This is a genomic window from Streptomyces sp. NPDC039480, from assembly GCF_055597165.1.
In genome coordinates this window covers 541,077-597,052 of record NZ_JBVITX010000002.1, presented here as the reverse complement: position 1 = coordinate 597,052, position 55,976 = coordinate 541,077, and the positions used below count along the sequence as shown (strand labels likewise).

At 70.4% G+C, this 55,976-nt stretch carries 54 protein-coding genes (2 of these 54 cut by a window edge); 22 read left to right on the top strand and 32 right to left on the bottom strand.

Going from position 1 to position 55,976, the window contains the following annotated elements; all coding sequences use genetic code 11:
• The 3 genes from ACZ56E_RS08785 to ACZ56E_RS08775 all read left to right on the top strand — a co-directional run.
• Positions 1 to 997, top strand: the 3' portion of a protein-coding gene (locus ACZ56E_RS08785; protein ID WP_471212486.1) for a threonine synthase. Its footprint begins 239 nt before the window's first position; only the last 997 of its 1,236 coding nucleotides appear in the window; its start codon lies beyond the left edge, outside the window; the stop codon is at positions 995 to 997.
• Positions 998 to 1,087: 90 nt separating this feature from the next.
• Complete coding sequence (locus ACZ56E_RS08780) at positions 1,088 to 2,143, top strand: hypothetical protein (RefSeq protein ID WP_471212484.1); 1,056 nt, start codon at positions 1,088 to 1,090, stop codon at positions 2,141 to 2,143.
• A 2-nt stretch (positions 2,144 to 2,145) separates the two neighbouring features.
• Complete coding sequence (locus ACZ56E_RS08775; RefSeq protein ID WP_471212482.1) at positions 2,146 to 3,255, top strand: beta propeller repeat protein; 1,110 nt, start codon at positions 2,146 to 2,148, stop codon at positions 3,253 to 3,255.
• 130 nt (positions 3,256 to 3,385) lie between these two features.
• On the opposite strand, the gene ychF is transcribed toward ACZ56E_RS08775, so the two are convergent.
• A complete protein-coding gene (gene ychF / locus ACZ56E_RS08770; RefSeq protein ID WP_468609267.1) occupies positions 3,386 to 4,474 on the bottom strand; it encodes a redox-regulated ATPase YchF in 1,089 nt (362 codons plus the stop codon).
• Positions 4,475 to 4,899: 425 nt separating this feature from the next.
• Here ychF and ACZ56E_RS08765 point away from each other — a divergent pair, with 425 nt between their 5' ends.
• A complete protein-coding gene (locus ACZ56E_RS08765) occupies positions 4,900 to 5,379 on the top strand; it encodes a DUF6542 domain-containing protein (RefSeq protein ID WP_471213120.1) in 480 nt (159 codons plus the stop codon).
• Positions 5,380 to 5,407: 28 nt separating this feature from the next.
• Here the strand turns inward: ACZ56E_RS08765 and ppgK are convergent, their stop codons facing one another.
• Together ppgK and ACZ56E_RS08755 are read right to left on the bottom strand one after the other, a co-directional pair.
• Positions 5,408 to 6,148 (bottom strand): polyphosphate--glucose phosphotransferase, encoded by a 741-nt coding sequence (ppgK, locus tag ACZ56E_RS08760; RefSeq protein WP_468609271.1) that lies wholly within the window; start codon positions 6,146 to 6,148, stop codon positions 5,408 to 5,410.
• A gap of 41 nt (positions 6,149 to 6,189) precedes the next feature.
• On the bottom strand, positions 6,190 to 7,182 hold the full coding sequence (locus ACZ56E_RS08755; protein ID WP_471212476.1) for a 4-hydroxy-3-methylbut-2-enyl diphosphate reductase: 993 nt from the start codon (positions 7,180 to 7,182) through the stop codon (positions 6,190 to 6,192).
• Between the two features lie 97 nt (positions 7,183 to 7,279).
• Between ACZ56E_RS08755 and ACZ56E_RS08750 the strand changes: the two genes are divergently transcribed.
• The 4 genes from ACZ56E_RS08750 to ACZ56E_RS08735 all read left to right on the top strand — a co-directional run bounded on the left by ACZ56E_RS08750 (position 7,280) and on the right by ACZ56E_RS08735 (position 11,303).
• Positions 7,280 to 8,683, top strand: coding sequence for an APC family permease (locus tag ACZ56E_RS08750; protein WP_471212474.1), 1,404 nt, complete (start codon positions 7,280 to 7,282; stop codon positions 8,681 to 8,683).
• A gap of 350 nt (positions 8,684 to 9,033) precedes the next feature.
• Positions 9,034 to 10,242, top strand: a complete 1,209-nt coding sequence (gene xseA / locus ACZ56E_RS08745; protein ID WP_471212472.1) for an exodeoxyribonuclease VII large subunit — start codon at positions 9,034 to 9,036, stop codon at positions 10,240 to 10,242.
• 9 nt (positions 10,243 to 10,251) lie between these two features.
• The gene (locus ACZ56E_RS08740; RefSeq protein ID WP_471212469.1) at positions 10,252 to 10,524 is read left to right on the top strand and encodes an exodeoxyribonuclease VII small subunit; all 273 of its coding nucleotides are present in this window, start codon (positions 10,252 to 10,254) and stop codon (positions 10,522 to 10,524) included.
• Positions 10,525 to 10,712: 188 nt separating this feature from the next.
• On the top strand, positions 10,713 to 11,303 hold the full coding sequence (locus tag ACZ56E_RS08735) for a malonic semialdehyde reductase (protein WP_468609281.1): 591 nt from the start codon (positions 10,713 to 10,715) through the stop codon (positions 11,301 to 11,303).
• A gap of 82 nt (positions 11,304 to 11,385) precedes the next feature.
• Here the strand turns inward: ACZ56E_RS08735 and ACZ56E_RS08730 are convergent, their stop codons facing one another.
• Complete coding sequence (locus ACZ56E_RS08730) at positions 11,386 to 11,913, bottom strand: DUF4245 domain-containing protein (protein WP_471212466.1); 528 nt, start codon at positions 11,911 to 11,913, stop codon at positions 11,386 to 11,388.
• A gap of 166 nt (positions 11,914 to 12,079) precedes the next feature.
• Between ACZ56E_RS08730 and glpX the strand changes: the two genes are divergently transcribed.
• Positions 12,080 to 13,111: a class II fructose-bisphosphatase gene (gene glpX / locus ACZ56E_RS08725; RefSeq protein ID WP_127909988.1), complete on the top strand. Its 1,032-nt coding sequence runs from the start codon at positions 12,080 to 12,082 to the stop codon at positions 13,109 to 13,111.
• 82 nt (positions 13,112 to 13,193) lie between these two features.
• Here glpX and ACZ56E_RS08720 read toward each other — a convergent pair whose 3' ends face one another.
• Entirely contained in the window at positions 13,194 to 13,607 is a 414-nt protein-coding gene (locus ACZ56E_RS08720) for a WhiB family transcriptional regulator (RefSeq protein ID WP_471212464.1), read from the bottom strand.
• A 151-nt stretch (positions 13,608 to 13,758) separates the two neighbouring features.
• Positions 13,759 to 14,415: a DUF1707 SHOCT-like domain-containing protein gene (locus ACZ56E_RS08715; protein WP_471212462.1), complete on the bottom strand. Its 657-nt coding sequence runs from the start codon at positions 14,413 to 14,415 to the stop codon at positions 13,759 to 13,761.
• 192 nt (positions 14,416 to 14,607) lie between these two features.
• Between ACZ56E_RS08715 and ACZ56E_RS08710 the strand changes: the two genes are divergently transcribed.
• On the top strand, positions 14,608 to 16,275 hold the full coding sequence (locus tag ACZ56E_RS08710; protein WP_471212459.1) for a fumarate hydratase: 1,668 nt from the start codon (positions 14,608 to 14,610) through the stop codon (positions 16,273 to 16,275).
• A 95-nt stretch (positions 16,276 to 16,370) separates the two neighbouring features.
• Here the strand turns inward: ACZ56E_RS08710 and ACZ56E_RS08705 are convergent, their stop codons facing one another.
• The gene (locus ACZ56E_RS08705; RefSeq protein WP_471212457.1) at positions 16,371 to 17,921 is read right to left on the bottom strand and encodes a ricin-type beta-trefoil lectin domain protein; all 1,551 of its coding nucleotides are present in this window, start codon (positions 17,919 to 17,921) and stop codon (positions 16,371 to 16,373) included.
• Between the two features lie 122 nt (positions 17,922 to 18,043).
• On the opposite strand from ACZ56E_RS08705, the gene ACZ56E_RS08700 reads away from it, so the two are divergent.
• The 4 genes from ACZ56E_RS08700 (at position 18,044) to ACZ56E_RS08685 (ending at position 23,106) form a co-directional block, all read left to right on the top strand.
• A complete protein-coding gene (locus ACZ56E_RS08700) occupies positions 18,044 to 19,489 on the top strand; it encodes a class II fumarate hydratase (protein ID WP_471212455.1) in 1,446 nt (481 codons plus the stop codon).
• A gap of 60 nt (positions 19,490 to 19,549) precedes the next feature.
• Positions 19,550 to 20,236, top strand: coding sequence for a cytidylyl-2-hydroxypropylphosphonate hydrolase (gene fomD, locus ACZ56E_RS08695; RefSeq protein ID WP_471212453.1), 687 nt, complete (start codon positions 19,550 to 19,552; stop codon positions 20,234 to 20,236).
• 116 nt (positions 20,237 to 20,352) lie between these two features.
• Positions 20,353 to 20,994 carry a class I SAM-dependent DNA methyltransferase gene (locus ACZ56E_RS08690; RefSeq protein WP_468605011.1) on the top strand — a complete coding sequence of 214 codons (642 nt, stop codon included), beginning with the start codon at positions 20,353 to 20,355 and terminating at the stop codon, positions 20,992 to 20,994.
• 63 nt (positions 20,995 to 21,057) lie between these two features.
• Positions 21,058 to 23,106 carry an ATP-binding SpoIIE family protein phosphatase gene (locus tag ACZ56E_RS08685; RefSeq protein ID WP_471212449.1) on the top strand — a complete coding sequence of 683 codons (2,049 nt, stop codon included), beginning with the start codon at positions 21,058 to 21,060 and terminating at the stop codon, positions 23,104 to 23,106.
• 66 nt (positions 23,107 to 23,172) lie between these two features.
• Here the strand turns inward: ACZ56E_RS08685 and ACZ56E_RS08680 are convergent, their stop codons facing one another.
• The gene (locus ACZ56E_RS08680; protein ID WP_471212446.1) at positions 23,173 to 25,437 is read right to left on the bottom strand and encodes a transglycosylase domain-containing protein; all 2,265 of its coding nucleotides are present in this window, start codon (positions 25,435 to 25,437) and stop codon (positions 23,173 to 23,175) included.
• Between the two features lie 238 nt (positions 25,438 to 25,675).
• On the opposite strand from ACZ56E_RS08680, the gene ACZ56E_RS08675 reads away from it, so the two are divergent.
• The 3 genes from ACZ56E_RS08675 to ACZ56E_RS08665 are packed head-to-tail and all read left to right on the top strand — an operon-like array spanning position 25,676 to position 29,228.
• Positions 25,676 to 26,203 carry a PadR family transcriptional regulator gene (locus ACZ56E_RS08675; protein WP_268773229.1) on the top strand — a complete coding sequence of 176 codons (528 nt, stop codon included), beginning with the start codon at positions 25,676 to 25,678 and terminating at the stop codon, positions 26,201 to 26,203.
• Complete coding sequence (locus ACZ56E_RS08670; RefSeq protein WP_468605006.1) at positions 26,200 to 26,886, top strand: ABC transporter ATP-binding protein; 687 nt, start codon at positions 26,200 to 26,202, stop codon at positions 26,884 to 26,886. The genes ACZ56E_RS08675 and ACZ56E_RS08670 overlap by 4 nt, the downstream gene beginning before the upstream one ends.
• A complete protein-coding gene (locus ACZ56E_RS08665) occupies positions 26,883 to 29,228 on the top strand; it encodes an FtsX-like permease family protein (RefSeq protein ID WP_471212442.1) in 2,346 nt (781 codons plus the stop codon). The genes ACZ56E_RS08670 and ACZ56E_RS08665 overlap by 4 nt, the downstream gene beginning before the upstream one ends.
• 53 nt (positions 29,229 to 29,281) lie before the next feature.
• Here the strand turns inward: ACZ56E_RS08665 and ACZ56E_RS08660 are convergent, their stop codons facing one another.
• Entirely contained in the window at positions 29,282 to 30,235 is a 954-nt protein-coding gene (locus ACZ56E_RS08660) for a LysR substrate-binding domain-containing protein (RefSeq protein WP_471212439.1), read from the bottom strand.
• 132 nt (positions 30,236 to 30,367) lie between these two features.
• Between ACZ56E_RS08660 and ACZ56E_RS08655 the strand changes: the two genes are divergently transcribed.
• Positions 30,368 to 30,922: a peroxiredoxin gene (locus ACZ56E_RS08655; protein WP_468605000.1), complete on the top strand. Its 555-nt coding sequence runs from the start codon at positions 30,368 to 30,370 to the stop codon at positions 30,920 to 30,922.
• 15 nt (positions 30,923 to 30,937) lie between these two features.
• Positions 30,938 to 31,468, top strand: coding sequence for an alkyl hydroperoxide reductase (locus ACZ56E_RS08650; RefSeq protein ID WP_030562721.1), 531 nt, complete (start codon positions 30,938 to 30,940; stop codon positions 31,466 to 31,468).
• Positions 31,469 to 31,525: 57 nt separating this feature from the next.
• Here ACZ56E_RS08650 and ACZ56E_RS08645 read toward each other — a convergent pair whose 3' ends face one another.
• The 4 genes from ACZ56E_RS08645 to ACZ56E_RS08630 all read right to left on the bottom strand — a co-directional run bounded on the left by ACZ56E_RS08645 (position 31,526) and on the right by ACZ56E_RS08630 (position 36,519).
• Positions 31,526 to 32,872, bottom strand: a complete 1,347-nt coding sequence (locus ACZ56E_RS08645) for an AI-2E family transporter (RefSeq protein ID WP_471212436.1) — start codon at positions 32,870 to 32,872, stop codon at positions 31,526 to 31,528.
• 136 nt (positions 32,873 to 33,008) lie between these two features.
• Complete coding sequence (locus ACZ56E_RS08640; protein WP_468604996.1) at positions 33,009 to 33,737, bottom strand: aggregation-promoting factor C-terminal-like domain-containing protein; 729 nt, start codon at positions 33,735 to 33,737, stop codon at positions 33,009 to 33,011.
• Positions 33,738 to 34,127: 390 nt separating this feature from the next.
• Complete coding sequence (locus tag ACZ56E_RS08635; protein WP_471212433.1) at positions 34,128 to 35,450, bottom strand: PhoH family protein; 1,323 nt, start codon at positions 35,448 to 35,450, stop codon at positions 34,128 to 34,130.
• 307 nt (positions 35,451 to 35,757) lie between these two features.
• A complete protein-coding gene (locus ACZ56E_RS08630) occupies positions 35,758 to 36,519 on the bottom strand; it encodes an isoprenyl transferase (protein ID WP_468604992.1) in 762 nt (253 codons plus the stop codon).
• Between the two features lie 129 nt (positions 36,520 to 36,648).
• Here ACZ56E_RS08630 and mgrA point away from each other — a divergent pair, with 129 nt between their 5' ends.
• Complete coding sequence (gene mgrA / locus ACZ56E_RS08625; RefSeq protein WP_471212431.1) at positions 36,649 to 37,686, top strand: L-glyceraldehyde 3-phosphate reductase; 1,038 nt, start codon at positions 36,649 to 36,651, stop codon at positions 37,684 to 37,686.
• Between the two features lie 128 nt (positions 37,687 to 37,814).
• Here the strand turns inward: mgrA and ACZ56E_RS08620 are convergent, their stop codons facing one another.
• Entirely contained in the window at positions 37,815 to 38,384 is a 570-nt protein-coding gene (locus tag ACZ56E_RS08620) for a hypothetical protein (protein ID WP_471212427.1), read from the bottom strand.
• Positions 38,385 to 38,723: 339 nt separating this feature from the next.
• Here ACZ56E_RS08620 and ACZ56E_RS08615 point away from each other — a divergent pair, with 339 nt between their 5' ends.
• Complete coding sequence (locus ACZ56E_RS08615; protein WP_471213118.1) at positions 38,724 to 39,101, top strand: DUF192 domain-containing protein; 378 nt, start codon at positions 38,724 to 38,726, stop codon at positions 39,099 to 39,101.
• 222 nt (positions 39,102 to 39,323) lie between these two features.
• Here the strand turns inward: ACZ56E_RS08615 and ACZ56E_RS08610 are convergent, their stop codons facing one another.
• The 15 genes from ACZ56E_RS08610 to ACZ56E_RS08540 all read right to left on the bottom strand — a co-directional run bounded on the left by ACZ56E_RS08610 (position 39,324) and on the right by ACZ56E_RS08540 (position 51,580).
• Positions 39,324 to 39,695 (bottom strand): winged helix-turn-helix transcriptional regulator, encoded by a 372-nt coding sequence (locus ACZ56E_RS08610; protein WP_471212425.1) that lies wholly within the window; start codon positions 39,693 to 39,695, stop codon positions 39,324 to 39,326.
• A 48-nt stretch (positions 39,696 to 39,743) separates the two neighbouring features.
• Entirely contained in the window at positions 39,744 to 40,544 is an 801-nt protein-coding gene (locus tag ACZ56E_RS08605; protein ID WP_468604984.1) for a class I SAM-dependent methyltransferase, read from the bottom strand.
• Between the two features lie 27 nt (positions 40,545 to 40,571).
• Positions 40,572 to 41,219 carry an OmpA family protein gene (locus ACZ56E_RS08600; RefSeq protein ID WP_471212423.1) on the bottom strand — a complete coding sequence of 216 codons (648 nt, stop codon included), beginning with the start codon at positions 41,217 to 41,219 and terminating at the stop codon, positions 40,572 to 40,574.
• A 3-nt stretch (positions 41,220 to 41,222) separates the two neighbouring features.
• A complete protein-coding gene (locus tag ACZ56E_RS08595; protein WP_471212420.1) occupies positions 41,223 to 41,831 on the bottom strand; it encodes a hypothetical protein in 609 nt (202 codons plus the stop codon).
• Between the two features lie 32 nt (positions 41,832 to 41,863).
• Positions 41,864 to 42,412 (bottom strand): pilus assembly protein TadG-related protein, encoded by a 549-nt coding sequence (locus tag ACZ56E_RS08590; protein ID WP_471212418.1) that lies wholly within the window; start codon positions 42,410 to 42,412, stop codon positions 41,864 to 41,866.
• 53 nt (positions 42,413 to 42,465) lie between these two features.
• Positions 42,466 to 42,654, bottom strand: coding sequence for a hypothetical protein (locus ACZ56E_RS08585; protein ID WP_468718682.1), 189 nt, complete (start codon positions 42,652 to 42,654; stop codon positions 42,466 to 42,468).
• A gap of 279 nt (positions 42,655 to 42,933) precedes the next feature.
• Positions 42,934 to 43,824: a DUF5936 domain-containing protein gene (locus ACZ56E_RS08580; RefSeq protein WP_468604978.1), complete on the bottom strand. Its 891-nt coding sequence runs from the start codon at positions 43,822 to 43,824 to the stop codon at positions 42,934 to 42,936.
• Positions 43,825 to 43,858: 34 nt separating this feature from the next.
• Entirely contained in the window at positions 43,859 to 44,806 is a 948-nt protein-coding gene (locus tag ACZ56E_RS08575) for a type II secretion system F family protein (RefSeq protein WP_471212413.1), read from the bottom strand.
• A complete protein-coding gene (locus ACZ56E_RS08570) occupies positions 44,803 to 46,140 on the bottom strand; it encodes a CpaF family protein (protein WP_471212410.1) in 1,338 nt (445 codons plus the stop codon). The genes ACZ56E_RS08575 and ACZ56E_RS08570 overlap by 4 nt, the downstream gene beginning before the upstream one ends.
• Before the next feature lie 34 nt (positions 46,141 to 46,174).
• Complete coding sequence (locus ACZ56E_RS08565) at positions 46,175 to 46,537, bottom strand: TadE family protein (RefSeq protein ID WP_471212408.1); 363 nt, start codon at positions 46,535 to 46,537, stop codon at positions 46,175 to 46,177.
• Positions 46,534 to 48,156 carry an AAA family ATPase gene (locus ACZ56E_RS08560; RefSeq protein WP_471212405.1) on the bottom strand — a complete coding sequence of 541 codons (1,623 nt, stop codon included), beginning with the start codon at positions 48,154 to 48,156 and terminating at the stop codon, positions 46,534 to 46,536. The genes ACZ56E_RS08565 and ACZ56E_RS08560 overlap by 4 nt, the downstream gene beginning before the upstream one ends.
• Before the next feature lie 10 nt (positions 48,157 to 48,166).
• Complete coding sequence (locus tag ACZ56E_RS08555) at positions 48,167 to 48,373, bottom strand: hypothetical protein (protein WP_471212403.1); 207 nt, start codon at positions 48,371 to 48,373, stop codon at positions 48,167 to 48,169.
• 10 nt (positions 48,374 to 48,383) lie between these two features.
• Positions 48,384 to 49,094, bottom strand: coding sequence for a Flp pilus assembly protein CpaB (gene cpaB / locus ACZ56E_RS08550; RefSeq protein WP_468604970.1), 711 nt, complete (start codon positions 49,092 to 49,094; stop codon positions 48,384 to 48,386).
• Positions 49,095 to 49,207: 113 nt separating this feature from the next.
• A complete protein-coding gene (locus ACZ56E_RS08545; RefSeq protein ID WP_468604968.1) occupies positions 49,208 to 50,119 on the bottom strand; it encodes a hypothetical protein in 912 nt (303 codons plus the stop codon).
• Between the two features lie 129 nt (positions 50,120 to 50,248).
• Complete coding sequence (locus tag ACZ56E_RS08540; protein WP_471212400.1) at positions 50,249 to 51,580, bottom strand: Nramp family divalent metal transporter; 1,332 nt, start codon at positions 51,578 to 51,580, stop codon at positions 50,249 to 50,251.
• A 301-nt stretch (positions 51,581 to 51,881) separates the two neighbouring features.
• Here ACZ56E_RS08540 and ACZ56E_RS08535 point away from each other — a divergent pair, with 301 nt between their 5' ends.
• Positions 51,882 to 53,225, top strand: coding sequence for a M14 family metallopeptidase (locus ACZ56E_RS08535; protein ID WP_471212396.1), 1,344 nt, complete (start codon positions 51,882 to 51,884; stop codon positions 53,223 to 53,225).
• A 27-nt stretch (positions 53,226 to 53,252) separates the two neighbouring features.
• Here the strand turns inward: ACZ56E_RS08535 and ACZ56E_RS08530 are convergent, their stop codons facing one another.
• The 3 genes from ACZ56E_RS08530 to ACZ56E_RS08520 all read right to left on the bottom strand — a co-directional run.
• Positions 53,253 to 54,743 carry a GntP family permease gene (locus tag ACZ56E_RS08530; protein WP_468604958.1) on the bottom strand — a complete coding sequence of 497 codons (1,491 nt, stop codon included), beginning with the start codon at positions 54,741 to 54,743 and terminating at the stop codon, positions 53,253 to 53,255.
• 115 nt (positions 54,744 to 54,858) lie between these two features.
• Positions 54,859 to 55,269, bottom strand: a complete 411-nt coding sequence (locus ACZ56E_RS08525) for a RidA family protein (protein WP_361055398.1) — start codon at positions 55,267 to 55,269, stop codon at positions 54,859 to 54,861.
• A gap of 7 nt (positions 55,270 to 55,276) precedes the next feature.
• Positions 55,277 to 55,976, bottom strand: the 3' portion of a protein-coding gene (locus tag ACZ56E_RS08520; protein ID WP_471212394.1) for an IclR family transcriptional regulator. Its footprint extends 77 nt past the window's final position; 700 of the gene's 777 nt are visible here — the last part of the coding sequence; its start codon lies off the right edge, out of view; its stop codon occupies positions 55,277 to 55,279.

Here is a 55,976-nt window from a genome sequence, read left to right as displayed (position 1 = left end):
CGAGGGCCGCACGCCCCTCGTGCCGCTCGTGGGGCCGGTTTCGGCCAAGCTGGACTTCCTGATGCCGACGCTCTCCTTCAAGGATCGCGGGGCGGTCCTGCTCGCCGCCCTCGCCCAGCGCCTCGGCCCCGACCGGGTGATCGCCGACAGCAGCGGCAACGCGGGCACGGCCGTCGCCGCGTACTGCGCGCGTGCCGGGCTCGACTGCACCGTGTACGTCCCCGCCGGGACGTCATCGAAGAAGCTGGAGCAGGTCCGCGCGCACGGGGCGCGCCTCGAAGTCGTCGAGGGCGGCCGCGAGTCGACGGCTCTCGCCGCGCGGGCCGCGGCCGACGAGCCGGGCACGTTCTACGCCTCGCACGTCCACAATCCCTACTTCCTCCACGGCACCAAGACCTACGTCCACGAACTCTGGGAGGACCTCGGCGGCCGCCTCCCCGACGCCCTCGTCGTCCCCGTCGGCAACGGCACGCTGCTGCTCGGCGCGGCCCTCGCGGTGCAGGAGCTGTACGTGGCGGGCCTCCTCGCGCGACGCCCCGCGCTGTACGCCGTGCAGTCCGCGGCGGTCGCGCCGCTCGCGGCGGCGTGGGGGGCGGGGGCGGACGACTTGGTCGGTGCGCACGGCCTGGTCGCCGCGGACGGTCCGGTCCGGGAGAACGACCTGGTCGGCGAGGGCGACCAGGTCCGTGAGACCCCGGTGGCGTCGACCCCAGTGGTGTCGACCGCCGTGGCGTCGACCCACGCGGAGGGCATTGCGATCCCCCGCCCGCTCCGCGCCCGCCAGATCCTGCGCGCGGTACGCGAGTCGGGGGGCGCCTTCCTGACGGTGACGGAGGACCGGCTCGTCGCGGCCCAGCGGGACCTGGCCGCGCGGGGCCTCTACGTCGAGTCGACGGGCGTGGCCTGCTGGGCAGCTGTACGGGACGGGGCGCTCGGGGACCGGACGACGGTGGTGCCGCTCTGTGGGGCGGGGGTGAAGTCGGGGATGGCGGGGTGACACTGTTCCGGCCGCGATCGGCCGGATGCCGCCTGTGCACGGGTGTGAGCATGCCAATAGCGTGTGCGGCCTTCGGTCCTGGGGGGTCCCGTGAACGGTCTCCGTGCGATGGTGGTCGGCCTTGTGATCGTGTGCGTCGCGTTCGTGTCGCCGGCCGCGGCGGTGACACCGGGCTGGTCGGCGCTGCCGGTGCCGCCGGTGACGGCCCCGACGGTGACCGTGAAGGATCTCGCCGCTCGCGGTCCTGGCGAGGCCTGGGCGAGCGGATACGAGCACGCCACCGACGGGCTGCGGCCGATGCTGTACCGGTGGAACGGCACGGCGTGGAGCCGGGACACGACCTTCCCCGGCGCCGGGGACCCGGGCTGGCTCGGCGAGGTGCAGTTCGTCGGCGATGAGGTGTGGATCTTCCAGAACAACCGCGAGGGCGCGGGCCAGATCCTGCGCCGCTCGGCGGCCGGCTGGAGCGTGGTCCCGCTGCCGCAGACCATGTGGAACTACCAGGACTTCGCCGCGGTACCGGGCGCCGCGTGGGTGGTCGGCGAGGACGAGACCGGGCTGAAGGTGCTGCACTACGACGGTTCCCGCTGGACCACCCAATCCGTCCCGGACGGCGTGCACTTCGTGGCGGGGATCGCCGCGCGGACCGCCACCGACGCCTGGGCGTGGGCGGACACCAGCACCGGGACGACGATCCTGCGCTGGGACGGCACGGCGTGGCGGGACGCGGAGGTACCGCTCCCGGCCAACAGCAACGTGCACACGATCCTGCCCGAACGGTCGGGCCGCACCACGATCAGCGGCACCCAATACGCCGACGGCGCCCAGAGCACGTACATCCTGACCTGGAACGGCCGCACCTGGCGCACGAGCCACCCGCCGCTGGGCGACACCCACACCGAGGCGCTGGTGCGCGGCCCGGACGGCGCGCTGTGGCTGCCGGTGCGCAGCGACCGCGCGTTCCAGTCGAAGTACGCGCGGCTCGACGGCTCCCGCACCACCTTCTCGTACGGCCCGGAACGCACGAACGCGATCAACGTCAAGCCGACGGCGCTGACGCGGGCCGGCGCCTCGCTGCTGTCCTTCGGAACCGTCGAGATCTACGGCTCGAAACCGAACCTGATGAGCGAGCGGCTGGGAGGCTGACCATGGCACGCAGACTGCTCGTCGCGGCCCTCGCCGTCGCCATGACCCTCGTGACCGTCATGGCCTCGGCCGCGGCGGAACCCGGGTCCTGGCGGCACGTCCCGGTCCCGGCCGAGGTGCGGCCGCAGGCCGGACTGAACGAGGCGGTGGCGTTCGGCCCCGACCGGGCGTGGGCGGTGGGCACCGACGCGGTCGGCCGCGAGGCGCCGGGCTTCCCGCTGCTGCTGCGCTGGGACGGAACGGCGTGGCACCACCAGAAACTGCCGGGCGGCAGCTGGCAAGGAGAACTGCTGTCCGTCTCGTCCGCCTCACCGACCGAGACCTGGGCAGTGGGCCGCGACACGGCGGGCGCCGCGCGCCTGCTCCGCTTCGACGGCAAGACCTGGCGCGAGAGCCGGGCCCCGCGCGACGTCACGCTGACCAAGGTCGTGGCGGGCGGCGGCGAGACCTGGCTGATCGGTTCGCGGCCCGGCGCGCAGGTGCTGCTGCGCAGGGACGGTTCCGGCTGGCAGGAGATGCCGGTGCCGCCGGGATCCGTGTACGGCCTGCACGTCAAGGCGGCGGACGATGTCTGGGCCGCGGGCGACACACACGCGGGCGCGGCCGTCTCGCACTGGGACGGGCAGGCGTGGGAGCAGACGACGGTGTTCGGCTTCCCGCGGTCGGCCGTGAGCAGCGTGTACGCGGTCTCCGACACGGAGGTGTGGGCGGGCGGCACGGCCGGCTTCGTCGGCGGCCCGGTCGGCAAGCCGATCCCCCCGCTGCTGGTCCGCTTCGACGGGCAGACATGGAACCGGGTGACCGTCCCCACCGACTTCGGCTCGGTCACCTCGCTGACGCCGTCCCCGTCCGGCGAACTGGCCTGGGTCTCGGTGGCCCGCTCCCAGAAATACGGCCCACCGGGCAGCTGGCCCCCCTTCGTCTCGGGCCCGGACTTCCTCGCCTGGAACGGCCAGTCCTTCACCGGCCACGAGGAACCACCGGTCCCCGAAGAGGGCGAATCCCAACGCCTACACCTGACCCCGGTACCGGGCACGGGGACGGTGTGGTCGGTCGGCAGGGCCAACGGGCCCGGCGGCACATTCGCACCCCGCATCCTGCGGTTCGACTGACACCCCCTCGACCAAGCCGCCACCGTGGCCGGCATGCAAGACAAGAAGGGTCCGGCCCCGAAGAGCCGGACCCTTTCTGACCCGCGTGTCCGCTGGATCAGCGAAGTGCACGAAGTGGTGATGTCATCCGCTACACATTGAAGCGGAACTCCACCACATCCCCGTCCTGCATCACATACTCCTTGCCCTCCATGCGGGCCTTGCCCTTGGCGCGGGCCTCGGCCACCGAGCCGACCTCTACCAGGTCCTCGAAGGAGATGATCTCCGCCTTGATGAAGCCCTTCTGGAAGTCGGTGTGGATGACACCGGCCGCTTCGGGGGCCGTGGCGCCCTGGGGAATGGTCCAGGCGCGGGATTCCTTGGGGCCTGCCGTGAGGTAGGTCTGGAGGCCGAGGGTGCGGAAGCCGACGTGGGCGAGGGTGGCGAGGCCGGGCTCTTCCTGGCCGACCGACTGGAGGAGTTCGAGGGCCTCCTCGTCGTCGAGCTCGGCGAGGTCCGCCTCCAGCTTGGCGTTGAGGAAGATCGCCTCGGCGGGAGCGACCAGGGCGCGCTGCTCGGCCTTGAAGTCGTCGTCCGTCAGCTCGTCCTCGTCCACGTTGAAGACGTAGAGGAACGGCTTCGTGGTGAGGAGGTGCAGGTCGTGGAGGAGCTCCGTGCGCTCCGAGCCCTGGACGATGCCCTGGGAGAAGAGCGTGTCGCCGCGCTCCAGGATCTCCTTGGCCTCCTCCACCGCCTTCACCTTCGGGGCGATGTCCTTCTTGATCCGCGACTCCTTCTGGAGGCGGGGAAGCACCTTCTCGATCGTCTGGAGGTCGGCGAGGATCAGCTCGGTGTTGATCGTCTCGATGTCGTCCTTGGGCGAGACCTTGCCGTCGACGTGCACGACGTTCTCGTCCTTGAAGGCGCGGATGACCTGGCAGATCGCGTCCGACTCGCGGATGTTCGCGAGGAACTTGTTGCCCAGGCCCTCGCCCTCGCTCGCGCCGCGCACGATGCCCGCGATGTCGACGAAGTCGACCGTCGCGGGGAGCACCTTCTGGGAGCTGAAGATTTCCGCCAGTTTGGTCAGGCGGGGGTCCGGGACGCCTACCACGCCGACGTTCGGCTCGATCGTCGCGAACGGGTAGTTGGCCGCAAGGACGTCGTTCTTGGTCAGGGCGTTGAACAGGGTCGACTTGCCGACATTGGGCAGACCGACGATTCCGATCGTGAGCGACACGTTGCGACTTCCCGTACGTGAGGGATGTGGATGGTGGGCGGCCCGGTGGGCCGGAGCGGCCTGGGGGCGATCCCCCAGTCTACGGCGTGCCGCCGCCGCCCCCGCCTGCCCGTCGCCTCCCCTTCGAACGCATGGCCAAGGTCGGCCCAAAGGCGTGTCCCACGCCGGATTCGGCGCCATACCCCGCCTAGGTTGGTCCAGTGGAGCAACACAGGACGCGTCCCCCTCAGCCCGCACCCAAGACCGCGCGGTCCGCATCAGGGACCGCCTCACCGGCCCGGCCGCCGCGCCGGACCGCACCGCTGCCCCCACAGGGCGGGCCCGTGCCGGGCGCGGTGTACCGGGCCGCGCCCCGCCCGCGCCGCCCCGTCCCGCCGTTCCTGCGCGCCCTGCGCCGGGCACCGCTGTACCGCTCGCTGCGCCGCATGCCGAACCCCCGTCTGACCGGGCTCGGCAGCGGGCTCTTCTGCACGGCGGTGATGTTCCTGCTCGCCTGTCTGCTCCGCCTGGTCGGGGCGGACTCCGTCGTCGCGTACGGCGTGCTGTTCCTGCCCGTGGCCGCGCTGACAGCGCTCTGGGTGCGCCCGGCCGACCTGGTCACCGCCCCGATCGGCGTGCCGATCGCCTTCGCGGCCGGCGTGCTGCCCGTCTCCGGGGGCTCGGGCGGGTTCGGCGGCCAGTTCATGGGGCTCGTGACGACGCTGGCCCTGCACGCCGGCTGGTTGTACGGGGGGACGCTCGTCGCCGGGATCATCGTGACCGTACGGAAGGTCAGGCTGATGACTCAGCGGCGGCAGGAGCGTCTCGCAGGACCGGGCCCGGCCCCGGGTCCAGGCCCGGGTCCGGGGCCGGGTTCAGGTCCCTCAGCGGGGCCGGCCCGCGGGAAGCGCCTGCCGACTACTTAGGAAGGCCACCGGAAGGCCCACCGGGGCGCTACGCCTCGGCCGCCGCCATCGCCGCCCCGACAATGCCCGCGTTGTTCTGCAGCTGCGCCGGGACGATCTCCGCCGAGATGCCCTCGATGAGCGGCAGGAACTTGTGCGCCTTGCGGCTCACCCCGCCGCCGATGATGAACAGCTCCGGGGAGAACAGCATCTCCACGTGCGCGAGGTACTTCTGTACGCGGTGCGCCCAGTGCTCCCAGCTCAGGTCCTCGTCCTCACGGGCCTTGGACGACGCCTTCTTCTCCGCGTCGTGGCCGTGCAGCTCCAGATGGCCGAGTTCCGTGTTCGGGACGAGGCGGCCGCCCGTGAAGAGCGCGCTGCCGATGCCCGTGCCGAGCGTGAGCAGGATGACCGTGCCGGTACGGTCGCGGCCCGCGCCGAAGTGCATCTCGGCGACGCCCGCCGCGTCCGCGTCGTTCAGGACGGTGACGGGGACTCCGCCGAGCCGGTCGGAGACCAGCGTGCGGATGTCCTTGCCGATCCAGCTCTTGTCGACGTTGGCGGCGGTCCGCGCCGTGCCGCCCGTGATCACGCCGGGGAAGGTCGCTCCGACGGCTCCCTTCCAGCCGAAGTGCTCCACGACCTCGCACACACCGTCGACCACCGCCTCCGGAGTCGCCGGATGCGGTGTCAGTACCTTGTGCCGTTCCTGTGTCAGGTCTCCACGATCCAGGTCAACGGGAGCGCCCTTGATCCCGGATCCGCCGATGTCCACACCGAAGATCTGCATGGCTCCCACCGTACGGGTCGCGCGCCCGCGGAGCCTGTCTTTCAGCGCTGGGACAGCTCGGCCGCTTCGGCGCGCAGGTCCCTGCGGAGCTCCTTGGGGAGGGAGAAGGTGATGGACTCCTCGGCGGTCTTCACCGTCTCCACGTCTTCGTAGCCCCGCTCGGCGAGCCACTCGATGACGCCGTCGACGAGGACGTCCGGCACGGAGGCGCCCGAGGTCAGGCCGACCGTGGTGACGCCTTCCAGCCAGGCCTCGTCGATCTCGTCGGCGTTGTCGACGAGGTGGGATGCGGCGGCGCCTGCGTCCAGGGCGACCTCGACCATGCGGATGGAGTTCGAGGAGTTCTTGGAGCCGACGACGATGACCAGTTCCGCGTCCTCGGCGAGCTTCTTCACCGCGGTCTGGCGGTTCTGCGTGGCGTAGCAGATGTCGTCGCTGGGGGGCGAGAGGAGATTCGGGTACTTGCCCTTCAGGGCGTCGACGGTCTCCATGGTCTCGTCCACGGAGAGGGTGGTCTGGGAGAGCCAGACGACCTTGTCCGGGTCGCGGACCTCTACGTTCGCGACGTCCTCGGGGCCGTCGACCAGCGTGATGTGGTCGGGCGCCTCACCCGACGTACCGATGACTTCCTCGTGGCCCTCGTGCCCGATGAGGAGGATGTCGTAGTCCTCCTTGGCGAACCTGACCGCTTCCTTGTGGACCTTCGTGACCAGCGGGCACGTCGCGTCGATGGTCGCCAGCTTGCGCTCGGCGGCCTCCGCGTGGACGGTCGGGGCAACGCCGTGCGCGGAGAACATCACGATGGAGCCCTCGGGGACCTCCGCCGTCTGGTCGACGAAGATGGCGCCCTTCTTCTCCAGGGTCTGCACCACGTACTTGTTGTGGACGATCTCGTGGCGGACGTAGATCGGGGCCCCGTACTGCTCCAGGGCCTTCTCGACGGCGATCACGGCACGGTCCACGCCCGCGCAGTAGCCACGGGGAGCGGCGAGCAGGACACGGCGGGAGCCAGGCGTAGCAGTCATGCCCCCCATCGTAAGGCCGCGTCCAGCGCGTCAAAGATCGCCCGGTTGGGGAGACTGGGGACCTGCGTTGATCCACGCGTTCGATCCACGGAGGCACGGAGGCACGATGTCCGGACAGTCCGCCAGTACGGGAGCCCATGCCGAGCCCGCGGGGGGCGCCGAGCCTCCACAGGGGGACGGGCTGCGGCGCAGTCTCGGCTTCCGGGACCTCGTCGTCTACGGACTGCTCTTCATCGCCCCCATGGCGCCGGTCGGCGTCTTCGGGACTCTCGACGCGAAGTCGCACGGCGCGGTCGCCCTCGTCTATCTGGTCGCCACGGTCGCGATGGCGTTCACCGCGTTCAGCTACGCCCAGATGGTGCGTGTGGTCCCCCAGGCGGGGTCCGTCTTCGCCTACGCGCGCGCGGGGCTCGGAAAAGGGCCCGGGTTCATCGCCGGGTGGATGGCGATGCTGGACTACCTCCTCATCCCGGCGGTCGCGTACCTCTTCTCCGGGATCGCCATGAACTCGCTGGTGCCGTCGGTGTCCCGGTGGGTGTGGACGGCCCTCGCGGTGCTCATCACGACCGCGCTGAACCTGTGGGGCGTGCGGACGGCGGCGCGGGTGGGCTTCGCGGTGCTCGCGATGGAGGTCGTGGTGCTGCTGGTGTTCGTGGTGGCGGCCGTGGTGGTGCTGATCCGGGACGGGGCGCAGCGGGACTGGCTCTCGCCGCTGACGGGAGACGGCTCGCAGGGGGCGTTCGCGCTGTCGGCGGTGGTGGGCGCGGTGTCGATCGCCGTCCTCTCCTATCTGGGCTTCGACGCCATCGCGTCCTTCGCGGAGGAGGTGACGGGCGGTTCGGCGAAGGTCGCTCGGGCGGTGCTGTTCTGTCTGACGCTCGCGGGTGTGCTGTTCGTCGCCCAGACGTATCTGGTGGCGCTCCTGGAGCCGCTGTCGTCGGCCGAGCTCGCGGCGGACCCGGGCAAGCAGGGCACGGCGTTCTACGACTCCGTGGACTCGGCCGCCGGGGCGTGGCTGCACGACCTCGTGGCCGTCAGCAAGGCGATCGGTGCGGCGTTCGCGGCGCTGGCGGGGCAGGCTGCGGCGGGGCGACTGCTCTTCGCGATGGCGCGGGAGCGGCGGCTGCCGAGGGTCCTTTCGAAGACGGACTCCGGTACGCCGCGGGTCGCGCTGCTGTGTGCGGCCGTGGTGACGATGGTGGCCGCGGTGTGGGCCGCCCGCAGGGACGACGGCATGGACCACCTGGTGTCGGTGGTCGACATCGGGGCGCTGACGGCGTTCCTGCTGCTCCACGCGAGCGTGGTGGGCTGGTTCGCGCTGCGCCACCGGGACGCTGCGTTCAGCTGGTGGCGGCATGTGTTGGTTCCCGTGCTCGGGGCGGCGATCGTGGTGGCGGTCATTTGGGAGGCGTCTGCCTCTGCGCAGGTGGTGGGGGCGGTTTGGTTGGTGGTGGGGGTGGTTGTGCTCTTGGTGCAGGGGCGGGGGCGGGAACGGGCGGGGGTCGTCTGAGGTGGCGTGCCGGGTGCGGGGCTGTTGTGGCTGGTCGCGCAGTTCCCCGCGCCCCTGAGGCCGTCTGTCCTGGGGTCGACTGTCGTGTGCGGGTCCGATGTGGTTGTCGCGCAGTTCCCCGCGCCCCTGGGGAGCCTGTCCTGGGGTCGCCTGTTGAGTGCGGGTCCGACGTGGTTGCTCGCGCAGTTCCCCGCGCCCCTGGGGAGCCTCGCCCGTGCGTCCACCTGCGGGTGCGTCGTGGGTGCTCGCGCCGTTCCTCGCGCCCCTTTAGCGGCACCTGGGCTCCGCCCCCGTGAGCGGCGAGGTCTCGTGTACTCAGGGTTGTCGGTGGGGGCCGTTACGCTCGGTGTATGGCTCTCAACACGTCCGCGGACGCGCCGCTCCCCGTGGGGGAGGTGTCCCGGCTCATCGGCGGGTGGATCGACCGGCTCGGCGCCATCTGGGTGGAGGGACAGATCACGCAGCTGTCCCGCAGACCCGGCGCCGGCGTCGTCTTCATGACGCTGCGCGACCCGTCGCACGACATCTCGGTGAGCGTCACCTGTTACCGCCAGGTGTTCGACGCGGTGGCCGACGTCGTCTCCGAGGGCGCCCGCGTCGTCGTCCGCGCCAAGCCGGAGTGGTACGAGCGGCGAGGGCAGCTGTCACTGCGGGCCGCCGAGATAAAGCCCGTCGGCGTCGGCGAGCTGCTCGCGCGGATCGAGCAGCTGAAGAAGAGCCTGGCCAGGGAGGGGCTCTTCGCGCCGGAGCGCAAGAAGACGCTGCCGTTCCTGCCGCAGCTCATCGGTCTGGTCACCGGCCGTGCCTCGGCCGCCGAGCGCGACGTCCTGGAGAATGCCCGGCACCGCTGGCCAGCCGTCCGCTTCGAGGTGCGCAACGTCCCCGTTCAGGGAGTGCACGCCGTCCCGCAGGTCGTGCAGGCCCTGAAGGACCTGGACGCCCACGCCGGGGTCGACGTGATCATCGTGGCGCGCGGCGGCGGCAGCGTGGAGGACCTGCTGCCGTTCTCCGACGAACAGCTGGTGCGCGCGGTGGCCGCGTGCCGCACCCCGGTCGTCTCCGCGATCGGCCACGAGCCGGACAATCCGCTCCTCGACCATGTGGCGGACCTGCGCGCCTCGACACCCACCGACGCCGCCAAGAAGGTCGTGCCGGACGTCGGCGAGGAGTACGAGCGCGTGCAGTGGCTCAGGGACCGCGCCCGGCGCAGCATGGACGCCTTCCTGGACCGGGAGACCCGCGGTCTCGCGCACGCGCTGGGCCGCCCCTCCATGGAGCATCCGCACCGCATGGTGGAGGAGCGCGAGGAGCAGGTCGCGGCGCTCGTCGACCGCAGCCGCCGCACGCTCGGGCACCTCCTCGACCGGGCGGCGTCGGAGCTGACGCACACGCACGCGCGCGTGGTGGGCCTCTCCCCCGCCGCGACCCTCCAGAGGGGATATGCGGTGCTGCAGAAACCGGACGGCGCGGTCGTCCGCGCGCCGGACGAGGTCGGCGCCGACGACGAGCTCAGGGCGCGCGTGGCCGAGGGCGAATTCACCGTACGAGTCGACAATTAGGGTGGGCGCATGACCAGCAAGACGGACCAGGCCACAGACGCCGCCGACGCCACGGACGCGCTCGGCTACGAGCAGGCGCGGGACGAGCTGATCGAGGTCGTACGCCGCCTGGAGACCGGCGGGACGACCCTGGAGGAGTCGCTCGCCCTGTGGGAGCGCGGCGAGGAGCTGGCGAAGATCTGCCGGCGCTGGCTGGACGGCGCCCGCGCCCGGCTCGACGCGGCCCTGGCGGGGCCCGAGACGGACGACGACCCGGACGCGGACCCGGACGCCCAGGCCTGAGGCAGGACGCCAGGCCGGCAGTGGAGACGGCCACCCCCGCACCAAAACCGGCGCCACCTGCTGTTTGTGAACCGGATCACCGAACTCCAGTTTTGATTGAAAGTTGAACAGCATCAGCGTACTGTCGTCGTACGGGCTCGGAAACGTGCCCGGCAGACACACCCCCGTACGTCGAAGAAGGTTGATCCATGTCTCTCGTCCTTGACCCCGCCGCCCAGGACCTGCTCTTCCGCGAGGCCCGCACCGCGAACACCTTCACGGACGAGCCGGTCACCGAGGAGCAGGTCCAGGCGATCTACGACCTGGTCAAGTACGGCCCGACCGCCTTCAACCAGTCGCCGCTGCGCGTCACCCTGGTCCGCTCCCCCGAGGCCCGCGAGCGCCTGGTCCAGCACATGGCGGAGGGCAACCGCCCGAAGACGTCGGCCGCGCCGCTCGTCGCGATCCTCTCCGCGGACAACGAGTTCCACGAGGAGCTCCCCGCGCTGTTCCCGCACTTCCCGCAGGCCAAGGACGCGTTCTTCGCGGAGCGTCCGGTCCGTGAGCAGGCCGCGCTGGTCAACGCCACGCTGCAGGCCGGCTACTTCATCGTCGGCGTGCGCGCCGCCGGTCTGGCCGCGGGCCCGATGACCGGCTTCGACTTCGCCGGCGTCCAGAAGGAGTTCCTGGACGACGACCACACCCCGCTGATGATCGTCAACATCGGCAAGCCGGGCGACGACGCCTGGTTCCCGCGCTCGCCGCGCCTGGCGTACGACGACGTCGTCACCACGGTCTGACGCGACTGACACGTCTGACGCGTCTGACACGACATGCGAAGGGCCCCCGGCAGCGCGCCGGGGGCCCTTCGCATGTCCGCGGTCACTCGGCTCGGGACATCTTCAGCGACTCCGCCATCTTCGTCAGCTGCTTGAAGGACGCCGTGCCCGTGACCACCGTCGTGGCGCCCTTCTCGTCGGTCACCAGGGCGTCGTACTTCGAGCCCTCGTACCGCTGCCAGGTGCGGCCGCCGATCTCGTCGGTGGCGTCGGTCTTCGCGGCGTTCTGCGTGACCCGCTTGATGAACGCGGACGGCTTCTCCGTCGACTGCTCGACCGCCACGTACTCCTCGTCGGGGTCGAGGAAGCCCAGGTGCCACGCGTCGTGGTCCACGCCGTTGAACCGCACGGACGTCGGCTTCCACGCCTTGGCCAGGCCTTCGGGCGCCGCCACCGGGTACTCGGCGGCCCGCCGGGCCGTCAGGAGCTCCACGCGGTAGTCGACCCGCTTCACGGAGCTCTTGGACTCGTTGTGCGGGATGAAGATGTAGATCACGCCCGCGGCGAGCGCGATCACCACCAACGACCACAGCATGTTCTTGACGGTCTGAGTGCCTTGTCTTCCTGCCACGCACCCATGTTCTCAGGCGCCGCCCGCGCCCCCGCCCCCGGTCTCCGCCTTCCCGCCCGGTCCGCTCATGCGTGGGCCCCTCTGCTCATTTTGTCGGCCTACGGATAGAGTCGCCCTCATACCCTCACTTCCGGCCGTCGTCGTATCAGCAGAAAGGTGCGCTCCGATGACCGAGCATCATCTCCCGTCCGAGCTCGAGGTCTCCCCCGAGGCTCCCGACCGCAACCTCGCCCTGGAGCTCGTCCGGGTCACCGAGGCGGCCGCCATGGCCGCGGGCCGCTGGGTCGGCCGCGGCGACAAGAACGGCGCGGACGGCGCCGCGGTCCGCGCCATGCGGACCCTCGTCCACACCGTCTCGATGAACGGCGTCGTCGTCATCGGCGAGGGTGAGAAGGACGAAGCCCCGATGCTCTTCAACGGAGAGCGCATCGGTGATGGCACCGGCGCGGAGGTCGACATCGCCGTCGACCCCATCGACGGCACCACACTGACCGCCAAGGGCATGCCCAACGCGATCGCCGTGCTGGCCGCCGCCGACCGCGGCGCCATGTTCGACCCCTCCGCCGTGTTCTACATGGACAAGCTGGTCACCGGCCCCGAAGCCGCGGACTACGTGGACATCAACGCGCCCGCCTCGGTCAACATCCGCCGCGTCGCCAAGGCCAAGAACTCCTCGCCCGAGGACGTCACGGTCATGATCCTGGACCGCCCCCGCCACGAGGGCATCGTCAAGGAGATCCGCGAGACCGGCGCCCGCATCAAGTTCATCTCCGACGGCGACGTCGCCGGATCGGTCATGGCCGTACGCGAAGGCACCGGCGTCGACCTGCTCATGGGCATCGGCGGCACCCCCGAGGGCATCATCTCGGCCTGCGCCATCAAGTGCCTGGGCGGCGTCATCCAGGGCAAGCTCTGGCCCAAGGACGACGCCGAACGCCAGCGCGCCCTGGACGCCGGACACGACCTGGACCGCACCCTGTCCACCGACGACCTGGTCAAGGGCGACAACGTCTTCTTCGTCGCGACCGGCATCACCGACGGCGAACTGCTCCAGGGCGTCCGCTACCGCGCGGCCACCGCCTCCACGTCCTCACTGGTCATGCGCTCCAAGTCGGGCACCATCCGCAAGATCGACTCCGACCACCGGCTCTCGAAGCTGCGCGCCTACAGCGCCATCGACTTCGACCGGGCGAAGTAGCCCGAGCGGCTGCATCGGGCAGCTGCACCGAAGGGGGCGTCCCGTGCGGGGGACGCCCCCTTCGACGTACATCCAAGGGCCGCTATCCCGCCGCGGCGATGCCCGTCGCGTGTGCCGCCTTCTGGAGCTCCAGGTCGCGCCTGCGCCGGCGGGCCAGGACCACCCGGCGCTCGGCGGCGGTGAGGCCGCCCCACACGCCGTACGGCTCGGGTTGCAGGAGGGCGTGCTCGCGGCACTCGACCATCACGGGACAGCGGGCGCAGACGCGCTTGGCCGCTTCCTCCCGGGAGAGCCGCGCCGCGGTCGGCTCCTTGGACGGGGCGAAGAAGAGTCCCGCCTCGTCGCGACGGCACACGGCTTCGGTGTGCCATGGAGCGTCATCGTCCCGATCTCGCACGGGCACCCTTCCCCGAGCACTCGACTCCGCTCGTGCAGGGGATACCCCATCGCCCGGAACGGCGGCGACCTGCAGAGACTGACGCGACGGTTGCAGCACGGGTCTACTCCTGACGACGGCTTCGCGAGCGAGAGACGATGCAGCAAGCTCTACCCGCTGTGTGCGCGCCTATGCACTGAGTTCCGATGTCCGGAAGGCCGGCCTCCCCGTGCAGGGCCTGTGCGCCGCCCGTGCCGACGCCGGTGCCGGCTCAGTGTCCGAGGTGCTTGCGCATGCGCCGGTGCAGGTCGCGGACGAGCTTGCCGCGCCGGGGCCGTGCCTCGATGCTGCCCAGGACCGCGAAGCCGTCCACATAGACGACGGGGGCGTCCTGGTCCGGGGAGTCGAGCGTGTCCACCTCGAAGCTGCCGAGGACGCCGGTGCCGCTGCCGCGCAGCGACACGTTCTCCGGGACGCGGATCTCGACCGAGCCGAAGAGCGCGACGGCCTTGATGACCACCTGGCGCTGCTCGAATATCGCCTCGCTCAGGTCGATCTCGACGCTGCCGAGGATCGCGTACGCATGGGTGCGGCGGGCCACGCGCCAGCGGCCCCTGCGCACGGAGCCGCTGAGCACCGCGACGAGGTTCTCGTCCGCGACCGGCGGGACGACTCCGGGGGACGGCCTGGCCGGCGCGGGCTCCGGGGCCCGCCCCGGGGTGTGCGTCCCCTCGTGCGCCGCGGGCAGGTCGCTGATCAGCGGCCGCAGCTCGGCCGTGGTCTTGGCACGGTAGACCCCGTCGATCCGCTCGGAATGCTCCTCGGCGGTCAGGCGTCCCTCGGCCAGGGCGTCGCGGAGGATGTCCGCCGTGCGGTCCCGGTCGGCGTCGGATGCGCGGAGCACTGGAGGCTGCTTTTCGAGGTCCACGCGAGCAGCGTACCCAAACGCGATAGATCGCGACTAGCCCTGTATCGCGACTATCGCCGCCCGAGCGCGATGTGCGCTTGAACCGCTACTGAGCCTTACCTCACAGGAACGGTCCGGCACGCGCGTTCTACGCTGGTTGGCGCGTCGCCAATGGAGGCCGCGCCGCTGTCTGCCGAGTGAGGAATGGCCGAAATGCCAGAGTTTCAGTACTCCGATCTGCTTCCCCTGGGAGAGGACACCACCCCGTACCGGCTGGTGACCTCCGAGGGTGTCTCCACCTTCGAGGCCGACGGGCGGACGTTCCTCAAGGTCGCCCCGGAGGCGCTGCGCAAGCTCGCCGCCGAGGCCATCCACGACATCCAGCACTACCTGCGGCCCGCGCACCTGGCCCAGCTGCGGCGCATCGTCGACGACCCCGAGGCGTCGTCCAACGACAAGTTCGTGGCGCTCGACCTGCTGAAGAACGCGAACATCGCGGCCGCCGGCGTGCTCCCCATGTGCCAGGACACCGGCACGGCCATCGTCATGGGCAAGCGCGGCCAGAACGTCCTCACCGAAGGTGAGGACGAGAAGGCGCTCTCCAAGGGCATCTACGACGCGTACACGAAGCTGAACCTGCGCTACTCGCAGATGGCTCCCCTCACCATGTGGGAGGAGAAGAACACCGGCTCCAACCTCCCGGCGCAGATCGAGCTGTACGCGACGGACGGCGGCGCCTACAAGTTCCTCTTCATGGCCAAGGGCGGCGGCTCCGCCAACAAGTCGTTCCTCTACCAGGAGACGAAGGCCGTCCTGAACGAGGCCTCCATGATGAAGTTCCTGGAGGAGAAGATCCGCTCCCTCGGTACGGCGGCGTGCCCGCCCTACCACCTGGCGATCGTCGTCGGCGGCACCAGCGCCGAGTTCGCCCTGAAGACCGCGAAGTACGCCTCCGCGCACTACCTGGACGAGCTGCCCTCCGAGGGCTCCCCGACCGGTCACGGCTTCCGGGACAAGGAGCTCGAGGAGAAGGTCTTCGAGCTGACGCAGAAGATCGGCATCGGCGCGCAGTTCGGCGGCAAGTACTTCTGTCACGACGTGCGCGTGGTGCGCCTGCCGCGCCACGGCGCCTCGCTGCCCGTCGCGATCGCCGTCTCCTGCTCGGCCGACCGCCAGGCCACCGCGAAGATCACCGCCGAGGGCGTCTTCCTTGAGCAGCTGGAGACGGACCCGGCGCGCTTCCTCCCGGAGACCACCGACGAGCACCTCGACGAGGCTGCGGACGTCGTCAAGATCGACCTCAACCAGCCGATGGACGCGATCCTCGCCGAGCTCACCAAGCACCCGGTGAAGACCCGCCTCTCCCTCACCGGCCCGCTCGTCGTGGCCCGCGACATCGCGCACGCCAAGATCAAGGAGCGGCTCGACGCGGGCGAGGAGATGCCGCAGTACCTGAAGGACCACCCGGTGTACTACGCCGGTCCCGCGAAGACCCCCGAGGGTTACGCGTCGGGCTCCTTCGGCCCGACGACGGCAGGCCGGATGGACTCCTACGTAGAGCAGTTCCAGGCGGCGGGCGGCTCCAAGGTGATGCTCGCCAAGGGCAACCGTTCCCAGCAGGTCACCGACGCCTGTGACGCGCACGGCGGCTTCTACCTCGGCTCGATCGGCGGCCCGGCCGCGCGCCTCGCGCAGGACTGCATCAAGAAGGTCGAGGTCGTCGAGTACGAGGAGCTCGGCATGGAGGCGGTCTGGAAGATCGAGGTCGAGGACTTCCCGGCCTTCATCGTCGTCGACGACAAGGGCAACGACTTCTTCCAGAACCCGGCCCCCGAGCCGACGTTCACGCACATCCCGGTGCGGGGCCCGGGTCTGGCGTAGTACGGGGCGCGCCCCGTCACGGGCGCGGGGAACTGCGCGACCAGTCACGACGCGCCCGCAGCGAATGGACGCGCAGTTCCCGCGGAGTCAGGCTCCTAGGCGAACCGCTGGTTCGCCGCCCCCGTGCATTTCTGGAGCCGCACCGGCTCCTTGCCCCCCGCAAGGGTCAGACACAGCTCACTCGCAGCAGCGGGCCGCACCGTCCCGGTCTCCCGGACGAACTTCTGGTTGCCACCCCCGTGGCAGTTCCACAGGACGACGGCGGCGCCTTCCTTGTAGGCGCCGTCGGGCACGTCCAGGCACCGGTCCTGGGTCAGCCCGGTGTGCAGGGACCCGCGCTCCCTGTCGTACCACCACGTCTGGTTGCGATTGCCCGTGCAGTCCCAGCCCTGGACCTTCGTGCCGTTGCGGCTCTTCGAGGCGTCGACGTCGACGCAGGTTCCGGTGGCCTCGTTCTTCAGGGGCTTGAACACGTCGTCCCACGCCAGCTCGTACAGCTTCGGGCTGCCCGTGCTCGCCGGGTCCGCGCAACTGGCCTCACGCGCTCCGGAGTTGTGGATCTGGGTGAGGCAGGACGCGAAGGCGGCGTGGCCGCGGGCGTTGGGGTGGAAGGACTGGCGCACCGAGTTGGAGTCCGGCGGGAACGGGTTGGTCACGTCCACGTAGAGGCCGCGTGCCCAGGTGTCCTCCATGCAGACCTCGTGGCCGTGGAAGAGGCGCGAGTTGTCGAGGTAGGTCGCGCCCGCGTTCCGGGCGGCCCTGCGCATGCCGGTCTCGAAGGCGGGCACCGCGGTGTTGCGGCCCCACTCGGTGTCGGAGTCGTAGCCGAGGCCGCCGCAGGCGAGCTTGCCGGGGAACTTCGGGTTGTCGCGGAAGTCCGGGCCTATCGGGCTCGGGTAGCCCATGGTGACGAGCTTGTAGTCGCCCTCCTGGTAGCCCGCGTCCCTCATGACGGTCTTCAGGTCGCGGATGGACTGCTCGACCTTGGGCACGAGGGCGTCGACGCGCGCCTGCCAGCCGCCCTCGTACTTGCCGGCGCAGGGGCCCTGGCTGAGCAGATAGCGGGTGACGCAGTCCGTCATCACCGGGGCGAACTGCAGGTCGTCGTTGGCGCCGATGACGAGCAGGATCGTCTTGATCTTCGTGTTGCGCGCCTTGACGGCGAGGTTGTCGCTCTGGACCAGCTCGTCGGCGTACTGCTTCTGGCCGCCGATCCTGATGTTGACGGTCTGCGCGCCCGAGCAGGCGACGTTGTACGTGACGTCGGCCGGGATACCGGTGCGGTGGATCGCGGCGTCCGGCGAGCGGTGGCACCAGTTGTCGGGGCCGTCGGTGCCCGGTTCGTAGGTGCCGACGCCCTCGCCGGAGATCTCGCTGTCGCCGAGCGAGATCAGGCCGGTCTTGCGGTCGGCCATGGGGCGCTCGGCCGGGCTGCCGTACAGCTTGGTGGCCTCCGCCGCCCGGATCTTCTCCAGCTCGGGCGGCAGCGGGGTGGCGGCGGTCGCCCGCGCGTCGCTCCCGTCCGCCGCCTGCGCGGGTACGGCCGCCGCCGTGCCGAGCATGGCCGTCATCGCGACCGCCGCCGCGAACGAACATCGCAGGCGCCCACGGCCGCCTTTTCGGCCACTGTGTCTGATGCGCTCCATTGCGCCTCCCCGGTGTGGTGTTACCCAGGGTTTTACTGGTGGGTAGCAGGCTTGGGAATACCTGGAACAAGACAAGTGCTCAACTTTTCACGGGGTTTGAGTGGAGAGGTAGGTTCAAGGGCATGACCAGCGACGCCAGCGACGACCGCACCGGCAGCTCCGGGATCGGCACCGGCACCAGCACCGGCGAGTACCGGACCGAGCACGACTCCATGGGCGAGGTGCGGGTCCCCGCACACGCCAAGTGGCGTGCCCAGACCCAGCGCGCGGTGGAGAACTTCCCCATTTCCGGGCAGGTCCTGGAGCGTGCCCACATCGCCGCCCTCGCACGGATCAAGGCGGCCGCCGCCAAGGTCAACGCGGAGCTCGGGGTGCTCGACAAGGACATCGCCGGAGCGATCGCGGACGCGGCGGCCGAGGTCGCCGACGGACGCTGGGACGACCACTTCCCCGTGGACGTCTTCCAGACCGGCTCCGGCACCTCCTCCAACATGAACACCAACGAGGTGCTCGCCACCCTCGCGACGGAGCGGCTCGGCCGGGACGTCCACCCCAACGACCACGTCAACGCCTCGCAGTCCTCGAACGACGTCTTCCCGTCCTCGATCCACATCGCGGCGACGGGCGCGGTCAGCGGCGACCTGATCCCCGCCCTGGAGCACCTCGCCGCCGCCCTGGAGCGCAAGGCCGAGGAGTTCGCGGACGTCGTGAAGTCCGGGCGCACGCACCTCATGGACGCGACGCCGGTCACGCTCGGCCAGGAGTTCGGCGGTTACGCGGCCCAGGTGCGGTACGGCGTCGAGCGGCTGCGCGCCTCGCTCCCCCGGCTCGCGGAACTCCCCCTCGGCGGCACGGCCGTGGGCACCGGCATCAACACCCCGCCCGGCTTCTCGGCGGCCGTCATCGCCGAGGTCGCACGGGCCACGGGGCTGCCGCTCACCGAGGCGCGCGACCACTTCGAGGCGCAGGGCGCGCGCGACGGCATCGTCGAGACGAGCGGGCAGCTGCGGACGATCGGCGTCGGCCTGACGAAGATCGCGAACGATCTGCGGTGGATGGCCTCCGGTCCGCGCACCGGCCTCGCCGAGATCAATCTGCCGGACCTCCAGCCCGGTTCGTCGATCATGCCCGGCAAGGTGAACCCGGTCATCCCGGAGGCCGCGCTGATGGTCGCCGCGCAGGTCACCGGCAACGACGCGACGGTCGCGGCGGCGGGCGCGGCGGGCAACTTCGAGCTGAACGTCATGCTCCCGGTCATCGCCAAGAACGTCCTGGAGTCCATCCGGCTGCTCGCCAACGTGTCCCGGCTGCTCGCCGACCGGACCGTCGACGGCATCACCGCGAACCGCGAGCGGGCCCGGGAGTACGCCGAGTCGTCGCCGTCCGTCGTGACACCGCTGAACAAGTACATCGGGTACGAGGAGGCGGCGAAGGTCGCGAAGCGGTCGTTGGCCGAGCGGAAGACTATTCGTGAGGTCGTCCTTGAAGCGGGGTACGTGGACCGGGGCGACCTCTCCCTGGAGCAGCTGGACGAGGCGCTGGACGTCTTGCGCATGACGCATCCCTGAGCGCCGCCCTGCGGCACGTTTGCCCACAGCGGGCACAAGGGCAGCGTCTAGTATCTGTGCATGACAGACCTGGACGGGAAGACTGCGGCCGGTGGCGGGGTGGTGCGGTGGGCGCCCGGGGACCACATCCTGTGGCGTTACCGGGAGAACTCCGGCCATCGGGTGCACATCTGCCGCCCCGTCACCGTCGTCAGGGACACGGACGAGTTGCTCGCCGTGTGGATGGCGCCCGGCACCCCGTGCGTGAAGCCGGTGATCGCCGACGGGACGCCCCTGCACCGCGAGCCGCTCGCCACCCGCTACACCAAGCCGCGCGCCGTCCGCAGGGACCACTGGGCCGGCACCGGCGTCCTCAAGCTCGCGCGGCCCGGCGACCCCTGGTCGGTCTGGCTGTTCTGGGACCCGGGATGGCAGTTCAAGAACTGGTACGTGAACCTGGAGGAGCCGCGCGCCCGGTGGGCCGGCGGAGTCGACTCCGAGGATCACTTTCTGGACATCTCCGTGCGCCCGGACCGCAGCTGGCGCTGGCACGACGAGGACGAGTTCGCGCAGGCCCGCAGGGTGGGCCTGATGGACGCGGAAAAGGCCGCTGACGTACGCGCCGCCGGCCGGGCCGCGCTCGACGTGATCGCCGAGTGGGGGGCGCCGTTTTCGGACGGCTGGCAGCACTGGCGTCCCGATCCGTCCTGGGTCGTACCGCCCCTTCCGGATGACTGGGACCGTACGCCCGCGCATGTCTCGTCGTGAGACCCTTGATGCGCCCCTGTGGTTCAAACGTAGGATCGTCCTCCGCAAGGGCGCACAACAGCAACTCCGTGGGTCTGCGCGGTGCCTGACAGGACGTCATCGAGGGGCGGCAGAACGTGAGCGAGGACCGCAGAGGTCAGGCCGAGGCCTTTGACGCCATCGGGCAGCAGTACGACAGGGCCTTCCCGCACAAGGAGGGCCAGCTGGCCGCGGGCCGCCGGCTCGCCGCGGCGCTCCCGCCCGGCTCCCGCGTCCTCGACGTGGGCTGCGGCACCGGCCTGCCGACCGCCCGCCAGCTGGCTGAATCCGGCCACTCGGTGCTCGGCACGGACATCTCGACGGGCATGCTGGACCTGGCGGGAAAGAACGTCCCGGCAGCCGAGTTCCGGCAGCTCGACATCGCCGACCTGCGGGCCGAAGGGCCGGACGGTGTCGGCCGGTTCGACGGTGTCGCGTGCTTCTTCGCCCTCCTGATGCTGCCGCGTGCCGAGATCCCCGAGGCGCTGCGGCTGCTGCACGGGCTGCTGGTGCCGGGAGGCCTGATGGAGCTGTCCATGGTCGAGGCCGACCTGGACGACGCGGCGATTCCGTTCCTGGGGCACACAATCCGGGTATCGGGTTACCTGCGGGACGAACTGCGGCAGGTCGTGCGGGACGCGGGCTTCGAGATCACCGGCGAGGACACGTATTCGTACGCCCCCGCGAGCACCGACGTACCACCCGAGCACCAGGTCTTTCTGCACTGCCGACGCGGCTGAGCAACGTGCAACGCTGGACGGCGCGCACGCCCGCGCAGCCCCGGACGGACGGATTCGAAACGCGTGACGGAGCACCTCACCCCCCACGAGGGTCGCAAGGCACCAGCTGCCCGGCCGACCGCCCCCGCGGATCCCCGCGGGGCGCTGCTGCGTTCCCCCGAACCGCCGGGAGGTGACGCGTCCTCGGGCGCCCATGTGCCGCCGTCCGGCGAGCACTCCCAGTCCTCGGCCGCCGAACCCGACCCGCACCGGCCGCGCCCCGCGCCCGAGGGCGGTGTGCCGACGCAGCCGGGACACGCGCCTGCCCGGCCCCTCGGCCCGCCGGACGGTGCGGAGCGGCGCTCCGGGCAGCCGCGGCCCCCGGGTGCGGGCCCGGTGGCGATGCGGCGCGACGGCGACCGGCTGCGCTTCGTGGGCGCCGCGACCCGGCGCATCGCCCGCGGCATAGACCTCGACGAGATCGTGATGGGGCTCTGCCGGGCGACGGTACCGACGTTCTCCGACGCGATCCTGGTCTATCTGCGCGACCCGCTGCCCGTCGGCGACGAGCGGCCCACGGGCCCGCTGGTCCTGCGCCTGCGCCGCTCCGACCGGCTGCGCTCCATCGAGGAGGGCACCGAGGACCCGGACACCGAGAGCGGCGGCACGACGCTGCCCGCACTCCAGGTCGTGCAGTCCGACATCACCGACGTGATGGGCAGTGCCGAGCTGTGCGAGGTGCGCCCCGGCGGCGCGCTCGCCGAGGTGCTGCGCGGGGTGCGCCCGGTCTTCACGGACTCGGCGGCGGCCCGCGCCGCGCTGCCCGAACTGCTCGGCGAGGGGCGCACCCTGCCGGGCGGTCAGCGGGGCATCCTCGCGCCGCTGCGGGGCCGCCGCAGGGTGATCGGCGCGGCCGTGTTCCTGCGCCGCCCGGACCGGCCCGCGTTCGAGACGGACGACCTGCTCGTCGCCGCCCAGCTGGCCACCCACAGCGCGCTCGGCATCGACAAGGCCGTCCTGTACGGCCGCGAGGCGTACATCGCCGACGAGCTGCAGCGCACCATGCTCCCCGAGACGCTGCCCCGCCCCACCGGCGTGCGGCTCGCCTCCCGCTATCTCCCGGCCGCCGAGACGGCCCGGGTCGGCGGCGACTGGTACGACGCGATCCCACTGCCCGGCAGCCGCGTAGCGCTGGTCGTGGGTGACGTCATGGGGCACTCCATGACGTCGGCCGCCATCATGGGCCAGCTGCGGACGACCGCGCAGACCCTGGCCGGGCTCGACCTGCCGCCCCAGGAGGTCCTGCACCACCTGGACGAGCAGGCCCAGCGGCTCGGCTCCGACCGCATGGCGACCTGTCTGTACGCGGTCTACGACCCGGTCTCGCACCGCATCACCATCGCCAACGCGGGCCACCCGCCGCCCGTCCTGCTGCACCTGGGCGGCCGCGCCGAGGTGCTCCGGGTGCCGCCGGGCGCCCCCATCGGCGTGGGCGGCGTCGACTTCGAGGCCGTGGAGCTCGACGCCCCCGCGGGCGCCACCCTGCTCCTGTACACGGACGGGCTCGTCGAGTCCCGGCTGCGCGACGTGTGGACCGGCATAGAGCAGCTGCGGGAACGGCTCGCGGCCACCGCCCAGTTGACGGGACCGGACCATCCGCCGCCCCTGGAGGCGCTCTGCGACGAGGTGCTCGACATGCTCGGCCCGGGCGACCGGGACGACGACATCGCGCTGCTCGCCGCCCGCTTCGACGGGATCGCGCCGAGCGACGTCGCGTACTGGTTCCTCGAACCGGAGAACGCGACACCGTCCCGCGCCCGCAGGCTCGCCCGCAGCGCGCTGGTGCGCTGGGGCCTGGAGGAGCTGACCGACTCGGTGGAGCTGCTCGTCAGCGAGGTCGTGACGAACGCCGTGCGGTACGCGTCGCGGCCGATCACGCTGCGGCTGCTCCGCACCGACGTGCTGCGCTGCGAGGTCGGCGACGACGTGCCGCAGCTGCCCCGGCTGCGCCAGGCGCGCGCCACGGACGAGGGCGGCCGCGGCCTGTACCTGGTCAACAAGATGGCGCGGCGCTGGGGCGCCACCCGGCTGAGCACCGGCAAGGTGGTCTGGTTCGAGCTGAACCGGAACTGAGCCGAGGACCGCGCAGACGAGAGGCGCCCCGGACCATGGTGGTCCGGGGCGCCTCTCGTGCACGGATCAGTCCCTGCCCGGCCGGCCGTCCTCCGGGTCCGGGGGCCCGTCGCTGTCCGTCGGGTCCGGGTCGGCGCTCGGCGTCGGCGTCGTCCTGGTCGGCGTCGGCGTCGGGGTCGGGGTCGGCGACGTCGACGACTTCGTCGGGGACGGCGTCTTCGACGGCTCCTTGGACGGCTCCTCGTCGTCCTCCGGCTTCGTCGGCGTGCTCGACGGGTCCTTCGGGGCCTGCGACGACGGGTCCGGGACCGGCGCGATGGCGGCGCCCATGTTCGTGTCGAGGTCGAACGAGCTCGGCGAGCCCATCGCGTCGAAGGTGAACGCGGCCCATATCTGGGCCGGGAAGCTGCCGCCGTCGACGCGGGCACGGCCGCCCGCGCCCTTCATCGACACCTGGTTGCCCGCTTCCTTGGTGTTGGCCGCTCCCTCGCCGAAGAGGCCCACGGAGGTGACCAGCTTCGGCGTGTAGCCGGTGAACCAGGCCGACTTGTTGTCGTCGGAGGTACCGGTCTTGCCTGCGACGTCCTGCGAGGGGTTGCGGACCTCGCTGCCGGTGCCGTCGTCGACCACGCCGGTCAGGACCGAGGTGACCGAGTCGGCGGTGCCGCGCTGGACGACCTGGTCGCCGATCGGGTCCGGCAGGTCGACCGTGCGGTCCTTGTGCTCGATGGAGCCGACCAGGGCCGGGGTGACCTTCTTGCCGTGGTTGTCGAGCGTCGCGTACACGCCCGCCATCTCCAGCGGGCTCGCGCCCATGGAGCCGAGGGTCTGGGCGGGCACGGCGGGCAGTCCCTTGACGTCCATGCCGAGCTTGCCGGCCGTCTCCATCACCTTGGGCATCCCGACGTCCACGCCCATCTGCGCGAAGACGGAGTTGACGGACTTGTTCATCGCCTTCTGGACGGTGACGGGTCCGTAGCTGACGTCGTCCTCGTTGGGCGGTGCGAACGCGACATCGCCGCCCTTGACCGGCCGCTCGCTGGTGCCGTCGTAGACGGTGCTCGCGGTGATCGGCAGGCCCTCCTGCGTCCTGGAGCCGTTCTCCAGGGCCGCGGCGAGGATCAGCGGCTTGAAGGTGGAGGCGGACTGGTAGTCGCGGCGCGTGGCGTTGTTCGTGTAGTGCTTCACGTAGTCCACGCCGCCGTACATGGCGAGGACCTTGCCCGTCTTGGGGTCGACGGACGCGGCGCCCGCCTGGACCCGCGCGTCCGCCTTGTTGTTCTTGCGGTCGAGCCGGTCGTTCAGCTTCCTGTCGACGGCCTTCTCGAGCTGCTTCTGCTTCTTGGGGTCGATGTTCAGCGTGATCGTGTAACCGCCGGCCGCGAACTCGGCCTCGCTGAGGCCGCTGTTGCGCAGGACCTCCCGCTTGGCCTCCTCCACGAGGTAGCCGATCTGGCCCTCACGGCCGGGCGGCGCCTTGGGGTCGTCCGGCACGGGGAACTGCATCCCCTCGCGCTTGCCGGAGTCCAGCCAGCCCTCCTCGACCATGTTGTCGAGGACGTAGTTCCAGCGGGCCTTGACGAGCTTCCTGCCGGTCGGGCTCGCGGCCTGCCAGTCGTACTGGCTGGGGGCCTGGAGCAGGGCGGCGAGGTAGGCGCCCTGGTCGACCGTCAGCTTCTTGGCGTCGACGCCGTAGTAGGCCTGGGCGGCGGCCTGGATGCCATAGGCGTCGCGGCCGTAGTAGCTGGTGTTGATGTAGCCCGCGAGGATGTCGTCCTTGCTCTTCTCGCGGTCCACCTTCAGCGAGATGACCAGTTCCTTCAGCTTGCGGCTGACCGTCTGGTCCTGCGTGAGGTAGTAGTTCTTCACGTACTGCTGGGTGATCGTCGAGCCACCCTGCTTGCCCTTGCCGGTCAGCGTGTTGAGGACGCCGCGCGCCGTGCCCTTGAAGTCGACGCCCTGGTCCTTGTAGAAGGACTTGTTCTCGGCGGCGACGAAGGTCTTCTGGACCTCCTCGGGCACCTTGTCGAGGTCGACGATCTCGCGGTTGACCTTGCCGTCCCTCGCCAGGATCGTCCCGTCGCTGTACTTGTAGACGTTGCTCTGCCTCTTCGCCGCGGCATTGCCCTCGGGGATGTCGATCACCAGATAGAGCACGACGAAGGCGCCCATGCCGAGCAGGATGAACCCGAAGAACGTCCCCAGGATCTTCTTCCAGGTGAAGAAGCGGCGTATACCGGTGCGCTTGGGCTTGCCCCCGCCGGACGGGCGCCCGCGCGCTGCCCTGCGGGCACCGCGCTGCCGCGCTTGTCGTTCTTCGGCTCGGCCCATGACTGAGAGTGCTCCGCTTCCGTCTAGTCAACATGCGTACGTCGAGTCAGCTCATGAAGCTAACACCGCACCCTGGGACAAACTCCTGCCGATCCGGTCTTTTGCGGACGTGACAATGAGCACCTGCCCCTAAGGAACCGACGTTCGCGGGCCCCCGATGGTTGCCCACTCCTCGTACATACGATCTCTACACTGGGCGTATACACCGCACGTATACACACCATGTACAGTGCTGCTCATGTCCATTGGCCACACCCTTCTGGGACTTCTGGAGTCCGGCCCCCGGCACGGCTACGACCTCAAGCGCGCCTTCGACGAGAAGTTCGGGCACGACAAGCCCCTGCACTACGGGCAGGTCTACTCGACCATGTCCCGGCTGCTGAAGAACGGTCTCGTCGAGGTCGACGGGATAGAGGCGGGCGGCGGCCCCGAGCGCAAGCGGTACGCGATCACCGAAGCCGGCATCACCGATGTCCAGCGGTGGCTCGCCACCCCGGAGAAGCCGGAGCCCTACCTCCAGTCGACCCTCTACACCAAGGTCGTCCTCGCGCTCCTCACCGACCGCGACGCCGCCGAACTCCTCGACGTCCAGCGCGCCGAACACCTGCGCCTGATGCGCATCCTCACCGACCGCAAGCGCAAGGGCGACCTCGCCGACCAGCTCATCTGCGACCACGCGCTGTTCCACCTCGAAGCCGATCTGCGGTGGCTCGAACTGACCGCCGCACGACTCGGCAAGCTCGCCCAGGAGGTGCGCTCCGCATGACCCCCGCAGGTTCCCTTCTCGCGGCCCACGGACTCCGCAAGGCGTACGGCCCGACCACCGCGCTCGACGGCGCGGGCTTCTCCATCCACCCCGGCGAGGTCGTCGCCGTCATGGGTCCCTCCGGCTCCGGAAAGTCGACCCTGCTGCACTGCCTCGCCGGGATCGTCCGTCCCGACGAGGGCTCCATCACGTACAACGGCCGCTCCCTGACCGGCCTGTCGGACGCGGAGCTGAGCGCGCTGCGCCGCAGCGAGTTCGGGTTCGTCTTCCAGTTCGGCCAGCTCGTCCCCGAGCTCACCTGCGTCGAGAACGTCGCGCTCCCGCTGCGGCTGAACGGCGCGAAGCGCAAGGAGGCCGAGGCCACCGCCCGCACCTGGATGGAGCGCCTGGAGGTCGACGACGTCGCCGCCAAGCGGCCGGGCGAGGTCTCCGGCGGCCAGGGCCAGCGCGTCGCCGTGGCCCGCGCCCTCGCCACCGGCCCGCGCGTGATCTTCGCCGACGAGCCGACCGGCGCCCTCGACTCGCTCAACGGCGAGCGCGTCATGGAGCTCCTGACCGACGCGGCCCGCTCCACCAACGCGGCCGTCGTCCTCGTCACCCACGAGACCCGCGTCGCCGCCTACTCCGACCGCGAGATCATCGTGCGCGACGGCCGCTCCCGCGACATGGAGCGGATCGTATGAGCACCTGGACCCGCGACCTCGGCATGGGCATACGGTTCGCGGCCGGCGGTGGCCGCGAGGGCTGGATCCGTACGATCCTGACCGCCGTCGGCGTCGGCCTCGGCGTCGCCCTGCTGCTCGGCGCGGCCTCGGTGCCGAACATGCTGCAGAACCGCGACGACCGGTCGGTCGCCCGCACGCCGTACGCCTCGGTGGACGGCAAGCCGCCGAAGGCCGACGACACGACGATCATGGTGCGCGACACCGGCACCGAGTTCCACGGCCGCACCGCGACCGGCCGGTTCCTGAAGGCCGACGGCGACCACCCGGTGCTGCCGCCGGGGCTCGACAGGATGCCCGCCCCCGGCGAGATGGTCGTCTCGCCCGCGCTGCGCGACCTGCTCGACGACCCGGCGAACACGCTGCTCAAGGAGCGCTTCGGCAAGTACCGCCAGGCCGGGACGATCGGCGAGGCGGGGCTCATGTCGCCGCTGGAGCTCTACTACTACGTGGGCGCCGACCCGCTCACCTCCGCGCACGGCGCCCATCGTGTCGCGCGCTTCGGCCAGGACGACTCGCTGCCCCTCGACCCGTTCCTGATGGCACTCGTCGTGCTGATCTGCGTCGTCCTGCTCACCCCCGTGGCGATCTTCATCGGGACCGCGGTCCGGTTCGGCGGCGACCGGCGCGACCGGCGCCTCGCCGCGCTGCGCCTCGTCGGCGCGAGCGCCCGCTCGGTGCGCAGGATCGCCGCGGGCGAGGCGCTGTTCGGAGCACTGCTGGGGCTCGCGGCCGGGGCCGTGCTCTTCCTGCTCCTGCGGGAGCTCGTGGGCGTGGTCGACCTGACGAACGTCAGCGCGTATCCGTCCGACATGGTGCCCGCGCCCGGCCTGGTGGCGCTGGTCGCGGTGGCGGTGCCGCTGTCCGCGGTCCTGGTGACGCTGATCTCGCTGCGGTCGGTCGCCATCGAGCCGCTCGGTGTGGTCAGGGGCGGCAAGCAGCGCAAGCGCCGCCTGTGGTGGCGGCTGGTCCTGCCGACCGTCGGCATCGCCATCCTGCTCCTCTCCGGCCGCATCGACGCCGACATGGGCAACGACGCCGTCAACGTGACGGCGATCGCGGTGGGTTCGGCGCTCGCCCTGATCGGCCTCAGCGCGCTGCTGCCCTGGCTCCTCGAAGCGGCCGTGGGACGGCTGCGCGGCGGTCCCGTGCCCTGGCAGCTCGCCGTCCGCAGGCTCCAGTTGACGTCCGGCACGGCGTCCCGCGCGGTCAGCGGGATCACCGTCGCGGTGGCCGGCGCGGTGGCGCTGCAGATGATGTTCGCGTCCATGCACGACGACTTCAACCAGGTCACGGGGCAGGACCCCACGCGTGCCGAGCTCACGGTCCGCAGCATGACCGGCAGCGGGCCCCTCGCCCAGCAGATGATCGACGACTTCGCCCGGACCGAGGGCGTCACCAAGGTCATCGGCACCGTGCAGGCGTACGTCACGCGGCCCGGCGGCAAGAAGGTCGACGGCATGACGCCGACCACGGAACTGACCGTCGGCACCTGCGCGACCCTGCGAGAGCTCGCGCGGATCGGCTCCTGCAAGGACGGCGACACGTTCGTCTCGCACACGGGCAGCCGCGAGCAGAACGCCTGGCTGGACAAGACCGCGCGCCCCGGCAAGCCGATCAACGTCGGGCCCGACCCGGACTTCAACAAGGGGGCGAAGCCGGTCCTGTGGACGCTGCCGAAGGACTCGCCCACGGTTCAGGCCCGGCGCAACCCGTCCGGCACGAAGTTCGACGGCATCTTCGCGACGCCCGGCGCGGTGGACATCGCGATGCTGGACGACGCGGCGACGGCGTCCTGGGTCAAGCTCGACCCGAAGGTGCCGGACGCCGACGAGCGCGTACGCAACGCGGCGGCCCGCATCAGCCCGTTCCTCGGCGTCGACTCGCTCAAGGCGGTCGACCGGGACAAGCAGTACGCGTCGATCGCGCGCGGCCTGCAGATCGGTGCGAGCGTCACGATGGCGCTGATCGCCGCGTCGATGCTGGTGTCGATGATCGAGCAACTCCGCGAGCGCAAGCGTCTGCTGGCCGCGCTGACCGCGTTCGGGACGCGCCGCTCGTCGATGGCGTGGTCACTGCTGTGGCAGACGGCGATCCCGGTGGCCCTGGGCCTCGCCCTGGCCATCGCGGGCGGCCTCGGCCTCGGCGTGGTCATGACCCGCATGATCGGCAAGGGCGTCACGGACTGGTGGTCGTTCGTCCCCCTGACGGGCGCGGGCGCGGCAATGGTCACAGCGGTGACCCTGCTCAGCCTCCCGCCACTCCGCCGCATGATGCGCCCGGACGGCCTGCGCACGGAGTAGCCCCCTCCGGGGGCCCGGGGAGTTGCGCGACCGGCCCCCACCGGCCCGCGGATTCACACGATCCGCACCGGCAGGGGCCGGACCGCCTCCTTCAAGGCGGAGGCCAACTCCTCGTACTCCGCCCCCCGCGCCGCCCCGCTCCGCATCGCGAGCGCGATCCGCCGCGTGGGCGCGGGATCCGCGAAGTACCCCGTGAGCAGCTGATTGCTGCGGCTCGTCTCCACCCGCACAGCCGTCCGCGGCAACAGCGTCACCCCAAGTCCCCCGGCGACCAGCTGGACCAGCGTGGAGAGCCCCGCGGCGGTCGTGGTGACGGGCGCGTCGGCGCGCCCCGCCTCCCGGCAGATGTCCAGAGCCTGGTCACGCAGACAGTGGCCCTCGTCCAGGAGCAGCAGGTTCAGTTCCTTCAGCGCCTCGCGGGGAATGCCCTCACGGCCGCCGAGCCAGTGGTCGAGGGGTGTGACGAGGACGAAGTCCTCGTCGAAGAGGGGGAGTTCGGTGACGCCGGGCACCCCGAGCGGCACCGCGAGCAGCAGCAGGTCGAGCCGCCCCGCGGTGAGCCCCTCGATGAGCGAGGACGTCTGCTCCTCGTGGACCTGGAGGTCGAGGTCGGGATACTTCTCGTGGACCAGGCCGATCACGGTCGGCAGCAGATACGGCGCCACGGTCGGGATCACCCCGAGCCGCAGCGCCCCCGTGAACGGCGCCTTGACCGCGTCGGCCTCCTCCATGAGCGCCTCGACCTCACCGAGGACGGCGTTGACCCGCGCCGAGAGCCGCTCGCCTGCGGGCGAGAGCAGCACCTTGCGCGTGGTCCGCTCCAGGAGCTGGACACCCAGTGCCTCCTCCAGCGCGGCCACGGCCCCGGAGAGCGCCGGCTGGCTCATTCCGATCGCCGCGGCGGCATCCCTGAAGTGCAGATGCTCGGCCACGGCGGCGAAGGCGCGGAGCTGCGCCAGGCTGGGCTGTCTGCCACTGGGTTGCTTGCCCCTATTTATGGCTCGCACTGATAGCTACCTCCGATCAACATGACCCACTCTAGCTATTTCCCTAATCAATGCACCCTGTGCCACCATCGACATCAGTCCAACCCCCCAGGAAAGTCCCCAAAAGGGACTCTCTTCGCGCAAGGAGTACGTGTGCTCACTGTCGGTGACAAGTTCCCCGAGTTCGACCTGACCGCCTGTGTCTCCCTGGAGACGGGCAAGGAGTTCGAGCAGATCAACCACAAGACCTACGAGGGCAAGTGGAAGATCGTTTTCGCGTGGCCCAAGGACTTCACCTTCGTGTGCCCGACCGAGATCGCGGCCTTCGGCAAGCTGAACGACGAGTTCGCCGACCGTGACGCCCAGATCCTCGGCTTCTCCGGCGACTCCGAGTTCGTGCACCACGCCTGGCGCAAGGACCACCCGGACCTGACGGACCTGCCCTTCCCGATGCTGGCCGACTCGAAGCACGAGCTCATGCGTGACCTCGGCATCGAGGGCGAGGACGGCTTCGCGCAGCGCGCCGTCTTCATCGTCGACCAGAACAACGAGATCCAGTTCACGATGGTGACCGCCGGTTCCGTGGGCCGTAACCCCAAGGAGGTCCTCCGGGTCCTCGACGCCCTGCAGACCGACGAGCTCTGCCCCTGCAACTGGAGCAAGGGCGACGAGACCCTCGACCCGGTCGCGCTGCTCTCCGGCGAGTGAACAGGAGCCTCTGACATGGCACTCGACGAACTGAAGTCCGCCGTACCGGACTACGCCAAGGACCTGAAGCTGAACCTCGGCTCGGTCATCGGCAACAGCGACCTGCCGCAGCAGCAGCTGTGGGGCACCGTGCTGGCCTGCGCCATCGCGTCCCGCTCCCCGAAGGTGCTGCGCGAGCTGGAGCCCGAGGCGAAGGCGAACCTCTCCCCCGAGGCGTACACCGCCGCCAAGTCGGCCGCGGCCGTCATGGCGATGAACAACGTCTTCTACCGCACGCGTCACCTGCTCTCCGACCCGGAGTACGGGACGATGCGCGCCGGTCTGCGGATGAACGTCATCGGCAACCCGGGCGTCGAGAAGGTCGACTTCGAGCTGTGGTCCCTCGCGGTCTCCGCGATCAACGGCTGCGGCCAGTGCCTGGACTCGCACGAGCAGGTCCTGCGCAAGGCCGGTGTCGACCGCGAGACGATCCAGGAAGCCTTCAAGATCGCTGCGGTCATCCAGGCCGTGGGCGTCACGCTGGACTCCGAGGCGCACCTCGCCTAGGTCGTACGAGAAGGGGCCCGGAACCATGTGGTTCCGGGCCCCTTTTGCGTTGCCCGTCTACTGCTGCGGCTCTCCCGCCGCGACGTCCGCGTCCGTCGCAGCCGCGTCCGTCGCGCCCTGCGGCTGCGGCTTGGGTGCTGCCTTCAGAGCGGCCTCGCGGGAGTACGCCCGCAGATAACCGACGACCGTGTTCGTCACGGCGACCAGCGGCACCGCCACGACCGCTCCGCCGATCCCGGCGACCATGCCGCCCGCGGCGACCGAGAGGATCACCGCCAGCGGATGCACGCGCACCGCGCGGCCGAGGATGAACGGCTGCAGGATGTGTCCCTCGATCTGCTGCACGGCGAGGACCACGGCCAGCGCCATCACGGCCGTGAAGACGCCCTGTGTGACCAGCGCGACGACCACCGCGAGGGCGCCGGAGACCACGGCGCCGACCAGCGGCACGAACGAGGCCAGGAAGATGATGACGGCGAGCGGCACCGCCATCGGCACCCCGAGGAAGTAGATGCCGAGGCCGATGAAGATGGCGTCGATCATGGCCACTATCACCGTGCCGCGCACATAGGCGGTGAGCGTGCGCCAGGCCCGCGGCCCCGCCCCCGCGATGCCGGGCCGCGCCTGGGCGGGCACCAGCTTCAGGAACCACTGCCAGATGCGCTTGCCGTCGTAGAGCAGGAAGAGCGTCGAGAACATCGCGAGCAGGATGCCGGTCAGCGTCTCGACGATGACCGTGACGCCTTCGAGGCCCGCGGAGGTGAGCTCCTCCGTGTTGGCGCCGACCGCGTCGCGCAGGCTCTTGGCGATGTCGTTGATCTGGTCCTCGGTCACGTGGAAGGGGCTGTTCAGCAGCCACTTGCGCAGGTCCTCGATGCCGTCCTGGACCTGCCGCGACAGCTCGTCGGCGTTCTCCATGACCTGCCAGACCACGAACCAGCCGACCAGGCCCATGATGACGAAGCCGAGGATCGCGGTGACCGCGGTCGCCAGACCGCGCGGCAGACCGAGATTCCTGAGCCGGGCCACCGTGGGCTGGAGCAGCGCGGTGATCAGCAGGGCCGCCACGAAGGCGAGCACCACCAGCTGCACCGCGCTGATGACCTTCATCAGGACCCAGAGCGTGCCCGCGAGGATCAGGAGGCGCCAGCCGGCCTCGGCCGCGACCCGCATCCCCCACGGCACGGCCGCCGCGGGGTCGGGTCTGGCCGACACGGCCGGCGCGTAGTCGGGTGGTGGAGGCACGTGCTCCTGCTCGTGTTCGCCGGTGATGACGTCACCCGGCTCGTCGGTCTCCGGGTCGGTGTCCCGGTCGGCGTGTTTCTCGCGCCGCTCGTTCAACCGCTCGCCCACCCCGCTCAGTCCGGCGCCGAGCCGGTCGAACCATCCTGGCACTCGCGACATGATCCGTCCTCTTCCCCCGTCTTTCCCCACCACTCCCCCCTGGAGCTGTCCGCACCGACCGTACACGGGAGAAACCCCCCACCGTAGGACGGTGAGGGGTCTCCCGAGGTTGAGCGCGGTACGGCCGTCCGTGGGCCTAGTACCAGTTGTTCGCCTGCCAGAAGCTCCAGGCACCGCAGGGGCTTCCGTAGCGGTCGTTCATGTAGTTCAGGCCCCACTTGATCTGCGTGGCCGGGTTGGTCTGCCAGTCGGCGCCCGCCGAGGCCATCTTGGAACCGGGCAGCGCCTGGACGAGGCCGTAGGCACCCGAAGAGGCGTTCTGCGCCTTGTAGTTCCACGTGGACTCGTGGTTGACGATGTTGCTGAAGCACTGGAACTGGTCGCCGGGGACCATCTGCCGTGCCATCGCCTGGACCTGAGCGACCGTGTAAGAGCTCTGCGGCGCGAAGCTGGAGGCGTCGCGGGCGGAGGAGCGGCTGGCCTTGGACTCGGCCTTCTCCTCACGCTCCTTCTTGTCGGCGGCCTTCTGGGCGGCCTCCGCCTTCTCGGCCTTCTCCGCGGCCTTCTGCTTCTCGATCGCCGAGGCGGCGGCCTGCTTGCGGGCCTCCTCCGCGGCGGTCTTCTTCGCGGCGGTGTCGGCGGCCATGGCCTGCGCGTCGGCCTGCTGCGTCAGGGACGCGGTCTGGACCTGGGCCTGCTGACCCGCGGGTATGTCTGCGAGGAGCGTCGCTTCGCTTGCCGCTGCCTCGATGTCGTTCGGGTTCGAGGGCTGGGTGTCGCCCGAGGCGACACCCACGACAGCGCCGACGGTGGTGACCGCGGTGGCCGAAGCCACGGCGAATCCCCGGACCGAAATCCGGCTCACACGGTTTCCTTCCAGCATCGCCCGCATAGGTGACCTCGCGGACGCAATCGTGCCCCTGGCGCTGGCCTCCGCTGGTCGATCGGTCACGGGAGGCACGGACCCGGTGGACAACTCCCGGTACGGGAGCGCCGCGTGGTGCTCGGGCGGCATGCGACGGTCACTATGAAGTTCTGTTGTCTCGTACCGCTGGGGGTACACGTGTGTCGCATGCGGGGCCTGACAGGACCCAGACTCTGCCCCAGCCGGACTGCGCAAGGCAATTCTCCGTTGCGTGGGAAAGCTCACACACCGTTTGCCCCAGGAGTTTTCCGGAAACAGGCACACGCGACGACGCCGCCCGGCTAGGCTCGCTCGCTTCGCCGGACGGCGCCAACCACCGTGCAATGTGCGTCAGATGTGGCCGTCCTCCAGCATTTCGGTCACCAGCGCCGCGATCTGCGAGCGCTCCGAGCGCGTGAGCGTGACGTGCGCGAAGAGCGGATGGCCCTTCAGCTTCTCCACGACGGCGACCACTCCGTCGTACCGCCCCACGCGGAGGTTGTCGCGCTGGGCCACGTCATGGGTCAGTACGACACGGGAGTTCGCCCCGATCCGGGACAGAACGGTCAACAGGACGTTCCGCTCCAGGGACTGGGCCTCGTCCACGATCACGAACGCGTCGTGCAGCGACCGTCCGCGGATGTGGGTGAGCGGCAGCACTTCGAGCATCCCGCGCGCCGTGACCTCCTCGATGACCTCTTTGCCCGCCACCGAGCCGAGCGTGTCGAAGACCGCCTGCGCCCAGGGGCCCATCTTCTCGGCCTCGGTGCCGGGCAGATAGCCGAGCTCCTGCCCGCCCACCGCGTACAACGGCCGGAAGACCATCACCTTCTGATGCTGCCTGCGCTCCAGGACGGCCTCCAGGCCCGCGCAGAGCGCGAGCGCCGACTTGCCGGTGCCCGCGCGGCCGCCCATCGAGACGATCCCGACGGCCGGGTCGAGGAGCAGATCGAGCGCGACCCGCTGCTCGGCGCTCCTGCCCTTGAGGCCGAACGCCTCGCGGTCGCCGCGGACGAGCCGGACATTGCCCTCGGCCGTGACGCGGCCGAGCGCCTTGCCCTTCTCCGACTGGATGGTGAGGCCCGTGTGCACGGGCAGGTCGGCCGCCTCGGGGACGTACAACTGGTCCTCCTCGAAGAGGAGGTCCACCTGCTCTCCGGAGAGGGTCAGTTCGGACATGCCGGTCCAGCCGGAGTCCGTGATGGCGAGCTCGGCGCGGTACTCCTCGGCGAGCAGCCCCACCGACGAGGCCTTGATCCTGAGCGGGAGGTCCTTGGAGACGACGGTGACGTCGTACCCCTCCGCCTGGAGGTTGCGTGCTACGGCGAGAATCCGTGAGTCGTTGTCCCCCAACCGGTAGCCGGCCGGGAGCACGCCGGGATCGGAATGGTTGAGCTCGACGCGCAGCGAGCCGCCCAGGTCCCCGATCGGGATCGGGGCGTCCAGGCGGCCGTGCCGGATACGGAAGTCGTCCAGCAGGCGCAGCGCCTGCCGGGCGAAGTAGCCGAGCTCCGGATGGTGCCGCTTGGCCTCCAGCTCCGTCACCACGACGACGGGCAGCACGACTTCGTGCTCGTCGAAGCGGGTCAGGGCGTTCGGGTCGGCCAGCAGGACGCTGGTGTCGAGAACATAGGTGCGCCTGTCGGGCATGCGGCGCTTTGTGCTGGTCACCACGGAAGGACGTACCCCCTCGGATGAGGTCGGGGAGCGACGGGAGGGTTCTGGACCGGGCACGGGCCACGATGCGTGGGCCGAGCGCCGGCCCTCCACGTCGCCCGTGTCGCGCACACGGTCGTCCTGGTGCAAAGGGCCTCCCGGGCGGACGGCCCGATGCCGTCCGCTGAGATACGACGTCCCTTTCGGATACTGCACGGACGTCGACCTGGAAGGCTTATTCCCTCGAACAAGCGCAGCCATGCCAGGGCATATGACGACGCGTTGGTTAACTCCCGGTTACCCCGACCTCAGGGGGTGGCTGGGGTCAGCCGCCGTAGCGGCGGTGGCGCGCCGCGTAATCACGCAGCGCACGCAGGAAGTCGACCTTGCGGAAGGCCGGCCAGAAGACTTCGCAGAAGTAGTACTCGGAGTGAGCGGACTGCCAGAGCATGAATCCGGAGAGGCGCTGTTCGCCACTCGTACGGATCACCAGGTCGGGGTCCGGCTGGCCGCTGGTGTAGAGGTGCTTGGAGATCTGGTCGATGTCGACGCTCTCCGCGACGTCCTCCAGGCCCGCGCCCTTGGCCGCGTGCTCCAGGAGCAGCGAGCGGACGGCGTCGGCGATCTCCTGGCGGCCGCCGTAGCCCACGGCGACGTTGACCAGTATTCCCTTGTTGTGGTGGGTCGCCTCTTCGGCTTCCTTCATCACCATCTGGGTGTGGGCCGGCAGCAGGTCGAGCGCGCCGACGTGGTGCACACGCCAGCGGCCGTCCGCGACGAGCGAGCGGACGGTGGCCTCGATGATGCCGAGGAGCGGCTTCAGCTCGTCATCGGGCCGGTCGAAGTTGTCCGTCGAGAGCATCCACAGCGTGACGACCTCGACGTCCGTCTCGGCGCACCAGCCGAGGAACTCCTCGATCTTGTGTGCGCCCGCCTGGTGGCCCTGTGCGGTGGTCCCGCCCGCCGCCTTCGCCCAGCGGCGGTTGCCGTCCAGGATGACCCCGATGTGCTTGGGCACCTGGTCGTGGTCGAGGCGGCCTTCCACCCGGCGTGCGTAAAGTCCGTACACCAGGTCGCGCAGGTTCACGTGTGTCAGCCTCCAGCAGATGGCGGTCCTCAAGGGGCGCGCCCAGAGCAACCCCGAGGGCGACACCCTACCGCCGCTCGAGCGTCCCTCCACAGTCGGGGCGCGAGCCGCTGAAGTAGTTTCGTGCCCATGAACGACACGTCTACGTATCGCGCGGCACCGGACCGCTACGACTCGATGGAGTACCGGCGCACGGGCCGCAGCGGTCTGAAGCTGCCCGCCGTCTCGCTCGGCCTCTGGCACAACTTCGGCGACGACAAGGCCCTCGAGACGCAGCGCGCGATCCTGCGCCGCGCCTTCGACCTGGGCGTCACCCACTTCGACCTGGCGAACAACTACGGCCCGCCGCCCGGGTCCGCGGAGCTCAACTTCGGCAAGCTCTTCGCGCAGGACTTCGCGGCGTACCGCGACGAGCTGGTCGTCTCGACCAAGGCCGGCTACCTCATGCACCCCGGCCCGTACGGCGAGTGGGGCAGCCGCAAGTACCTGCTGTCGTCGCTCGACGCGTCGCTCGCGCGGATGGGTCTCGACTACGTCGACATCTTCTACTCGCACCGCTTCGACCCGGACACGCCGCTGGAAGAGACGATGGGCGCCCTCGCCTCGGCCGTCCAGCAGGGCAAGGCGCTCTACGTGGGCGTGTCCTCGTACAACAGCGAGCAGACCGCCGAAGCGGCGCGCCTGCTGCGGGAGATGGGTGTCCCCGCGCTCATCCACCAGCCGTCGTACTCGATGATCAACCGGTGGACCGAGGAGGACGGTCTCCTCGACACGCTGGAGGCGGCCGGGATGGGCTGCATCTCCTTCGTGCCGCTCGCGCAGGGCCTGCTCACGAACAAGTACCTGAAGGGCATCCCGGAGGGCTCCCGGGCGACGCAGGGCAAGTCCCTGGACCCGGAGCTCCTGAGCGACGAGGTCGTACGCCGTCTCAACGGCCTGAACGACATCGCGGCGGGCCGCGGCCAGTCCCTCGCCCAGCTGGCCCTCAACTGGGTGCTGCGGGACGAGCGGATGACGTCCGCGCTGATCGGCGCCTCCAGCGTCAAGCAGCTGGAGGAGAACGTGGCGGCGCTCGCGGGCCCGAAGCTGACGGACGCGGAACTGACCGCGATCGACACGTTCGCGGTGTCGACGCCCGGCACGAACATCTGGGCCGGCCGGGGCTGACCCGGCGGGTGGCTGTGGCGGAGCCCCGGGCCGGGGCGGTTCCGGCCCGGGGCTCTTTGCTGTCCGGCGCGGATCTCTTTGCTGTCCGGCGCGGCACTCGTTTGCCGCGTGGCGCGCAGGGGGCGCGGTCAGGCGCGCGGGCGGTTGAACCATGCGCCCGCGGCGCTCTGGGAGAGCAGGATGACCGTGGCGATCGAGCCGAGCAGCGGGATGAGGCCGCCCGGGTTGCCGGCGGCCGCGCCGCCGAGGCCGAAGAGGATCTGGACGCTCATCAGGACGATGCACGTGGTGCGGATGCCGCTGCCCGCGGTGCCGAAGCGGAAGGCCATGCCGAACGCGACCAGGAGGCAGACGTTCACGCCGAGGGCGGCGCCCGCCGTCTCCGGGTTGGATATGGCGATCAGCAGGATGCTGCCGATGATGGTGAGTCCGCCGAGCACCCAGATGACGATCTGCGCGGCGCGGACGACACCCGGCATGGTCTGCGGGGCCATCGGGCCGGGTCCGTATCCCGGTCCGTAGCCGTAGCCGTAGCCGGGGGCGGGGCCGTAGCCGGGGCCGGGTCCGTACGCGGGTGCGGGGTCCTGGGCCGGTCCGTTGTAGGTGGGCAGGCCGGGCTGGCCGGACTGCGGGGTGCCCTGCCGGCCGGACTGCGGGTCGGGCTGGGGGGCGGGCGGTGGGGGGAATTGGTTCGACATGTCCCTGACGATAACGGGATGTCGATCTTCCACCTCGCACGGCGCGGAAACGGGCCACACCGGGGCACAAAAAACGGGCCGGTCCGTGGGGGGGAGACGGACCGGCCCGAGGGGGGGTTTCCACCATAACCCTTCGTAAGTGCTGCTGGGTGCATCGGCGCCACACAACTACTCTCCGAGACCGGCCGACGACTGCGCGATCCCGTTCTACGGGCGGAATCGCGGGTTCGTAGGCGTATTTCAGCCGGGCGCGGCGGTACTCCCCAAGAGGGACCCCGCGAGGTTCACGCGCTTGACGCCCCGGACCACCGGACCGCTAATTTCGCGGGCATGGCGACGATGACGGTCTCGGCTCCCCCGCCGGATGCCCCGCCGGACACCCGCACGGAGATCCCGTCGGAGATCCCGCTGGAGATCGCGGACTCGGCGCGGGCGCGGCGGCGGGGGCTCCTCGGGCGCGCGGGCGTGACGGGGGCGATCTTGCTGACGCCCGCGAGCGGAGTGCACACCCTGCGGATGCGGTTCGCCATTGATGTGGCGTATCTCGACCGTGAGTGGCGCGTGCTGGCCGTCCGGACGATGCGGCCGGGCCGGATCGGACTGCCGCGCCCGCGGGCCCGGCACGTGATCGAGGCGGAGGCCGGGGCGATGGCCCGGTGGGGCGTGCGCCGGGGCGCGCGCGCCGTCGTGCGCGGGGCGGGACGCGGCGGTGGGTGAGGCTCGCGGTGCCGCGCGGCCCCCTCCACCGCGCGGCACCGCCCGCGTGGATTTGCTCACGCGAATTAGCCTTGGTCTGAACTTACGCGAGGTTCAGGGGCGGATCGAGCCAGTATTGATAACGATGCGGAATCACGGCTTCTATTACGGCGGATACGTCACGAAGTGCGAGCCGAGAGGCACCTTGCCGCGTTCCGCCCGACTTCGTTCCGAAATGCGGGGCTACGCCGCACTGTCCGCCGCGTCGCCGGCGCCGGCCTTGTTCGCGATCACCTGCTGCATGTGCTCGTCGCCCCACAACCCCAGGGGCAGGAGGGCCGCGTTGAGGGACTCGCCGAGTTGGGTCAGCGAGTACTCGACCTTCGGCGGCACCTCGCGGTAGACCTCGCGGTGCACGATGCCGTCGGACTCCAGCTCGCGCAGCTGCTGGATCAGCATCTTCTCGCTGACGCCGACGATGTGCCGCCGGAGCTCGCCGAAGCGGAGCGTCCTGCCCGAGTGCAGCGCCCACAGGATCATGGGCTTCCACTTGCCGCCGACGACGTCCACCGCGGCGTCGAGACCGCAGGCGTACGGCTTACTGTCCTTCGGCACGGCCAACTCCTCTGCTTCGCCTACTGACTTACCGATACGTACCGCTACTTACCGTTCGACGGTCGACAGTACCGGCTTGCGGAGGTCGAAGAGGTGCCGTGTGCTGTGGGCCACGAAGGGGCCCTCCGCCTGGATGCGGTCGTGCAGTTCGCGCAGCCGGGGGCGGTACTCCGCCACGGTGAAGCCCGGGACCATCCACACCACCTTGCGCAGGAAGTGGACGACCGCGCCGACGTCGTGGAACTCCATCCGCAGCCGCTCCGCCCGCAGGTCGACGACCTCCAGGCCCGCCGCCTCGGCCTCGGCGCGCTCCAGGTCGGGGTGCCGACCGTTCCTGACCTCCGCCGGCTGCGGTCCGAGGAAGTACTCGACGACCTCGAAGACGCTGGCGGGGCCGACGTGCTGGGCGAAGTAGGCGCCGCCGGGGCGCAGCACGCGGGCGATCTCGTCGAAGTGGGCCTTGACCGGATGCCGGCTGGTGACCAGGTCGAACGCGCCGTCCGCGAACGGCAGCGGGTCGTCCGCCGCCGAGGCGACGACCGCCACGCCTCGGGGGTGCAGGAGCGCGGTGGCCTTGGCGACGTTCGCGGGCCAGCCCTCCGTGGCGACGGCGAGGGGCGGCAGGGTGGCGGCGGAGGCCAGCACCTCGCCGCCGCCGGTCTGGATGTCGAGGCTCGCCGTGGCCTGTGCGAGCCGCCGGGCCATCGCTTCGGCGTACCGCCACGAGGGCCGCGCCTCGGTGGCCCTGCCCTCGAACCAGGAGAAGTCCCACCCTTCGGTGGGCGCGGCCTCGGCTTCGGCCACGAGGTCGTCGAAGGTGCGGGGGGCCTGGCTGTTGTTGCTGCTCATGGGGGCAATAGTGCCGCAGCGGGCGGCTCAGCCGGTGGTTTCGGTCCCCGTACCCGTCCCTGTCGTGCCGCGCGGGAACGAGACCTCGACGCGGCGGTTCTTCTTGCGGCCCTCCTCTGAGCCGTTGTCCGCGATGGGGTAGTCCTCGCTGTAGCCGCGTACGGAGTAGGTGACCTCGGGGCCGAGGTGGCTCGCGAGCCGGTCGTGGACGGCTTCCGCGCGCTCGCGGGAGAGCTTTTTGCCGTGGCCGTAGGACCCGAGGTTGTCCGTGAAGCCGAACACGCGTACGTCCGTGGCCTTCTGGGCCTCGGCCTCCTCCGCGATGGCCTTGATCCGGGCGTTCGCGTCCGGATTCAGCTTCGCGCTGTCCTTCGGGAACAGGACTTCCGCCTGCAGCGCGAACTTCACGTCGGTGTTGGTGTCCTCACGCCGCTCCTCGCCGCCGAGGTCCTCGACGACCGACTTGATGTCCAGCACCTTGGCAGGCGCAAGCGTGGCCCCATCGGCAAGCTTCAGCCCCGGACTGTTGGAGTCCACTTCGGGGGGTGGGGAGGTGGTGGTGCTGCCTGGGGGAGCCGTGGGGTCGTCGTCGGCCCAGCTCGGTGCGGGGCTGAGCAGCAGGGCCAGCGCGGTGAGGGTGACGGTGCCCGCGGTGCGGCGAGGGTGGCGGGTCATGGGTCACTCGCCCTCGGAGATTTCGATGGGGGCGGGGGGCATGGCACCCACCTGGAAGGTGACCTTGGTGGTTCCTTCGGGCGGGGCGGGGAACTGGGCGTACCAGTCGGCCGTCTGACTCGGCTTTACGCCGCCTGTGAATTTGGTGCACAGACAACGCCCTTGAGTGTCCCGGAGTACGAGGTACTTCTTCTTGCCCGCCTTGTCGATCAGATTCGCGCCTGCCACGGACGAGCCGTTCTTGTTCAGCTCCCGTTCTTCGCCGCGCCAGTTGGCGGCCGCCCAGAACCTGCCGCCATTGTTCGTCACCTTTCCGGAGACCGTCACGAAACCGTCCTCGTCACGCACGGCGGACGTGACTGTCAGGGTGATGCTCTCCTCGCCCTTGACTTCGGCCAGCACCTCGCCCGTCGCGGGGGCCTTGTCATCTCCCTCGCCTTTCTCCTCATCACCACCGCCCTGCTGCGCCGACGATCTGGGAGGGGACTCCTTCTCGGACTTGTCACCGTCACCGTCTCCACCGCCGCAGCCGGCCACCGTGAAGACCAGCCCAGTCGTGATCGCCACAGCGGTCATTGCCCTGCGGGTCATCGAGGTACGCCGAATACTCATCGCTACGGCTTCCTTCTCTCGTCGATCTCTTGTCACTCGGCCAGCTGGACGGAGAACAGCACGAAACCGTCCGGAAGATCGTCCAGTTCGAAGTCGTCGGGATCGATTTCGAAGGATTCACCACCGTCGCACTCGAACTCCACGGCCTTCTCGGGATCCGACGACGGGGTGAGATCACAGCGCGGTTTGATGATCGCGGTGGCGTCGGCCTTTGCGTGCTGGGACTCCGTGCCCGGAATGATCGAATCGCCGACGGTGTAGTTGGTCTCGATCTCCGCGCGGAAACCCGGGTAACCGTTCACTTCGACGGGCGAGACGATGACGGTCGCGTCATTGTCGGCAGCCAGCTCCGCCGCCGCGGCTTGAGCGCCGCTGCCGGTGAACTCGCCGCCTGCCAGCCATTCCAGCCAGTCGTCACCCTCACCGATGGACAGCCCGAGTCCATCCACGAGTTCGTCCCTGGCGTCCTGGGCTGCCGCCAAAGCGGAGGCGTCTGCGGCGGATTGCGCGCCGTTGCGCGCGGATGCGGCCTGAGCGAAGGCAAAGAACGCGAGCGCAACAAAGAGTAGAATCCCCGTCAACCAGATGTAGATAGGGAGAGTCTGCCCTCTGTCATCGCGGTGAAGGCCGTGCCTCAGCCGCCGACCACATCGGATACGGCGTCCTGAATGGCTCCGGAGATCTGACCGTCGAGCCCCAGGCCGTCGATCAGGACGAAGATCCCCGCAATAAGAATCATCAACCCCGCATACTCCACAAACCCCGCCCCCGCATCCCGCTCCCTCCCCCGGACCCGGGAAGCCACGGAAACCGTCCAGTAGATCCAGACACTGAGCACGCGTTCCTTCAGCACGACGGCCTCTTCTCTCCCACCCGATACCGCGCCCTTTGTGGTCAGAGGCAACGTACGCCACACGGCGTGCATCGGCAGCAACTCTGCGCAGCGCATGCGGTATCCGGGGCGCCCGGCCCGCAAGTTGGCGGGTTCTCTTCCCCCTCGGTGAGATCACCATGCACGAAGTCCCCTCCCGCGAACCGTGAACTCAGAACTGACTGTCCCACATCGAGTTGCAGCCGCGAAGAGCTTTCGCGAACATTCGTCTCAACGCCCCAAAATCGAACCGAAGTCGGAGCCCGAGCCGAGGAACATTCCCGAGGCGATCAGGATCATCGTGGCCGGGAGCATGAAGACCAGTGTCACCATCGTCGCCTTGGGGATCGTCTTCGCCGCCCTGCGGCGGGAGTTCTGCGCGTCCGTGCGGCGCATGTCCGTCGCGATCTGGATCAGCGTGTCCGCGATCGGGGAGCCCAGCTCCTCGCCCTGCTGCAGGGCGGAGACGAACTGCGCCACCTGCTCGGACGCGTTGCGGCGGCGCAGTTCGTCGAAGGCCTGGCGGCGGCTCACGCCCATGTCCATCTGGCGGAGCGTGATGCGCAGTTCGTCCGCCCACGGCCCCTCGTACCGCTCCGCCACCCGGTCCAGTGCCTGGCGGAAGCCGAGCCCCGCCGATACGACGACCGCGAGGACGTCGAGGAAGTCGGGCAGCGTGCGGTCGATGACCTCGCGGCGCTCGCGGATCGCCTGCCAGATCAGCGCGTCCGCCGCGACCGCCCCGAAGGCGAGCGTGAGCAGGCCGAAGAGCGGGGAGCCGTTCACGAAGAAGACCAGGCCGAGGACGAGTCCGAAGACGCCGTAGACCGCCCGCCGTGCCGCGTAGCGGTCTATCGTCAGGCCGCCCGGATTGCCCGCCATGTCGATCCTGCGGCGCTTGGCGTCGACCCGTTTCGGGCCCATGACGCGCAGGACCAGGGGCGCGAAGCGCATGCCCAGGCGGTCCACCGCCGAGCCCGCCGCCGAGACGCGGGTCGCGCCGACCTCCAGGGCCACGGCCAGGTCGGAGGGCAGCTTCGCGTCCGCGCGGTACATGCGGACGCCCTGGCAGACACCGGCCACGGCGAGGCCCATCGCCACCGCTAGCAGCAAGCCCAGCAACGTAACTCCCCTCCTGGATCTCTCCCAGGGTTCTCTAGACTTCGATTTTTCCCAGGCGTCTGATCACGAAGAATCCGACGCCGTACAGGCCCAGCGAGATCAGGATCAGCGTCTGACCCAAGGGTGAGCCGGTCACGCGCTCCAGCGCGCCCTCGTTCGAGGAGTTGATCAGGAGCAGCGAACCCAGGCCGAGCAGCGGGACCGTGAACGCCGTCGCGTGGACCTCCGACAGCATCGTGCGGACCTCGCGCCGCGTCTCCTTCCTGTCCTCCAGGGTCTGCGTGAGATTGCGCAGGGAGTTGACCACCGTGCCGCCCGCCTTGTTGGAGAGGACGAGGGTGGTGACCAGGACGATCAGCTCGCGGGACGGGAGGCGTTCGGCGAGTTCGCCGAGGGTGTCGTCGATGGAGCGGCCCAGGGTCAACTGGTCGGCGACATGCGAGAGTTCCTCGCCTGCCGGGGCTTCCAGTTCCTCCGCCGCCATCGCCAGGGAGGTGCGCAGGGCCAGGCCCGCCGCCGTCGCGTTGGCCAGGATGCGGGCCACGTCCGGGAGCTGGTTGATGAACGCCTCGATGCGTTTCTGGCGCTGCCAGTTGAGGAACGCCGTCGCGCCCCACACCGCGACGACGCCGGCGATCGGGCCGAAGAACGGGGCGAGGGTCGCGGCCGCGATCAGCCAGAGCGCGGCGACGACCGCGACGACGTACGTGAAGAACTCGCCCGCCGTCAGATCGAGTCCCGTCGAGGACAGGCGCAGGTGGATCGATCTGCCCAGGCGGGTGCGGCGCAGCCTGCGGTCGACGGTCGCGAAGCGGCGGGCGCGGCCGGGCGGGCCGCCGTCGCCCGTGCCGGGGCCGAGCGCGAGCCGGTCGACCAGGGCCTGGCGCTGGGCCCGGCCGGACGCGTACGTGTGGACGCCCGCGACCGCGAGCGTGCCGGTCAGGATCGTGGCGCCGAGCGCGAGGAGGGCGGGGTCGTTCATCCGATGGCGTCCCTTGCGTCCAGTACGTCGATGGCCTCCGCCACGCCGAACGCGGGCGGCACCGGTTCGTTCGCGACGTACAGCTTGTCGGCGATCTCGCGCGGCAGCGGCAGGTGTTCGAAGTAGCCGTGCACGATGCGGTCGGCGCCGAGCGGGCGCGGCACGAAGCGGGTGACCGGCACGATGCGGAACTGCTGGCGGCCGCGCGAGACGAGCAGCACGATCTCGGCGACCTTGCGGGAGCCGTCGCCGTGCCGGGCGAGCTGGATGACGACGTCGACCGCCGAGTTGATCTGGTCCTTCAGGGCCTCGAAGGGGATCTGGACCTCCGACATGGAGCCGAGGGTCTGGAGGCGCATGAGGGCGTCCTCCGCGGTGTTCGCGTGGACGGTGGCGAGCGAGCCGTCGTGGCCCGTCGACATCGCCTGGAGCATGTCGAGGGTCTCGCCGCCGCGGACCTCGCCGACGATGATGCGGTCGGGGCGCATGCGGAGGCTGTTGCGGACGAGGTCGCGGATGGTGATGTGGCCCTTGCCCTCGACGTTGGGCGGCCGGGACTCGAGACGGATCACATGCTCCTGCTGGAGCTGGAGCTCCGCCGAGTCCTCGATGGTGATGATGCGCTCGTGGGCGGGGATCAGCCCGGAGAGCGCGTTGAGGAGCGTCGTCTTGCCGGTGCCTGTGCCGCCGCTGACGATGAGGTTGAAGCGGGCCCGCACGAACGCGGCGAGCAGCATCAGCATGTGCTCGTCGAGCGAGCCGAGGCCGATGAGCTCGGGGAGCGTGTAGGCGCGCGGGAAGCGGCGGATGGTGAGGGTGGCGCCGGTCAGCGCGAGCGGCGGGATGATGACGTTGACGCGCTCGCCGGTGGGCAGGCGGGCGTCGACCATGGGGTTCGACTCGTCCACGCGGCGGTTGACCGTCGAGACGATGCGTTCGATGGTCTGCATCAGCTGTTCGTTGGAGGCGAAGCGGAGGGGGAGCTGTTCGACCCGGCCCGCGCGCTCGACGAAGATCGAGTCGGGGCCGTTCACCATGATCTCCGTGATGGAGGTGTCGGCGAGGAGCGGTTCCAGTACGCCGAGTCCGAGGGCCTCGTCGACGACGCGGCGGATCAGCTGGGCGCGCTCGGAGGTGGAGAGGACGGGGCCCTCGCGGCTGATGATGTGGCCGAGGACGCGCTCCAGGCGGACGCGGCGGTCCGCCGCCGCGAGCGACGACATCTCGGCGAGGTCGATCTCCTCCAGGAGCTTGGAGCGGTAGACGGCGACGAGGCCGTCGTCGCGGCTCGGCTCGGTCTGGCGGGTGGGGGCCACGCGGTCGCGCAGGCTCATGTCGTCCTTCGACCTCCTTGTCGTGTACGCGGGTTCAGTCGGCGTCGTCGTCGTTCGGCATCGTGGCCTCCTTGGTGACGCTCCAGTCCGTGCCGATGAAGGGGAGCAGCGTCGGGACCTGCACCTCCACGGTGGCGGTCGTGGTCGCGCCGCCCTGGCTGACACCTATGGAGGAGAACAGGCCCCCGTCCATGGCCGCCGCGCCCGCCGCCTCCCCCGAGTCGCCCTGCGAGGCCGCGCGGGCCGCCGCGCGGGCGCCGGAGCCGGCCTGGTTGGCGGCGTAGCCGACGAGGCCGAGCTGGATCGCAGCGAGGCCGATGATCAGGAGGATCGGCAGGAAGCCGGCGAACTCCAGCATCGATACGCCCCGGTCGTCCCACCTCCGCGGCCGTTTCACCCGTCCTCCCCCTCCTTCGCCGCCCCCGCTTCCCCGTCCACGCGCCACCCGGCGTCGAAGCCCGGGAAGAACACCGGTACGTCGACCCGTACGTGGGCCTTGTACACCCCGCCGCCCTCGTCCCCGCAGGAGACGTCCGCGTCCTGCCAGGCGCCGGGCAGGTGCTTCTTCGCTGCGGCGGAGCAGGCCGCGTCCGCGCCCTCCCCCACTGCCCGCGCCGCCGTGTAGGCCCGCGCCGCCTCGTCCGCCGCGTTCCCCGCGAGGGAGTACGTGTAGCCGTACAGCGCGCACTGCCAGAGGATCGCCATGACCGCGAGCAGCAGGGGGAACATCCCGGCGAATTCGAGCGTGACCGCGCCCCGGTCGCCGCTCGCCGCCTTTCTGCGCAGGGACAGCGCGCCCCGCTTGCCGCCGGTGGCCGACGGCTCCGGCTCGACCAGGCCGAGCTCGCCCGCGAGGCCCCACAGGGCCTGTTTCACGGCGGAGCGGCTGTCGAGGTCCTGCATGCGGCCCGCGTCGACGGAGGCCTGCAGTTCCTTGAAGCCGGCGGGCACGGTGGTGCGGGCCGTCCGGGTGCCGGTGACGCGTCCGACGAGGGAGGGCTGGATGTCGGTGCCCTTGCCGTGCCGGTTGACGACGGTGACGGTCTCCTCGGCCTTGCGGATCTGGAGGCGGTCCCAGAGGCGCACCAGGCGCTTGGCGGCGCGGACGGCGACCACGTCGGGGGTGACGAGCAGGAGGGCCTGGTCGGCGAGTTCGACGGCGGTGGCGTTCGCGCCGGTGACGTAGGCGCCGCAGTCGACGACCACGACGTCGTAGCGGGCGCGGAGGGCGCCGATGGTCTGGCGGGCGACGCGGTCGGTGACCTCCTCGCCGCGCTCGCCGTCGGCGGGGGCGAGGAGGAGGCCGATGCCGGTCTCGTGGGTGTAGACGGCGTCCTGGAGGACGCGGGGTGTGATGTCGGAGATGGCGGCGAGGTCGGCGATCGAGCGCCGGAACTGCACGTCGAGGTAGGAGGCGACGTCGCCGGACTGGAGGTCGAGGTCGAGGAGGGCGACGGAGCGGCCGGACGCGGCGGTGGCGAGGGCGAGCTGGACGGCCGTGACGGTGGTACCGACGCCGCCCTTGGCGCCGCTGACCGCGACGACGGTGCCGGCCGTGCCGGGGCTGCTGCCCGCGTACAGTTCCAGGCCGCCGTTTCCGTTGCCGAGGTGGCGCCGCATGCCGGTGGACCAGGAGGCAGCGGCCTGGACGCGTTCGGCGAGGGCGTCGTAGGCGAGCGGGAGGCCGACGATGCCGCGCGCCCCGGAGTCCATGGCGGCGGTGAGGAGTCCGGGGCTGGTGTCGGCGGTGATCAGGACGACGCCGACCGCCGGGAAGCGGAGGACGAGGTCCCGGATCAGGTCGAGGGCCGGGACGGGGCCGATGCGCTCGTGGACGAGGACGACCTCGGGCAGTTCGTCGACGGACTCGGCGGCGAGCCGCGCGAGGGTGTCGATCAGCGCCGTGGAGTCGGCGACGGGCGGCGCGGGTTCGGTGTCGGGCAGTTGCCCGGTCAGCGTGGACAGCGCGCGCGCCGCGTCGATGTCGCCGACGGCCGGGAGGATCCGAGTGGTCATCCGAGACCCCTTACTTGTCCTCGTCGAGGGTGTACGTCCGGTCACGGGGCGGCACGACCGCATCATCGCCCGCACCCGCCAGGGCGAGGCAGCCGCACCGCCCCCGCAACGCGCCGACGGCCAGCGCCGGCCCGGTGCCGGGCGGCCGACCGGTCGGCGTGGACAGCGCGCACGTCGCATCGTTGTCGCCGACGGCCGGGAGGATCCGAGTGGTCATCCGAGACCCCTTACTTGTCCTCGTCGAGGGTGTACGTCCGGTCACGGGGCGGCACCGTCGCGTCGCCGCCCGCGCCCACCAGGGCGAGCCGGACGTGCGTGGCGAACGACTCGGCGTACGCGACGCGCTGCGCGTCCGCCGTGCCGAGGGCGAACGTGATCGGCACCGCTTCCGTGGCCCTGCGGCGCGTACGGTCGTCCTGGTCGGGTTCGAGCGGGGTGAGCTTGCCGACGTCGAGCACCTTGGCGCCCTCCACGATGACTTTGGACTGGTCCTTCGCCTTGTCGGTCTCGCCCTTGAAGGTGGCGTAGATGTTGACCTTCGAGCCCGGTGTGATCTTGCCCGCGACGCCGGTCGCCGCGTCGATCATGATGGCGATCTCCTGCTGGCCCGGGCCGAGTTCGGGCCGCCCGACGATCATGTCGGACTGCAGCAGCGAGCCCTTGCGCAGCTGGGTGACGGCGATCTTGCCGCGGATCTCGCCGAGGTCCGTGACCGCGTTGTCGGACAGCCACCGCTCGGGCATCTCGACCTTCTCGAACTGGTCGGCGGTCAGCTCCTTGTAGGGCGCGATGTCCCCTTTGAGCTTGTACGCGGGCACCTCGGGGCCGACCTTCGAGTTCGCGTCGCGGATCACCGAGAGGACACCCGCGAACGCGCCGATCGCGCACAGGACCGACAGGATCAGCAGGATGACGCCGCGGCGCTGGCGAGAGTTCATGGGCCGGACTACCTCGATCGAATGCGGTTGGCTACGGACAGTGAGCGGGGTGGCGCACGTGCGGTCGTCGGTCGCGTACGAGGTGCGGGGTGCCGGGGTCGGTCGGTCCTGGCCTAGGTCGCGCCGCGCGGCAGGGCGGTCACGCCGTGCGCGAGGGTGCGCTGCGAGGGGCGTTCGGAGGGCGGTGGCAGCGGGGCGGCACAGAACGCGCAGCGGTCGCCGATGAGTTCGAGGCCGCACCAGTGGCAGTCGTCGCGGCGGACGGACGACACCAGTTGGTAGAGGACGGAGATGTCAGGGATCGCGGCGGCGAACTCGACGAGTCTGCCGGTGGCCCACCAGCGCGCGGACTCGCCGGGCAGCCGGGCCTCGGTGACCTCCTGGGAGCGCCAGGCGGGGGCGAGGGTGTCGGTCACCCAGCCGGGCGCCAGCTTGCCGGGGGCGTAGAGCAGCCGCGTGGCGAATCCCGGCCCCGGCAGGTCCGCCTCGTCGCCGCCCGACACCTTCGTCAGCTCGGGCCGCGGTGTGGCGAGGACCGCGAACTGGGCGCCGGGGAGCCACGACTTGGCGTGCGACTGGAGGCTGACGGGCACCCGGTCGAGCTTGGCGACGGAGCCGAGCAGGGCCCCGGCGTAGATGTAGTGGGACAGGAGGCGGGCTGCGGAGGCCAGGACGCCGGGGCTGAAGTCGCAGATCGACAGCTGCCGCAGCTGGAGCGCGAGGACGGCGAGCCCGAGCGGCGGCAGGTCGGAGCGGACGACGGCGATGCGGTCGCTCTCCAGGACCGAGCGGACCGCGTGCAGCCGCTGGGCGACGGACGCGGGCGCGGAGGACGGGCAGAGGGCGATCACATATCCGTGGTGCTCGATCAGGGTGTGCATCTCGGTGAGCGCCTGATCGAGCGAGTACGTCCGCGGGGACTGCACGGCCGACTGGAGGACGGCGGCCGACGGGGTGTGCCGGTCGGGTGACGGCAGCACGAGGTCGGGTCCGGTGACGGCTATGGCGGTCGGCAACGCGTACACCCCCGGTCCTCGTGCACTCCTGCCTCAGCACCATATCCACGTCATGGTCGCCCCAACACCCAACTTCCCAGTGTTCATGTGGAGGTGGGACCTTCCGATCGGGCCGCCGACCTCAAGCAGCCGCCCCCGTCAGAAGAAGCTGCCCCAGTCCTGATCGGTGATCTGCTTGATGCACAGCACCAGGAAGAGCAGGCCCGCGATGGTCAGCATGCCGTTGCTGAGCCAGCCGTTGCGCCACTCCCGCGGGGTGCGCGTGGAGTTGAGGAGCCAGACCAGGGTGAGCGCGAGGAAGGGCATGAAGGCCGCGCCCAGGACGCCGTAGATGATAATGAGGCGGAACGGCTGCCCCTGGAAGAGCAGGATCATCGGCGGGAACGTCAGCCACAGCAGGTACGCGCGGAACGGCACGGACTTCTCGTGGGTGCCGGACGCCACCTCCTCGCCGGTCAGCGCCTGGCTGTCGGCACCGGCGCGCTGCTTGCGGTAGCGCTCCACGAAGTCCGCGAACATCAGGCTCACGCCGTGCCACACACCGATCAGCGAGGTGAACGAGGTGGCGAAGAAGCCGATCAGGAACAGCTTGGCGGTGGCGTTCCCGTACTCCTTCTCCAGGATGTCGGAGAGCTGGACGAGTCCCTTGTCGCCGCTCGCGATGGCCACGTTCGCCGAGTGCAGGAGCTCGGCGCCGACGAAGAGCATGGAGACGACGAAGATGCCGGTGGTGATGTACGCGACGCGGTTGTCGAGCCGCATCACCTTCATCCAGCCGGTGTTCGTCCAGCCCTTGGCGTTGACCCAGTAGCCGTACGCGGCGAGGGTGATGGTGCCGCCGACGCCGCCGATCAGACCGAGCGTGTTGAGGACCGAGTCCTTCTCGTCGGGCAGGACGGGCAGCAGGCCCGCGAAGGCGTCGCCGAGGTGCGGGGTGACGCGGATCGCGAGATAGACGGTGACGACGAACATGATGCCGACGAGCACCGTCATGACCTTCTCGAAGACGGCGTACTTGTTGAACCAGACGAAGACCAGGCCGACGAGCCCGGTGAGGATGCCCCACCACTTGAGCTCCATGACGTCGGGGAAGAGCGCCTGGAGCGGCAGCCCGGACGACGACATGGCGGCGGCGCCGTAGACGTACCCCCAGATCACGACGTAGACGACGAAGAACCACGTCGTCCAGCGGCCGAGGCTCGCCCAGCCGTCGAAGAGGGTGCGGCCGGTGGCCAGATGCCAGCGCCCCGCCGCCTCGGCGAGCGAGATCTTGACGACGCAGCCGAGGACGGCGGCCCACAGCAGCGTGTAGCCGAAGTTGCTGCCCGCGATGAGGGTCGCTACGAGGTCGCCCGCGCCGACGCCGGTCGCCGCGACGACGATGCCGGGGCCGATGTACTTCCAGCTCGACTTGCGCGGCCGCGGTGCCGCGTCGCCCGTGCCGGTGGCGCTGCCTGTGGTTTCAGCCATGCGATCAAGAAAGCGCATGGACGGCCGGGGCACAAGGGGTCGTCGCGCGGCCGTGCGCTCTCCGGTTGTGCGCCCGGGGTGCGCGCGCCCCGCCCGGATTGGCCAAAGACAGCGTTGACGGGGGCATGCCACGCGCGCACGATGGGCCCGCGCGTCACCCCGCACCCCGCACGTCGTACTCGCACGACGCACCCGCACCCGCACCCGCACGTCGCACGTCGCACGTCGCACGTCGCACCCCGACGCAGCGGCGCCCCCGCACGTCGCACTGAACAACTTCCCCCACCCTTGAGGAGACTTCATGCGACTCCGCATACGCGGCAGGAGATCCGCCGCCCTCTCGGTCCTGCTGGCTCTCGCCCTCGCGGCCCCCCTCACCGCCAACGCCTCGTCGGGCGACGCCGGCCGGGCCCCGCGCGGCGCGGCGACGGCCGCCGACGAGGAAACGCGCCAGTACGAGATCCCGCTGCGCGACGACCGCGCCGCGCGCTCCGCGCTCGCCCGCACCGGCGTCGCCATCGACGAGGTGGACGCGCACTCGGTGGTCGTCTCGGCGGACGCCGCCGAGGCCGCGGCGCTCCGGAAGGCCGGTTACGAGCTGAAGCAGCTGGCCGGGCCCCCGAAGCGGACGAACGGGAACCCGGTGGAGGCCAAGGACTTCCCGCCCGCCGACTCGCGCTACCACAACTACGCGGAGATGACCGCGGCGATCGACCAGCGCATCGCGGCCCACCCGAACCTGATGAGCAAGCGGGTGATCGGCAAGTCCTACCAGGGCCGGGACATCGTCGCCATCAAGATCAGCGACAACGTCGGCACCGACGAGGCCGAGCCCGAGGTCCTCTTCACCCACCACCAGCACGCGCGCGAGCACCTGACGGTGGAGATGGCGCTCTACCTGCTGCGCGAACTGGGCGACGACTACGCCACCGACGCCCGGGTCAAGAAGATGGTCGACGAGCGCGAGATCTGGATCGTGCCGGACCTGAACCCGGACGGCGGCGAGTACGACATCGCGTCCGGCTCCTACCGCAGCTGGCGCAAGAACCGTCAGCCGAACGCCGGTTCGTCGAACGTCGGCACCGACATGAACCGCAACTGGGCCTACCGGTGGGGCTGCTGCGGCGGCTCGTCGGGCAGCACGGGATCCGAGACGTACCGCGGCCCGAGTGCCGAGTCGGCCCCCGAGGTGAAGGTCGTCTCCAACTTCGTCCGCAGCCGCGTCGTCGGAGGCAAGCAGCAGATCAGGGCCGCCATCGACTTCCACACGTACAGCGAACTGGTCCTGTGGCCGTACGGCTACACGTACAGCGACACGGGTCCCGGCCTCACCCAGGACGACCGTGACGCGCACGCGGCCGTCGGCCGGAAGATGGCCGCGAGCAACGGCTACACGCCCCAGCAGTCCAGCGACCTCTACATCACGGACGGGTCGATCAACGACTGGCTGTGGGGCAGCCAGAAGATCTTCAGCTACACCTTCGAGATGTACCCGTCGTCCGCCGGCGGCGGCGGTTTCTACCCGCCCGACGAGGTGATCGAGCGGGAGACGTCCCGCAACCGCGACGCGGTCCTGCAACTCCTGGAGAACTCGGACTGCATGTACCGCTCGATCGGCAAGGAACAGCAGTACTGCACGGCCTGACAGCCCGGTCCGGTCCTGGTCGGCCTGTCACACGAACAGGCTGACCAGGGCCGCCACCGCGAACCCGGCCACCGACAGCACCGACTCCAGCACCGTCCACGTCTTCAGCGTGTCCCGCTCGCTGATGCCGAAGTACTTCGCGACCATCCAGAAGCCGCCGTCGTTGACGTGCGAGGCGAAGATGGAACCCGCCGAGATCGCCATGATGACCAGGGCGACGAAGGCCTGGGAGTGGTCGCCCTCGGCGAGGAGCGGGGCGACGATGCCGGCCGTCGTGACGATCGCGACCGTCGCCGAGCCCTGGGCGACGCGCAGCACCAGGGAGAGCAGGTAGGCGAGGACGATGATGGGCAGGCCCACGTCCTGGAAGGTGTCCGAGAGGGCCTTGGCGACGCCGCTGGCCTTCAGGACGGCGCCGAAGATGCCGCCCGCGCCGACGACCAGGAGGATGTTGCCGACCGGCTTGAGGGACGAGGTCGACACCGTCTCCAGGGACTTGCGCGACCAGCCGCGCCGGATGCCCAGCAGGTAGTACGCCATCAGGAGCGCGATCGTCAGGGCCACGAACGGGCTGCCGAAGAACTCGATGACGCTTCGCGGGGTGGAGGGGTCGAAGGCGATCGACGAGAAGGTTGCGAGGAGGATCAGGAACAGCGGCGTTCCGATGATCGCGAAGACGATGCCCAGCGGCACCGGCTTCTCGCGCGGCTCCACCCCGGCGGCGCGCTGCTCGGCGACGACCGCCGCCTTCGCCTCCTCGGCGGCCTCGACCATGTCCTGCGGGACGGGCACGAAGATGCGCTTGCCGACCCACGCGGAGAACACCCAGGCGGCGAGCACCGCGGGGATACCGCAGACGATGCCCATCAGGATGACCCAGCCGAGGTCCACCTTCAGCAGACCGGCGGCGGCCACGGGGCCGGGGTGCGGGGGCAGGAACGCGTGGGTCATGGAGAGACCCGCGAGCAGGGGGAGGCAGTAGAGGAGGATCGACTTGCCGCTGCGCTTGGCGGCGGCGTAGACGATCGGCGCGAGGACGAAGATGCCGACGTCGAAGAAGACGGGGATGCCGAAGATCAGACCCGTCAGGCCCATGGCCAGCGGGGCGCGCTTCTCGCCGAAGAGGCCGAGCAGGCGGGAGGCCAGTACCTCGGCGCCGCCGGAGACCTCGAGGATCGCGCCGAGCATCGTGCCGAGACCGATGATGATCGCCACATGGCCGAGGATGCCGCCCATGCCCGACTCGATGACCGAGACGGCGTCGGACTTCTGGACGGTGCCGAAGAGTTCGGTGACGGAGAGGCCGGCCGCGAGGCCGACGGCTATGGAGACCGCGAGGAGCGCCACGAAGGGCTGCAGCCTGACCTTGATGATCAGGAAGAGCAGCAGCAGGATGCCGAGCGCGGCGACGGTCAGCAGGCCTGCCGTGCCGTCGATCAGGGCGAGGAGACCGCCGGTGTGAGGTGGTGCCTCGGCGGCGGGGGCGGCCGCGAGCACGGCGGTGTGGGACGGGGACATCGTTGACCTCGTAAGTGCATGGGGCTTTCGGAGCAGGGGGGATCGCGGCACGGCGCCTCGTGGGTGTGAGGCGCCGTGCCGTGACGACGTACGGCTTGCGGGGTGGTGATGTGGGTCAGCTCAGGACGGCGAGCGCGTCGATCTCGATGAGCAGGCCCTTGGGCAGACCCACGTAGACGGTGGTGCGGGCGGAGGCGGGGGCCTTCAGGCCCTGCTCCTCGAAGTACGCGTTGTAGATCTCGTTCATCTCCGCGAAGTGGTCCACGTCCGTGAGGTAGACGCGCATCATCATCACGTCGTCCCAGGTGGCGCCGCCCTCTTCGAGGATCGCCTTGACGTTGGCGAACGTCTGGAGGGTCTGCTCGCGCAGGGTCGGGCCCGCGGGGGTGGGGGCCTTGCCCTCCTCGGCGGGCAGGAAGCCGACCTGCCCCGCGACCTGGAGGATGTTGCCCTTCTTCACGCCGTGGGAGAACTTCGCGGGCGGGGTGGTGTGGGTGGCCGGGGTGAGTGCGGTCTTCTCGGTCATTCGCTGATCAGGCTTCCTTGAGAGGGACGGTTTTCGCATCGGGCGCGGCGCCGGAGTACTCCCGGCTGATGGCGTCCGCCGTGCGGCGCACCAGCGGGAGGAGGGTGAGGAGTTCCTCGGCGGTGACGACGACGTTCGGCGCGGAGACCGACATGGCGGCGACGACACGCCCGTCCGCACCGCGGATGGGGGCCCCGATGCAGTTGATGGACTCCTCGTGGCCACCGAGGTCGGTGGCCCAGCCCTGTTCGCGCACCTTGTCCAGCTCCCGGAGAAAGGCAGCGGCGTTGGGTGTCGAACGGGACGTGTAGGTGGGGTAGTCGAGCTTCTCCGCGATCGCGCGGCGCTCGGCTTCCGGGAAGTCGGAGAGCAGCAGCTTCGCCACGGCGGCGACGGTGATGGCCACCGGCTTGCCGATACGGGAGTACATCCGCACCGGATAGCGGCTCTCGACCTTGTCGATGTACAGCACCTCCTGCTCCTCGTACACGGCGAGGTGGACCGTGTGGCCGCACTTCTCGTTGAGGGCGAGGAGGTGGGGGTGGGCGATCTCGCGCACGTCGAGGTTCTCGACGGCCTCCTGGGCGAGCGCGAAGAGGCGCGCGCCGAGGCGGTAGCGCTGGTCGGTCTGGCGGAAGACGAGACCGTGCTCGTGGAGGGTGCGCAGGAGCCTGAGCGCCGTGGACTTGTGGACGCCGAGCCGGTCG

Coding starts and splice junctions, on each gene's coding strand:
- mgrA (WP_471212431.1), top strand. CDS start 36,649: ATGAACGACACGTCTACGTATCGCGCGGCACCGGACCGCTACGACTCG.
- ACZ56E_RS08675 (WP_268773229.1), top strand. CDS start 25,676: ATGTCCATTGGCCACACCCTTCTGGGACTTCTGGAGTCCGGCCCCCGG.
- ACZ56E_RS08525 (WP_361055398.1), bottom strand. CDS start 55,269: ATGACCGAGAAGACCGCACTCACCCCGGCCACCCACACCACCCCGCCC.
- ACZ56E_RS08570 (WP_471212410.1), bottom strand. CDS start 46,140: ATGAGCCTGCGCGACCGCGTGGCCCCCACCCGCCAGACCGAGCCGAGC.
- ACZ56E_RS08620 (WP_471212427.1), bottom strand. CDS start 38,384: ATGTCGAACCAATTCCCCCCACCGCCCGCCCCCCAGCCCGACCCGCAG.
- cpaB (WP_468604970.1), bottom strand. CDS start 49,094: ATGAACTCTCGCCAGCGCCGCGGCGTCATCCTGCTGATCCTGTCGGTC.
- xseA (WP_471212472.1), top strand. CDS start 9,034: ATGGCTCTCAACACGTCCGCGGACGCGCCGCTCCCCGTGGGGGAGGTG.
- ACZ56E_RS08645 (WP_471212436.1), bottom strand. CDS start 32,872: ATGTCGCGAGTGCCAGGATGGTTCGACCGGCTCGGCGCCGGACTGAGC.
- ACZ56E_RS08740 (WP_471212469.1), top strand. CDS start 10,252: ATGACCAGCAAGACGGACCAGGCCACAGACGCCGCCGACGCCACGGAC.
- ACZ56E_RS08705 (WP_471212457.1), bottom strand. CDS start 17,921: ATGGAGCGCATCAGACACAGTGGCCGAAAAGGCGGCCGTGGGCGCCTG.
- ACZ56E_RS08735 (WP_468609281.1), top strand. CDS start 10,713: ATGTCTCTCGTCCTTGACCCCGCCGCCCAGGACCTGCTCTTCCGCGAG.
- ACZ56E_RS08600 (WP_471212423.1), bottom strand. CDS start 41,219: ATGACCCGCCACCCTCGCCGCACCGCGGGCACCGTCACCCTCACCGCG.
- fomD (WP_471212453.1), top strand. CDS start 19,550: ATGACAGACCTGGACGGGAAGACTGCGGCCGGTGGCGGGGTGGTGCGG.
- ACZ56E_RS08700 (WP_471212455.1), top strand. CDS start 18,044: ATGACCAGCGACGCCAGCGACGACCGCACCGGCAGCTCCGGGATCGGC.
- glpX (WP_127909988.1), top strand. CDS start 12,080: ATGACCGAGCATCATCTCCCGTCCGAGCTCGAGGTCTCCCCCGAGGCT.
- ACZ56E_RS08765 (WP_471213120.1), top strand. CDS start 4,900: ATGCCGAACCCCCGTCTGACCGGGCTCGGCAGCGGGCTCTTCTGCACG.
- ACZ56E_RS08530 (WP_468604958.1), bottom strand. CDS start 54,743: ATGTCCCCGTCCCACACCGCCGTGCTCGCGGCCGCCCCCGCCGCCGAG.
- ACZ56E_RS08540 (WP_471212400.1), bottom strand. CDS start 51,580: ATGGCTGAAACCACAGGCAGCGCCACCGGCACGGGCGACGCGGCACCG.
- ACZ56E_RS08555 (WP_471212403.1), bottom strand. CDS start 48,373: ATGACCACTCGGATCCTCCCGGCCGTCGGCGACAACGATGCGACGTGC.
- ACZ56E_RS08670 (WP_468605006.1), top strand. CDS start 26,200: ATGACCCCCGCAGGTTCCCTTCTCGCGGCCCACGGACTCCGCAAGGCG.
- ACZ56E_RS08755 (WP_471212476.1), bottom strand. CDS start 7,182: ATGGGGGGCATGACTGCTACGCCTGGCTCCCGCCGTGTCCTGCTCGCC.
- ACZ56E_RS08665 (WP_471212442.1), top strand. CDS start 26,883: ATGAGCACCTGGACCCGCGACCTCGGCATGGGCATACGGTTCGCGGCC.
- ACZ56E_RS08575 (WP_471212413.1), bottom strand. CDS start 44,806: ATGAACGACCCCGCCCTCCTCGCGCTCGGCGCCACGATCCTGACCGGC.
- ACZ56E_RS08595 (WP_471212420.1), bottom strand. CDS start 41,831: ATGAGTATTCGGCGTACCTCGATGACCCGCAGGGCAATGACCGCTGTG.
- ppgK (WP_468609271.1), bottom strand. CDS start 6,148: ATGCAGATCTTCGGTGTGGACATCGGCGGATCCGGGATCAAGGGCGCT.
- ACZ56E_RS08560 (WP_471212405.1), bottom strand. CDS start 48,156: ATGACCACTCGGATCCTCCCGGCCGTCGGCGACATCGACGCGGCGCGC.
- ACZ56E_RS08535 (WP_471212396.1), top strand. CDS start 51,882: ATGCGACTCCGCATACGCGGCAGGAGATCCGCCGCCCTCTCGGTCCTG.
- ACZ56E_RS08650 (WP_030562721.1), top strand. CDS start 30,938: ATGGCACTCGACGAACTGAAGTCCGCCGTACCGGACTACGCCAAGGAC.
- ACZ56E_RS08750 (WP_471212474.1), top strand. CDS start 7,280: ATGTCCGGACAGTCCGCCAGTACGGGAGCCCATGCCGAGCCCGCGGGG.
- ACZ56E_RS08775 (WP_471212482.1), top strand. CDS start 2,146: ATGGCACGCAGACTGCTCGTCGCGGCCCTCGCCGTCGCCATGACCCTC.
- ACZ56E_RS08680 (WP_471212446.1), bottom strand. CDS start 25,437: ATGGGCCGAGCCGAAGAACGACAAGCGCGGCAGCGCGGTGCCCGCAGG.
- ACZ56E_RS08605 (WP_468604984.1), bottom strand. CDS start 40,544: ATGAGCAGCAACAACAGCCAGGCCCCCCGCACCTTCGACGACCTCGTG.
- ACZ56E_RS08710 (WP_471212459.1), top strand. CDS start 14,608: ATGCCAGAGTTTCAGTACTCCGATCTGCTTCCCCTGGGAGAGGACACC.
- ACZ56E_RS08615 (WP_471213118.1), top strand. CDS start 38,724: ATGACGGTCTCGGCTCCCCCGCCGGATGCCCCGCCGGACACCCGCACG.